The sequence below is a fragment of the Acinetobacter sp. MD2 genome (assembly GCF_035615575.1).
GTDB lineage: Bacteria > Pseudomonadota > Gammaproteobacteria > Pseudomonadales > Moraxellaceae > Acinetobacter.
The window spans coordinates 230,687-288,357 of the sequence record NZ_VTDK01000002.1; the positions used below are offsets into that span (position 1 = coordinate 230,687).

Annotated in this window: 46 protein-coding genes and 1 tRNA gene (1 of these 47 cut by a window edge); 25 read left to right on the forward strand and 22 right to left on the reverse strand. The window is 40.6% G+C overall.

Going from position 1 to position 57,671, the window contains the following annotated elements:
• Nucleotides 1–116 precede the first annotated feature (116 nt).
• The 3 genes from FXN70_RS04345 (at nucleotide 117) to FXN70_RS04355 (ending at nucleotide 2,371) form a co-directional block, all read left to right on the forward strand.
• Entirely contained in the window at nucleotides 117–440 is a 324-nt protein-coding gene (locus FXN70_RS04345) for a pyrimidine/purine nucleoside phosphorylase (RefSeq protein WP_324646258.1), read from the forward strand.
• Nucleotides 441–548: 108 nt separating this feature from the next.
• Nucleotides 549–1,298, forward strand: a complete 750-nt coding sequence (gene rlmB / locus FXN70_RS04350) for a 23S rRNA (guanosine(2251)-2'-O)-methyltransferase RlmB (protein WP_324646259.1) — start codon at nucleotides 549–551, stop codon at nucleotides 1,296–1,298.
• Nucleotides 1,299–1,450: 152 nt separating this feature from the next.
• Entirely contained in the window at nucleotides 1,451–2,371 is a 921-nt protein-coding gene (locus FXN70_RS04355; protein ID WP_324646260.1) for a DMT family transporter, read from the forward strand.
• 4 nt (nucleotides 2,372–2,375) lie between these two features.
• Here the strand turns inward: FXN70_RS04355 and coaE are convergent, their stop codons facing one another.
• The 4 genes from coaE to pilB form a co-directional block, all read right to left on the reverse strand.
• Complete coding sequence (coaE, locus tag FXN70_RS04360; RefSeq protein ID WP_324646261.1) at nucleotides 2,376–2,981, reverse strand: dephospho-CoA kinase; 606 nt, start codon at nucleotides 2,979–2,981, stop codon at nucleotides 2,376–2,378.
• 20 nt (nucleotides 2,982–3,001) lie between these two features.
• A complete protein-coding gene (locus FXN70_RS04365; protein WP_324646262.1) occupies nucleotides 3,002–3,862 on the reverse strand; it encodes an A24 family peptidase in 861 nt (286 codons plus the stop codon).
• A complete protein-coding gene (locus tag FXN70_RS04370) occupies nucleotides 3,862–5,088 on the reverse strand; it encodes a type II secretion system F family protein (RefSeq protein ID WP_324646263.1) in 1,227 nt (408 codons plus the stop codon). Before FXN70_RS04370 ends, FXN70_RS04365 begins: the two co-directional genes overlap by 1 nt.
• 95 nt (nucleotides 5,089–5,183) lie before the next feature.
• Nucleotides 5,184–6,887, reverse strand: a complete 1,704-nt coding sequence (pilB, locus tag FXN70_RS04375; RefSeq protein WP_324646264.1) for a type IV-A pilus assembly ATPase PilB — start codon at nucleotides 6,885–6,887, stop codon at nucleotides 5,184–5,186.
• A 251-nt stretch (nucleotides 6,888–7,138) separates the two neighbouring features.
• Here pilB and tpiA point away from each other — a divergent pair, with 251 nt between their 5' ends.
• The 3 genes from tpiA (at nucleotide 7,139) to FXN70_RS04390 (ending at nucleotide 8,441) form a co-directional block, all read left to right on the forward strand.
• A complete protein-coding gene (gene tpiA / locus FXN70_RS04380) occupies nucleotides 7,139–7,927 on the forward strand; it encodes a triose-phosphate isomerase (RefSeq protein ID WP_324646265.1) in 789 nt (262 codons plus the stop codon).
• Between the two features lie 20 nt (nucleotides 7,928–7,947).
• Nucleotides 7,948–8,304, forward strand: a complete 357-nt coding sequence (secG, locus tag FXN70_RS04385; protein WP_324646266.1) for a preprotein translocase subunit SecG — start codon at nucleotides 7,948–7,950, stop codon at nucleotides 8,302–8,304.
• Nucleotides 8,305–8,356: 52 nt separating this feature from the next.
• A tRNA-Leu gene (locus FXN70_RS04390) sits at nucleotides 8,357–8,441 on the forward strand.
• 360 nt (nucleotides 8,442–8,801) lie between these two features.
• On the opposite strand, the gene FXN70_RS04395 is transcribed toward FXN70_RS04390, so the two are convergent.
• Complete coding sequence (locus FXN70_RS04395) at nucleotides 8,802–10,169, reverse strand: nucleobase:cation symporter-2 family protein (protein ID WP_324646267.1); 1,368 nt, start codon at nucleotides 10,167–10,169, stop codon at nucleotides 8,802–8,804.
• Nucleotides 10,170–10,422: 253 nt separating this feature from the next.
• Between FXN70_RS04395 and FXN70_RS04400 the strand changes: the two genes are divergently transcribed.
• From FXN70_RS04400 to FXN70_RS04420, 5 genes are all read left to right on the forward strand, one after another.
• Entirely contained in the window at nucleotides 10,423–11,523 is a 1,101-nt protein-coding gene (locus FXN70_RS04400; protein WP_420714362.1) for a BMP family ABC transporter substrate-binding protein, read from the forward strand.
• A 147-nt stretch (nucleotides 11,524–11,670) separates the two neighbouring features.
• Complete coding sequence (locus tag FXN70_RS04405; RefSeq protein WP_324646268.1) at nucleotides 11,671–13,212, forward strand: ABC transporter ATP-binding protein; 1,542 nt, start codon at nucleotides 11,671–11,673, stop codon at nucleotides 13,210–13,212.
• A 10-nt stretch (nucleotides 13,213–13,222) separates the two neighbouring features.
• The gene (locus tag FXN70_RS04410; protein ID WP_324646269.1) at nucleotides 13,223–14,308 is read left to right on the forward strand and encodes an ABC transporter permease; all 1,086 of its coding nucleotides are present in this window, start codon (nucleotides 13,223–13,225) and stop codon (nucleotides 14,306–14,308) included.
• 7 nt (nucleotides 14,309–14,315) lie between these two features.
• Entirely contained in the window at nucleotides 14,316–15,236 is a 921-nt protein-coding gene (locus FXN70_RS04415; protein WP_324646270.1) for an ABC transporter permease, read from the forward strand.
• 53 nt (nucleotides 15,237–15,289) lie between these two features.
• Complete coding sequence (locus FXN70_RS04420; protein ID WP_324646271.1) at nucleotides 15,290–15,763, forward strand: nucleoside deaminase; 474 nt, start codon at nucleotides 15,290–15,292, stop codon at nucleotides 15,761–15,763.
• A 76-nt stretch (nucleotides 15,764–15,839) separates the two neighbouring features.
• Here the strand turns inward: FXN70_RS04420 and FXN70_RS04425 are convergent, their stop codons facing one another.
• The 3 genes from FXN70_RS04425 to FXN70_RS04435 form a co-directional block, all read right to left on the reverse strand.
• The gene (locus tag FXN70_RS04425) at nucleotides 15,840–16,340 is read right to left on the reverse strand and encodes a flavin reductase (RefSeq protein WP_324646272.1); all 501 of its coding nucleotides are present in this window, start codon (nucleotides 16,338–16,340) and stop codon (nucleotides 15,840–15,842) included.
• A gap of 168 nt (nucleotides 16,341–16,508) precedes the next feature.
• Nucleotides 16,509–17,540 (reverse strand): methionine synthase, encoded by a 1,032-nt coding sequence (locus FXN70_RS04430; RefSeq protein WP_324646273.1) that lies wholly within the window; start codon nucleotides 17,538–17,540, stop codon nucleotides 16,509–16,511.
• A gap of 30 nt (nucleotides 17,541–17,570) precedes the next feature.
• Entirely contained in the window at nucleotides 17,571–18,554 is a 984-nt protein-coding gene (locus FXN70_RS04435) for a DUF1852 domain-containing protein (RefSeq protein ID WP_324646274.1), read from the reverse strand.
• A 462-nt stretch (nucleotides 18,555–19,016) separates the two neighbouring features.
• Between FXN70_RS04435 and ssuD the strand changes: the two genes are divergently transcribed.
• The 3 genes from ssuD to FXN70_RS04450 are packed head-to-tail and all read left to right on the forward strand — an operon-like array spanning nucleotide 19,017 to nucleotide 21,814.
• The gene (gene ssuD, locus FXN70_RS04440; RefSeq protein ID WP_324646275.1) at nucleotides 19,017–20,189 is read left to right on the forward strand and encodes an FMNH2-dependent alkanesulfonate monooxygenase; all 1,173 of its coding nucleotides are present in this window, start codon (nucleotides 19,017–19,019) and stop codon (nucleotides 20,187–20,189) included.
• Entirely contained in the window at nucleotides 20,186–20,995 is an 810-nt protein-coding gene (ssuC, locus tag FXN70_RS04445; protein WP_324646276.1) for an aliphatic sulfonate ABC transporter permease SsuC, read from the forward strand. The genes ssuD and ssuC overlap by 4 nt, the downstream gene beginning before the upstream one ends.
• Nucleotides 20,996–21,013: 18 nt before the next feature.
• A complete protein-coding gene (locus FXN70_RS04450; protein WP_324646277.1) occupies nucleotides 21,014–21,814 on the forward strand; it encodes an ATP-binding cassette domain-containing protein in 801 nt (266 codons plus the stop codon).
• A 240-nt stretch (nucleotides 21,815–22,054) separates the two neighbouring features.
• Here FXN70_RS04450 and FXN70_RS04455 read toward each other — a convergent pair whose 3' ends face one another.
• Entirely contained in the window at nucleotides 22,055–24,163 is a 2,109-nt protein-coding gene (locus FXN70_RS04455; RefSeq protein WP_420714370.1) for a TonB-dependent siderophore receptor, read from the reverse strand.
• 437 nt (nucleotides 24,164–24,600) lie between these two features.
• Between FXN70_RS04455 and FXN70_RS04460 the strand changes: the two genes are divergently transcribed.
• Nucleotides 24,601–26,025 (forward strand): phosphate--AMP phosphotransferase, encoded by a 1,425-nt coding sequence (locus FXN70_RS04460; protein WP_324646279.1) that lies wholly within the window; start codon nucleotides 24,601–24,603, stop codon nucleotides 26,023–26,025.
• Between the two features lie 66 nt (nucleotides 26,026–26,091).
• Here the strand turns inward: FXN70_RS04460 and FXN70_RS04465 are convergent, their stop codons facing one another.
• Nucleotides 26,092–26,610: a hypothetical protein gene (locus tag FXN70_RS04465; protein WP_324646280.1), complete on the reverse strand. Its 519-nt coding sequence runs from the start codon at nucleotides 26,608–26,610 to the stop codon at nucleotides 26,092–26,094.
• Between the two features lie 130 nt (nucleotides 26,611–26,740).
• Between FXN70_RS04465 and FXN70_RS04470 the strand changes: the two genes are divergently transcribed.
• The 7 genes from FXN70_RS04470 to FXN70_RS04500 all read left to right on the forward strand — a co-directional run bounded on the left by FXN70_RS04470 (nucleotide 26,741) and on the right by FXN70_RS04500 (nucleotide 41,586).
• Nucleotides 26,741–30,406, forward strand: coding sequence for an exodeoxyribonuclease V subunit gamma (locus FXN70_RS04470; RefSeq protein ID WP_324646281.1), 3,666 nt, complete (start codon nucleotides 26,741–26,743; stop codon nucleotides 30,404–30,406).
• Nucleotides 30,403–34,110 (forward strand): UvrD-helicase domain-containing protein, encoded by a 3,708-nt coding sequence (locus FXN70_RS04475; protein WP_324646282.1) that lies wholly within the window; start codon nucleotides 30,403–30,405, stop codon nucleotides 34,108–34,110. Before FXN70_RS04470 ends, FXN70_RS04475 begins: the two co-directional genes overlap by 4 nt.
• A 176-nt stretch (nucleotides 34,111–34,286) precedes the next feature.
• Nucleotides 34,287–35,963 carry an exodeoxyribonuclease V subunit alpha gene (gene recD, locus FXN70_RS04480; protein WP_420714371.1) on the forward strand — a complete coding sequence of 559 codons (1,677 nt, stop codon included), beginning with the start codon at nucleotides 34,287–34,289 and terminating at the stop codon, nucleotides 35,961–35,963.
• Nucleotides 35,964–36,661: 698 nt separating this feature from the next.
• Nucleotides 36,662–36,931 (forward strand): 30S ribosomal protein S15, encoded by a 270-nt coding sequence (rpsO, locus tag FXN70_RS04485; RefSeq protein WP_004749819.1) that lies wholly within the window; start codon nucleotides 36,662–36,664, stop codon nucleotides 36,929–36,931.
• 244 nt (nucleotides 36,932–37,175) lie between these two features.
• Nucleotides 37,176–39,263 carry a polyribonucleotide nucleotidyltransferase gene (pnp, locus tag FXN70_RS04490; protein ID WP_324646376.1) on the forward strand — a complete coding sequence of 696 codons (2,088 nt, stop codon included), beginning with the start codon at nucleotides 37,176–37,178 and terminating at the stop codon, nucleotides 39,261–39,263.
• An 83-nt stretch (nucleotides 39,264–39,346) separates the two neighbouring features.
• Nucleotides 39,347–40,561 carry a magnesium transporter CorA family protein gene (locus tag FXN70_RS04495; protein ID WP_324646284.1) on the forward strand — a complete coding sequence of 405 codons (1,215 nt, stop codon included), beginning with the start codon at nucleotides 39,347–39,349 and terminating at the stop codon, nucleotides 40,559–40,561.
• A gap of 179 nt (nucleotides 40,562–40,740) precedes the next feature.
• On the forward strand, nucleotides 40,741–41,586 hold the full coding sequence (locus tag FXN70_RS04500) for a Cof-type HAD-IIB family hydrolase (RefSeq protein WP_324646285.1): 846 nt from the start codon (nucleotides 40,741–40,743) through the stop codon (nucleotides 41,584–41,586).
• 42 nt (nucleotides 41,587–41,628) lie between these two features.
• Here FXN70_RS04500 and FXN70_RS04505 read toward each other — a convergent pair whose 3' ends face one another.
• The 6 genes from FXN70_RS04505 to FXN70_RS04530 form a co-directional block, all read right to left on the reverse strand.
• Complete coding sequence (locus tag FXN70_RS04505; RefSeq protein WP_324646286.1) at nucleotides 41,629–41,946, reverse strand: chaperone modulator CbpM; 318 nt, start codon at nucleotides 41,944–41,946, stop codon at nucleotides 41,629–41,631.
• A gap of 2 nt (nucleotides 41,947–41,948) precedes the next feature.
• On the reverse strand, nucleotides 41,949–42,890 hold the full coding sequence (locus FXN70_RS04510; RefSeq protein WP_324646287.1) for a DnaJ C-terminal domain-containing protein: 942 nt from the start codon (nucleotides 42,888–42,890) through the stop codon (nucleotides 41,949–41,951).
• 129 nt (nucleotides 42,891–43,019) lie between these two features.
• On the reverse strand, nucleotides 43,020–43,631 hold the full coding sequence (locus FXN70_RS04515) for a LysE family translocator (RefSeq protein ID WP_324646288.1): 612 nt from the start codon (nucleotides 43,629–43,631) through the stop codon (nucleotides 43,020–43,022).
• Nucleotides 43,632–43,760: 129 nt separating this feature from the next.
• On the reverse strand, nucleotides 43,761–44,636 hold the full coding sequence (locus FXN70_RS04520; RefSeq protein ID WP_324646289.1) for an Hsp33 family molecular chaperone HslO: 876 nt from the start codon (nucleotides 44,634–44,636) through the stop codon (nucleotides 43,761–43,763).
• Nucleotides 44,637–44,686: 50 nt separating this feature from the next.
• Nucleotides 44,687–46,546, reverse strand: a complete 1,860-nt coding sequence (locus tag FXN70_RS04525; protein WP_324646290.1) for a monovalent cation:proton antiporter-2 (CPA2) family protein — start codon at nucleotides 46,544–46,546, stop codon at nucleotides 44,687–44,689.
• 140 nt (nucleotides 46,547–46,686) lie between these two features.
• Nucleotides 46,687–48,906, reverse strand: a complete 2,220-nt coding sequence (locus tag FXN70_RS04530; RefSeq protein WP_324646291.1) for a primosomal protein N' — start codon at nucleotides 48,904–48,906, stop codon at nucleotides 46,687–46,689.
• Nucleotides 48,907–49,046: 140 nt separating this feature from the next.
• On the opposite strand from FXN70_RS04530, the gene FXN70_RS04535 reads away from it, so the two are divergent.
• Nucleotides 49,047–51,239 (forward strand): TonB-dependent receptor, encoded by a 2,193-nt coding sequence (locus FXN70_RS04535; protein WP_324646292.1) that lies wholly within the window; start codon nucleotides 49,047–49,049, stop codon nucleotides 51,237–51,239.
• Nucleotides 51,240–51,500: 261 nt separating this feature from the next.
• Nucleotides 51,501–51,851, forward strand: a complete 351-nt coding sequence (locus FXN70_RS04540; RefSeq protein WP_324646293.1) for a hypothetical protein — start codon at nucleotides 51,501–51,503, stop codon at nucleotides 51,849–51,851.
• 40 nt (nucleotides 51,852–51,891) lie between these two features.
• Here FXN70_RS04540 and lnt read toward each other — a convergent pair whose 3' ends face one another.
• Nucleotides 51,892–53,433: an apolipoprotein N-acyltransferase gene (gene lnt / locus FXN70_RS04545; protein ID WP_420714363.1), complete on the reverse strand. Its 1,542-nt coding sequence runs from the start codon at nucleotides 53,431–53,433 to the stop codon at nucleotides 51,892–51,894.
• A 5-nt stretch (nucleotides 53,434–53,438) separates the two neighbouring features.
• Nucleotides 53,439–54,275: a CBS domain-containing protein gene (locus FXN70_RS04550; RefSeq protein ID WP_324646294.1), complete on the reverse strand. Its 837-nt coding sequence runs from the start codon at nucleotides 54,273–54,275 to the stop codon at nucleotides 53,439–53,441.
• A 171-nt stretch (nucleotides 54,276–54,446) separates the two neighbouring features.
• Between FXN70_RS04550 and tusA the strand changes: the two genes are divergently transcribed.
• Nucleotides 54,447–54,701, forward strand: a complete 255-nt coding sequence (gene tusA, locus FXN70_RS04555; RefSeq protein WP_324646295.1) for a sulfurtransferase TusA — start codon at nucleotides 54,447–54,449, stop codon at nucleotides 54,699–54,701.
• 44 nt (nucleotides 54,702–54,745) lie between these two features.
• Here tusA and FXN70_RS04560 read toward each other — a convergent pair whose 3' ends face one another.
• The 4 genes from FXN70_RS04560 to FXN70_RS04575 all read right to left on the reverse strand — a co-directional run.
• Nucleotides 54,746–55,711 carry a CsgG/HfaB family protein gene (locus FXN70_RS04560; protein WP_324646296.1) on the reverse strand — a complete coding sequence of 322 codons (966 nt, stop codon included), beginning with the start codon at nucleotides 55,709–55,711 and terminating at the stop codon, nucleotides 54,746–54,748.
• Between the two features lie 65 nt (nucleotides 55,712–55,776).
• Complete coding sequence (lpoB, locus tag FXN70_RS04565; protein ID WP_324646297.1) at nucleotides 55,777–56,373, reverse strand: penicillin-binding protein activator LpoB; 597 nt, start codon at nucleotides 56,371–56,373, stop codon at nucleotides 55,777–55,779.
• 13 nt (nucleotides 56,374–56,386) lie between these two features.
• A complete protein-coding gene (locus FXN70_RS04570; protein WP_324646298.1) occupies nucleotides 56,387–56,785 on the reverse strand; it encodes a YcfL family protein in 399 nt (132 codons plus the stop codon).
• A gap of 16 nt (nucleotides 56,786–56,801) precedes the next feature.
• Nucleotides 56,802–57,671, reverse strand: partial view of a hypothetical protein gene (locus FXN70_RS04575; RefSeq protein WP_324646299.1) — the 3' portion only. 504 nt of this gene lie beyond the right edge of the window; the window shows 870 of its 1,374 coding nt (coding positions 505–1,374); the start codon falls outside the window, past its right edge; its stop codon occupies nucleotides 56,802–56,804.

Below are 57,671 nucleotides of genomic sequence, written 5' to 3' on the forward strand. Positions count from 1 at the left end.
TTTTTCGGTATAAAAATTGCTGGTAATTTAGATTCAATCTGGTGATTGATTCCTTTGAAAAGCCTGATTACACTACGTTGATTATTTCTATAAATGCGCATGATTTGGAGATCCGCATGTCAGTTCAATTTGATCATGTTTCAGTACTTAAAAAATCGAATGTTTACTTTGGTGGCGCATGTATTAGCCATACTGTACAGTTCGAAGATGGCACAAAAAAAACTTTAGGGGTAATTCTTCCAACAGCAGAAGCATTAACATTTGAAACGCATGTGCCTGAACGTATGGAGATTATTTCGGGTGAATGTCGCGTTAAAATTGCCGATAGCGAAGAAAGTGAATTGTTCCGTGCAGGTCAATCGTTCTTTGTACCAGGCAATAGCCGTTTTAAAATTGAAACCGACGATGTACTCGATTACGTTTGTCATTTAGAAGGTTAAGCAAAGCCTGTAAAAATCCGTTAAACTAAGCTGCTATTCAATCCTGTAAAGTTGACTTTGCAGGATTTTTCTTTTTGTTGATGATGTAACATTTGAGGTGAATTGTTCATGGCAAAACCAGAATATTATTATGGTGTACATTCTGTAGAATCTCTATTAGAGCTCGAGCCAGAACGAGTTTTGACTTTATTCACCTTAAAAGGGCGTGACGATCAACGTTTACAGCGCATTTTAGCATTGGCGGAACCCTTTGGAATTAGCGTGCAACAAGCCAGTCGTGACAGCTTAGAAAAGCTTGCAGGCTTGCCGTATCATCAAGGTGTGGTAGCAGCAGTTCGTCCACACCCCGTATTAAACGAAAAAGATTTAGATCAATTATTACAGAAAAATCCAAATAGCTTATTGTTGGCTTTAGACCAAGTTACTGATCCACATAACTTAGGTGCATGTATTCGTACAGCTGCAGCTATGGGCGTAGAAGCCGTGATTGTACCGCGTGATCGTTCGGCAAGTTTGACCCCAACTGCGCGTAAAGTTGCAGCAGGTGGTGCAGAAAAAGTAGCATTTATTCAAGTCACCAATTTAGCTCGGACTTTGGCACATATTAAAGAAGAGCATTTTTGCCGTGTGATTGGTACCATGCTAGATGAAAAAGCCTTACCGATTCAAAAGTGTGATTTTAGCGGCGCAGTGGTTATCGTGATGGGTGCTGAAGATACGGGCTTACGTCCAATCACGCAAAGCCAATGTGATCAAACGGTTTATATTCCAATGTCAGGCGATTTACAAAGTTTGAATGTAAGTGTGGCAACAGGTATGGCATTGTATGAAGCATGCCGTCAGCGTTTGGTCGATTAATTATTTTTGTGATTTGATTTAGCGCAAAATGGGCTGTTTGGATCATCTGAGTTTAAAAAGCGTGATCAAGTCCATTAAAATCAAAAATGCTGTGGAGATTGCCGCAGCATTTTTTATGGTTGCAATAAATCAATTAGAGGACGTAGTGCAAGATGACTCCACGTACGCAAGGCTATGTATTTGTGCTAATCACCATGTGTATTTGGGGTAGCTTTACTATTTTGTCACGTTTAAATGCAGCATGGCATATTAGCGCATGGGATATTGCAGCACTGCGTTTTACCATTGCATTTTTAATTCTGATGCCTATTTTACTAGTGCGCCGTGAAACACACTTTTTATGGAAAAAAGAGCCTGTTATTTTGGCATTAATTGGCGGAGTCGCGTACTGTTTAACTGTATATTCAGCCTTTTATTATGTACCTGCTGCGCATGCTGCAATTTTCTTGAATGGCTGTATCCCACTGTGTACCGCAGTTGCAGGCTTTATTTTATTTAAACAACCCTTCGATAAGCATATTTGGATGAGTTTAGTCATTATGCTACTTGCTCTGATCGGTATGAGTGTATTGATGTATGAACAAACCCATGTTGCGTTTGGATTAGGCGATGCTTTATTTTTCCTTGCCGCAATTTGGTGGGGAACGTTTACTGTTTTATTGAAGCAGTGGAAGCTTTCGGCATGGCATGCCATGAGTGGCGTTGCAATTTGGTCAAGTATTATTTATTTGCCTATTTATCTGTTGTTTTTACCTAAGCATTTACATGACGCAACATTTACGCATTTGGCTATTCAAGGTATTTTTCATGGCGTATTCGTGGTGATTATTGCGACCTTAAGTTACATTGCTGCAATTGAGCGTTTGGGTGCCTTTAAAGCGGGCAGTATTGTTACCCTTGCACCATTTATTGCCGCAGTGGTTGCAGTTCCTTTACTTAATGAACCTTTAAGTGGCGCTGTGGTGATGGGATTGTTAGGCATGGCAGTTGGTGCATTGCAACCGTGGCGTTGGTTGCAGCATCAAGATGCACTGAGTACGCAACTTGAGCAACAAAAGCAGCAGCGTAACTGATTGTCTAATTAGTCTCTGCTAGGGCTAAGTATTGCAAGTGTAAGCTTTGTAATTGTGCATAAAGGTGGGTTAAATCACCATCATTGAGTACAATGTCATCTGCCAATTCTTGTTTTTGTTGACGTGGCATTTGTGCTTGAATGATATTTTGAATATGTTGTATGGCATGTTGATCGCGTTGACTCGCACGTTGTAATTGCAGCTCTTCTGGCGTATCAATCAGTAAATTACGTTGGGTCAGTTCAGTTTGCTTGGTTTCAAATAATAAGGGTGAAACCAGTAGGACGTAAGGGCTTGTTGCAGCTGCTAATTGTTGTTCTATCTCATTGCGAATAAGTGGGTGCGTAATCGCCTCAAGTTGCTGCTTGGCTTCAGGATGAGAAAAAATATATTCACGTAGGGCGCGGCGATTCAGCTCGCCATTGCTGAGTAAAACCCAATCACCGAATGTTTCACTAATCATTGTTAGAGCAGGTTGCCCCGCTTTAACAACCTTTCGTGCTACAAGATCAGCATCGACCACATCAATATTTTGCGCTTCAAACCATTGGCTTGCCATGGTTTTACCACTGCCGATTCCGCCTGTTAAGCCAACAATATAGGGTTGCATTTGCTGATCCTGTATGTATTTTAATTGCCTAAATAAACTTTCATGATTGCATCGCCACATAGAAATGCAATCCAACCTGCAATCGCTAAGTAAGGCCCAAAAGCAAAAGCCTGATTCTCTTTACGTACTTTCAGTAAAATAATGCCCACAATTGCACCGACTAAAGAGGAAAGTAGGATAATCAGCGGTAATAGCATAGGGCCAAGCCAAGCACCTAAGGCTGCCAATAGCTTAAAATCGCCATAGCCCATGCCTTCTTTACCTGTAATCAGTTTAAAAATGATATACACCACCCACAAGCATAGAAATCCAATCAGGCTGCCCCAAATGGCAAGTGTCGGTGTGGTAAATAGATAAAAGCTATTGACTGCAAGCCCAATACCTAGCAGGGTAAAGGTAAACCGATCCGGTAAAAGTTGAGTATCAAAATCGATAAAGGTAAGCGTGATTAGAATCCAGCTAAACACCAGTCCTGCCAACATTTGCCATGTAGCCCCAAATTTATACACCATTAAAATTGAACACAGACAGGTTAACAGTTCAATTAATGGATAGCGGATGCTAATCGGATTTTTACAGTGTGCACATTTACCTGTAAGCAATAACCAACTGATTACAGGAATGTTTTGATACCATCGAATCGAGTTTTTGCATTTTGGGCAAGCCGAAGCGGGCTGACTTAAACTTAATTTTTGATGGTCGATGAAGGGCTGTTCAGGATGCAATAATAATTGGCATTCTTGTTGCCAATCTTGTTGCATCATTTTTGGTGTGCGATAAATCACGACATTCAGAAAGCTACCAACACACAGACCCAAAAGCCCAATCACTATATACAGTGCAATTGGGGTTGTGGTTAAAAATAAAATTAAGTCAGACATTAAACAACCGAACCCATTTGGAAAATTGGGAGATACATCGCAATCACCAAACCACCGACCAAGACCCCAAGTATGGCCATAATCAGTGGTTCCATCATTGCAGTTAAACCATCTACGGCATTGTCCACTTCACTTTCATAATACGTGGCGACTTTATCGAGCATGGTGTCGAGCGCACCAGATTCTTCACCAATCGCAACCATTTGAATTGCCATTGCTGGAAAACGTTCTGTTGCACGCATGGCAAATTGTAGTTGTTGTCCTGTAGAAACATCATCTCTTACTTTCATTACTGCACGTTCAAAGACGATATTATTGGTTGCACCTGCGGTAGATTCAAGGGCATCGATAAGTGGAACACCTGCGGCAAAGGTTGTTGCAAGTGTGCGGCTATAACGTGCAATAATTGATTTGTAGACGAGGTCACCAAAAATAGGAAGCTTAAGTGCGAGCTTATCTAAGAAATCGCGAAATTTAGGACTGCGTTTTTTAGTTTCAAGAAGTGCAACAATGGTGAATACAATCCCAATAATCAGCATGTACCAATATTTTTGCATCCAGTTGGACATATTGACGACCATTTGGGTAAACGCGGGTAACTGTGCACCAAAAGAACTAAACAGGTCTTGGAATACAGGAACAACTTTCACCATCAAAATAATCGTCACAACGATTGCAACCACAACAACCGTAATTGGATATTTCATCGCTTTTTTAATTTTTTGCTTTAAAATCTCGCTCTTTTCTTTATAAATAGCGACACGATCAAGCATGGTTTCTAATGAACCCGATTGTTCGCCAGATTCAACCAATGAACAAAAAAGTCGATCAAAATATTGTGGATATTTACGTAGTGCTCCTGTGAAGGTATTACCGCCTTCAACTTCAGCTTTAATGCCCAGTACCACATCACGCATGGCAGGGTTGTCTAAGCCTTCTGCGACAATTTCAAAGCTTTGCACTAAAGGGACACCTGCCTTCATCATCGTGGCAAGTTGTCGGGTGAAAATGGTAATATCTTGTGTGCCGACTTTTTTCTTAAGTAGACCATCAAGAATATTCTTACGTTTTTCACGCATTGTTTTAACGGTAATGCCTTGTTTACGTAGGGTGACTTTCGCCAAAGCCATATTGCGTGCAGGTAATTCCCCTTTTACCTTTAAGCCTTTACGGTCTACCCCAGAGTAAGCAAATGTCGGCATGCTCTGTGCTTTCTTCACTGCCATCATGCTATCCTTTTTATATTTGCGCTTTTACGGATATGTATAAAAAGCATACTACATCAGTTGATGTAAAAATATGCTTACCCCAATTAACTCATTTAATCACTGGTTACGCGATTAATTTCTTGCAAAGAAGTAAGTCCTTGCATCACTTTATTTAGCCCCGATCGACGTAAATTTGCAAAACCCAGTGCCGCGGAAGTCTCTGCAATTTGTAGTGCATTACCATCGTCCATAATCAGTTTAGAGATTTCGGGCGTAATTTTCATGACTTCATACACACCGACACGTCCTTTATAACCTTCACGACATTCTGAGCAGCCCACTGGTTGATAAACCTTAAAGTCAGGATGCGTCAGATCTTGTTCGGTAAAGCCCATCTCTAAAAGACTTGATTTTGGAATGTCTGCGGGTGTTTTACAGTGTGGGCATAAGCGACGCGCTAAACGTTGTGCAATGACCAAATTGACTGAGGTTGCAATATTAAATGAGGGTACGCCCATATTGCGTAAACGAGTTAAGGTCTCTGGGGCACTATTGGTGTGGAGGGTCGAAAGGACCATGTGTCCCGTTTGCGCGGCTTTAATCGCAATCTCTGCGGTTTCTAAGTCTCGAATCTCCCCGACCATAATAATGTCAGGGTCTTGACGCAAGAAAGAGCGTAAGGCTGTGGCAAAGCTGAGTCCGACTTTTGGATTGACGTTGACCTGATTAATCCCTTCAAGGTTAATTTCGACTGGGTCTTCGGCAGTTGAAATATTTGAATCTTCCGTATTTAAAATATTTAAGCCAGTATAAAGAGAAACCGTTTTACCTGAACCTGTTGGCCCTGTAATTAAAACCATGCCTTGTGGACGATGTAAAGCTTCAAGAAATAAAGCTTTTTGTTTTTCTTCATAACCTAAAGCATCGATTCCAAGCATTGCACTAGATGGATCTAGAATACGCAGTACAATTTTTTCACCAAATAAAGTTGGAAGTGAGTTAACACGAAAATCAATTGCTTTTGTTTTTGAAATTTTAAGCTTGATTCGACCATCTTGTGGCAGACGTTTTTCTGAAATGTCCATTTGTGACATAACTTTAATACGTGCAGTTAAACGATTGGCCAATTGCAAGGGTGGTGTGGCGATTTGTCGAAGGACACCATCAACCCGATAGCGAACGCGATAGGTCTTTTCATACGGCTCAAAATGTAAGTCGGAAGCTCCCATGCGAATGGCATCAATGAGTAATTTATTGACATATTTAACAATTGGGGCTTCATCTTCTTTGACATCTTCTTCAGGTGTTTCATCTGAAGGGGCAGTTTCGACATCAATATCGAGGTCTTCATCGCCAAAGTTAAACTGTTCTTCCCTGCTAAAGTGATCTGCAATGAATTTTTCAAGTTTAGGATATTCAACAATCACCATTTCCGGATTAAGCTGACTATTGAAACGAATGGCATCAATGGCTTCTAAATTGGTTGGATTGCTGGTGGCGATATAAAGCGTTTGTCCACGTTGAAAGATAGGGACAACGCGATGTTTTAGAATATGTTTTTCATTCACAATTTCTTGTGGTAACAGATCTTTGTTATAAACTGATAAATCAAATAATGGATAACCAAATTCATTGGCAATTGTTTCGGCAATTACCAATGGAGAAAGATTTAAGTGTTCAACAAGATAAGCAACAATATCTTGTTTACTTTTTTCTGCTGCTTCCAAAGCCTGTCGCATCGACTCTTCGGAAATTTGCCCCTGATCGACTAAGCGTCGAGTAAAGCCTGTTAGGCGTGTTATAGAGAGATTAGCCATAAAATAATTTTCGCTTGATTTAGCCGTATCATCTATTTGATATAGATTGAATTATACGTTTGTATGTAGAAAAAACATCAATAAAAGTCATGTTTTTTTACTTTAGCATAATGTTTCGATGAAAAAATCCAGCTGTCGATGAAAACTCGTATCGATCAGCCACATCATGGATTTGTATAAAAAAGCAAAAAAAAGCTCAAAATGAAAAAAACTGTGTAAAATAACCCCATTTAAATAAAGGGGTTTATTGTATGTCGGGTTCAACAATTGTGCCTTGGGTGATTGGTAATTGGAAAATGAACCCAACACGGGCAACGTCCCAGCAATGGACGACAGAATTTAAACAACTTTTACAACAGCTGCCAATTCATCAAACGCAATGCCGTTTGGCGATTGCACCTATTGCTATAGGCTTGTCTGAAATACAATATACCTTACAAGACAGTACCTCACCTATTGAGATTGTTGCACAAGATGTCTCGCGTTTTGCTGCAACAGGCGCTTATACAGGTGAAATCAGTGCCGATTTATTGGCAGATTATGGCATTCAATATGTTTTGATTGGTCATTCAGAGCGTCGTGAACTTTTAGGCGATCATGCTCAAATTTTAAAAGACAAACTTAAACTTGCTTTAAAAGCAGGCTTAACTGTGATTTACTGCGTGGGCGAAAGCTTGGAGCAACGCGAGCAGGGCATGGCAGAAGCTGTGGTCTTGCAACAAATTTGTGATATTGCTGCGGCGGTTGAAGCCAAGCAATGGGAAACACAGATCATTATTGCATATGAGCCAATTTGGGCGATTGGAACTGGTAAAACAGCTTCGGCTCAAGATGCGCAATCTATGCATGAAAAAATTCGTGCAGGCTTATTACAATTAACCCCATGTGGCGCCAAAATTGCGATTTTATATGGTGGCAGTGTTAAGCCTGAAAATGCGACAGCATTTGCTGCTTGTGCCGATATTAATGGTGCTTTGGTTGGTGGTGCATCATTAAACGCACAATCGTTTTATCAAATTGCAGCTGCTTTTGCACAATAAAGTTTTAAGGAGTTTTCAGCATGCATAATTTTGTGCTGGTTGTTCATATTATTCTTGCCGTATTGATGATTTTATTAATTTTGGTACAGCAAGGCAAAGGCGCTGAAGCGGGTGCATCTTTCGGTGGCGGTGGTGCTGCAACGGTATTTGGTGCATCGGGTTCAGCGAACTTTCTGACTCGTATGACAGCGATTTTAACGGCATTATTTTTCGTAACCAGTATGACGCTTGCTATTTTTGCAAAAAAACAAACTGCGGATGCGTATAGTTTAGGTGCAGTAGCGCCTGCAACAACGCAAGTGCAAAGCAAAACCGCAACTTCTGCACCTATAAATTCGACTGAAACTTCACCAACCACGCCAAAAAGCGCAAATTAATTTGCTTTAATGCTTTTCTTTTTAGTGTGAAGCGCATAAAATGCGTGCAAATGCGGTGGTGGTGGAATTGGTAGACACGCTACCTTGAGGTGGTAGTGCTTTCGGGCGTGGGGGTTCAAGTCCCCCCTTCCGCACCAACTATGCAAAAACATGCACAGTTGGATACTACATAAAGGCTTAATTCTAAAGGGATTGAGCCTTTTTTGTTGCTTATAATAAGCTTCAATCTAAAAAATTGTGGTGAGATGATTCATCTCATCATAATGTTAAAAATGAGCCAAAAATATAAACATTAGCTCCAAAATAATGATGCGTTAGCAGCATATTAAAAACCGAAAGTGACTTTGATGATCTAGGTTGGCTGCACGCGTTTATACAAAAATATAATCTGTTAAACGATGGGCGATACGGTTAAATATAAATTGTAATCTCAGCTTCGCATTGAAGAGTTAAACATAGAGACCATAGCATCTCTATGCTGAACTGTAGACGTCTATTTAATGAAGCGGTTTCTTGATCACATTTTTGGTAAGTTGGTGATGGTCGATCATGGTTCTTTTCACCCGAACATGATTAAACATGATATTTAGGCATATTGCCATAATACACGTTGCACTAATGCCTGAATGAAAAAGCGTTTGAAACCATCTTGGAAAATGCGCGTAAAATGCATTATTTGCTAAAGGAATCATGCCGACAGCTAAAGATGTTGCCACAATAATCATGTTTTTTTGTTGGCTATAGTCAATTTTTCCTAAACTACGAATACCACTTGCTGCAACTGAACCAAATAGAACTAACCCTGCACCACCTAAAACAGGCATTGGTACAGCAGAAACGAGACGTCCCATCACAGGAAGTAGTCCAAGAACAACTAAAATAACACCGCCCGCTGCCACAACAAAACGGCTTTTGACCCCAGTCATCGCAACTAAACCGACATTTTGGGCAAATGCACTTTGCATAAATGTACCAAATAAGGGTGCAACAGCACTCGATAACATGTCGGCACGTAAACCATCAGCAATACGTTTATCATCAACCGTTGTATCTACAATTTCACTGACGGCAATAATATCTGCTGTGGTTTCAGTTAAAATGACCACTGTTGCAATCAACATGGCCAAAATAGCAGGGGCATGAAATACGGGTGCGCCAAAGCCTAAAAACTGAGGTAATGCAAACCATGCACCATCGGTAATGTTAGAGAAATGACCAAATCCCATTAAGGCGGCTAATAATGTACCAATAATAATTGATGCGAGAATAGAGAGTCGGCGGATGGTTTCATTGCCAATTTTACTAAGAACCAAAAGAATAATTAAGGTCATGGCTGCAAGCCCGATATTTTCAACTGAACCAAAATCAGCAGCTTTGCTATTACCACCCATCATCCAACGGACGGCCACAGGCATCAGTGAAATTCCAATAATGGTAATCACACAGCCTGTGACAATTGGAGGAAAAAATCGAATAATCTTGGCAAAAAAAGGTGCAATGATGAGACCAAGTAGGGCAGCGCCCATGACAGCACCAAGAACGACGTTAAAGCCACCTCCTGTTGTGGCAATTCCAACCATGGTTCCAACACTGGCAAATGAAACACCTTGTACTAAAGGTAAGCGTGCACCAAAATATTTAATTCCAAGGGTTTGTAGAATTGTGGCAAGCCCACCAATAAATAGTGATGCAGTAATCAATTGTGCAATTTGCATGCTGCTAAATCCTGATGCCGCACCAATAATTAAAGGTGGTGCAATAATTCCACCATACATTGTGAGTACATGTTGCAAGCCATAGGCAAAGCTTTTCCCAATTCCTAAAAATTCATGTTCAGGTGTGAGACTCTTTTTTTTGTTAGACATTTTACTTTTTCCTTAAGTCCTGATTTTATTGTTATTTATAAAAATGCATGAAATATGCCAAGAAAAAATTATGATAATGAGATCAATATGTTGTTTCTAACTTCCAAAATGAATCCGATCTTTTAAGGTGGAAGTATTAATAAGATACTGATGTTATTTTTATGCGGGTTAAATTTTGTGTTGGAATGCTTTTTGCTTTTTTGAATGCAGACATCTTTACATGATGCTTGAATCCATCCTAAGGGAGAGAAAAATGCAAAATTGGCGACATACCTCGAATAAAATGAAAAACCTTGTCAAAGCATGTTTAGCCGTTGGCACACTGTGTTTTGGTGCAACACAAGTCACCCTTGCAGCCGAAAAAGCTGCTTTTGTTTATATTGGCCCAACGGGCGATCATGGTTGGACTTATTCTCATGACCAAGGTCGATTAAAAGCAGAACAAGCTTTGGCGGGGAAATTTACTACTTCACATATTGAAAATGTACCTGAGACAGCCGATGCCGAACGTGTGTTTCGTAATTTAGCGCAGCAAGGCAATAAAGTCGTATTTGGTACGTCATTTGGTTATATGAACCAAATGGAGAAAGTTTCACGTCAATTCCCAAATACCATTTTTATGCATGCAACGGGTTATAAAAAGGGTAAAAATTTAGGTACTTACGACGTAAGAACCTATGAAGGCGCGTATTTGCTTGGGGTGGTTGCAGGTGGTAAAACCACTAAAAACACTTTGGGCGTGGTGGGTTCTTTTCCGATTCCAGAAGTGGTACGTAACATTAATGCCTTTACTTTGGGTGCACAAAGTGTAAATCCAAGAATTAAAACCAAAGTAATTTGGGTGAATTCTTGGTTTAACCCTGGTAAGGAACGCGATGCAGCTTTAGCCTTAATTTCTCAGGGGGCTGATGTATTGATGCAAAATACCGACTCACCTGCGGTGGTGCAAGCAGCTGCACAAAAAGGAGTTTATGCCTTCGGTTGGGATTCTGATATGAGTAAATTTGGTGCAAATGCGCAACTGGCTGCATCGGTGATTCATTGGGAGAAAATTTACGTTCCACTCTTAAATCAAGTGGCCAGTAAAACATGGAAACCAACCAGTATTTGGTGGGGGGTGCCACAAGGTGCTATTAATATTGAGAACTTTGGACCAGCCGTGCCAGCACCTTTAAAAACCAAAGCTTTGGCAGTGCGCGATGCAATTCAAAAAGGTCAGAAGCATCCGTTTGATGGACCAATTTACAATCAAGCGGGGAGCGTTGTAATTCCACAAGGCAAACGCTTAAGCGATGATGTTTTAAGTAAAATGAATTTTTATGTGAAAGGCGTTGAAGGGGCATTACCCAAATAAGGTATAAGTTCCGTTTTTTGAATGCACTAAAAGAGAAGCTTTTAGTGCATTTTTTATGCTTATTGTTTGATGCAAGATGGCACAGAGCTTGCAATAACAACTTAAAGAAGAACTCAATTTAACCCGATTCAGTTGAGGAGTGACGGTATGATGCCTGAGGTTCCACGTCTTGCATTAGTTGGCGTGAGTAAAAGCTATAACGCGTTAAAAGCCAACGATCAAATTAGTTTAACCGTATTGCCTGGGCAAATTCATGCCATTTTGGGTGAAAATGGTGCAGGTAAAAGCACCTTAATGAAGATCATTTATGGTGCGGTAAAAGCTGACCAAGGTTCTGTAATTTGGAATGGCAAAGAAGTACAGATTGATCGTCCCGCATCGGCACGAAAATTGGGCATTGGCATGGTTTATCAGCATTTTTCTTTGTTTGAAACTTTAACCGTGACTGAAAATATTGCTTTAGGTTTAGATGAGTCGGTTGAACTAAAGCAGCTGAGTGAAAAAATAAAAACTGTTTCTGAACAATATGGTTTACCCATAGACCCTCGCCGTGAAGTACATAGCTTGTCTGTAGGCGAACGGCAGCGGGTCGAAATCATTCGCTGCTTATTACAAAATCCATCCTTATTAATTTTAGATGAACCCACTTCGGTTTTAACTCCTCAAGCGGTGCAGCAATTGTTTAAAACGTTAAAACAATTGGCAAGTCAGGGAGTTTCGATTTTATACATTAGTCATAAATTACATGAAATTAAAGCGCTGTGTGATGAAGCAACGATTATTCGTGCGGGCCGTGTGACAGGTACGGTAAACCCAAAACAAAAAACCACCAATGAATTGGCAAGTTTAATGATTGGTCGGGAATTACCAACCTATAGCCGTGCAGCATTTATGGGCGATGATGCCTGTATATTTGGTGTTGAAGGCATAAATTTTCGCTCGGATGATCCTTTTTCAATGCCATTAAATGATATTCACCTTGAACTCAAACAAGGCGAAATTTTGGGTGTGGCAGGAATTTCCGGCAATGGTCAGGCAGAGTTACTCAGTTTACTTTCGGGTGAAACCACAACCCAACAAGATAAAATTCGGTTTAAAGGGCAAAAAATTGGGCATTTGAATGCAGGGCAGCGCCGAGATTTAGGCTTAGGGTTTGTGCCTGAAGAACGATTAGGGCGTGGTGCTGTACCGAACATGACGCTCAACCAAAACACTTTATTAACGGCTTATCGGCAGGATTTAACTCATTTTAAACTGATTAATTTTGCCAAAGTAAAGCAGTTTACCGAGCAATGTATCCAGCGTTTTGGTGTTAAGGCCAGTGGTGTTGAAGCGGAAGCACGTTCTCTTTCGGGTGGCAACTTACAAAAATTTATTGTTGGACGGGAAATTTTGCAACAGCCCGAAGTATTGATCATCTCACAGCCGACGTGGGGGGTTGATATTGGTGCAGCGATGTTTATTCGGCAAACATTAATTGATTTGTCGCGGCAAGGAGTGGCAATTTTAGTGGTATCGGAAGAATTAGAAGAATTATTTGAAATTAGTGACCGAATTGCAGTGCTTGCAGAAGGACGGTTGTCTAAACCAATGTTAACCCAAAGTACCAATGCCGAAAAAATTGGATTGTTGATGTCGGGTTTGGGTCAATCAACACCAAATGCTGCCAGTACAGATGTAGTGGGCTAAGGAGTTTCACATGCATTTATTACAACCAAGAGAACATCCTTCTCAACTGATGAAATGGCTGTCGCCTGTTCTCGCCATTGGCTTGACTTTAATTGTGGGAATTATTTTATTTCGCTGTTTAGGATACGATCCACTTAAAACCTTATATATTTTTTTCATTTCGCCACTTACAACATGGTATGGATGGAGTGAGTTGGTGGTTAAAGCCAGTCCTCTCATTTTAATTGCACTTGGCTTATCCATTGGCTTTAGAGCCAAATTATTTAATATTGGTGCCGAAGGGCAGTTTACTATGGGGGCAGTTTTTGGTGGTGGTGTGGCAATTTTATGCTACGGCCATGAAGGTATGTGGACGTTGCCTTTAATGCTTTTGATGGGAGCGTTGGGCGGTGCAATTTGGGGCGCAATTCCAGCCTTACTCAAAACAGTATTTAATGCTGAGGAAACCTTAACCACGTTAATGCTCAATTATGTTGCAAGTTTTGTGTTGCTCTACCTTATTAATGGACCTTGGCGCGACCCAAATGGTATGAATTTCCCGCAATCGGTGATGTTTAGCGACCACAGCTTATTGCCACTTTTAAATGACACGACGCGAATTAATGTATCTGTTTTTATCACCTTAATTTTAGTGGTGCTATTTTGGTTTTTTGTGCAAAAGAGTATGCAGGCCTTTAAATTGGCTGTGAGTGGTCAAGCCCCTGCGGCAGCAAAATATGCCGGTTTTTCTGCCACTAAAACGGTATGGTTTAGCCTAATTATTTCGGGGATGATGGCAGGTTTAGCAGGCATTTGTGAAGTTGCAGGGCCAATTGGGCAACTGAATCCAAATCTATCTCCTGGTTATGGCTATGCCGCGATTATTGTAGCGTATTTGGGACGTTTAAACCCGATAGGAATTGTTTTATCGGCCTTTTTAATGGCACTGATTTATTTGGGCGGCGAAATGGCGCAAATGCAATTACAACTGCCTGTGGCAATTGCAGGAGTTTTTCAGGGCTTATTGCTGATGTTTCTATTGGCAGCAGATGCTTTTATTGAAAATAAATATCGTTTTAGCAAAGCCAAAGTATCTGCATTATCGGCACAAGGTTAAGGGGAAGATGATGATTGAAATAACCGCAATTTTAGCCACTACAGTTGCCGCTGCGACCCCACTTGTTTTTGCAGGATTAGGTGAGTTGGTTACCGAGCGCACAGGTGTCATTAACCTTGGGGTTGAAGGCATGATGTTGGTTGGTGCGATTGCCGGCTTTGCTTTTTCGGCACAATTCGATTTAAGCGTATTTAGTGCATTAGGTGTTGGCGCGGTAGCAGGAATGCTCATGGCGCTGATTTTTGCCTTTTTTAGTTTGTCTTTAAGCACCAATCAATCTGCTTGTGGTTTAGCCCTCACGATTTTTGGCATGGGGTTGTCTTCTTTTATTGGTCAAAATTATGTCAGTCAAGGTTTGCCTGGTTTAAACCCCATTAATATTCCTGTGCTGTCACAAATTCCATTTATAGGCCCCATTTTGTTTCAACAGAATTATGTGGTGTATTTATCGTTTATTGCTTTTGTATTGGTGTGGTGGGTTTTGGCAAAAACGCGTTTAGGTTTATTGCTCAAAGCCGTGGGGGAGTCACCTGAAAGTGCCCATGCAATGGGCTATAACGTACTGGGAATTCGCTATGCTGCGGTACTATTTGGCGGTGCGATGGCAGGAATTGCAGGGGCATTTTTGTCAACGGTGTATACCCCAATGTGGATTGAGAATATGGTGGCAGGGCGTGGTTGGATTGCAATTGCGCTTGTGGTGTTTGCCACATGGAAGTCTGCCCGTTTAATGCTCGGTGCATATTTATTTGGTGGCGTGACAATCTTACAACTGCATGCTCAGGCATTGGGTTGGAATGTGCCAACTGAGTTTTTGGCTGCATTACCGTATTTGGCAACCATTGTGGTATTGGTGGTGATTTCCCGCGATAAAAAAGTATTAAAAATGAATTTACCCGCGTCTTTAGGAAAAACGTTTTTGCCTTAAATTTAAGCTAAAAACCATCTACTTAAGATGGTTTTTCTTTTTGTGAGATCGCTATGACACAACCCAATTTAGATCAGCTTCAATATTTTTTAGCTCAAGCCAATCAGATTGCACAGCAAACCATGCAAGCGGGGCATCATCCTTTTGCGGCAATTTTGGTTGCGCCAGACCATCAAACAGTTCTGTTAACGCAGGGAAATATTGACACGGTTAATCATGCAGAGTCGACTTTAGCACGTTCTGCGGCAAGTCAATATTCGCCTGAATATTTGTGGGAATGTACTTTATATACAACCGTTGAACCCTGTTGTATGTGTGCAGGCACGATTTATTGGGCGAACATTGGACGAGTGGTCTACGGCATGAGCGAAGCGAAATTACTGGCATGCACAGGCAATCATGCAGAAAACCCGACTATGAATTTACCCGTAGCTGATGTATTTGCCCGTGGTCAAAAATCCATTGATTTAATTGGCCCGATCTTACAAGCTGAAGATGAAATTTTGCAGGTACATCAAGCATTTTGATCAGCATGATGAGTGTACTGAACCAAGTGCTGAAATTCAATTTTGTGGACTGTAGATGTGGTATTGAGGTTTAGAATTAAACCCCTTCGGCTTGTTTTTGTCCAACGTGATGATAGGCGCGATTAAAATAAACCAAGCCTTGATCATTTTGATCATTTTGTTGAATCGCAACGACACGGCACATAAAAATAGAATGCGTACCAATTTCTTGAATTTGTTCAATTTGACAATCAAAACTTGCCAATGCATCGTTTAATACTGGTGCGCCTGTACTTAGTGTTGACCATGTGCCATGGCTAAAGCGTTCTTCAGTGCTAAGCTGAGAAGCAAAAGCACTTGAAATGGCTTGTTGCTGTGCACCCAATACATTCACCGTTAAAATCTTATTTTCAACAAAATGAACATGTGAACGTGATGAGGTATTCATGCAAACCAGTAGCGTTGGTGGGGTATCGGTCACACTACATACAGCCGACGCGGTAAAGCCATAACGACCCGTAGCCCCTGCCGTGGTAATCACATTGACTGCCCCTGTTAACAAAGACATTGCATTTTTAAAGTCTGTTGCCTCAACCATCACTGTGTTCCTAAACCGACGCATTTATCTTGATTCATCGTAGTTTAAATATAATACGATGTGGAAAATGAAGTACACCATTGGATGTACTTCATTTTAAAAATGTTTGCTTATCAACTCAGACGAATATACAGCCCAAGCCGATTGCTTAAGTGTAAAGCTTGTGACTTATTTATTCAAAAGTTCATTTCGAACAATTGCTGCACCTGCACTTAAAGCATTCAGTTTACCGCGTGCAACATCACGAGAAAGTGGTGCCATACCGCAGTTGGTTGAAGGATATAGTTTATCTGCATCGACAAATTGAAGTGCTTTACGTAACGTGTCCGCTACTTCTTCTGCTGTTTCAATGCTGTTGGTTGCCACATCAATTGCACCAACCATTACCTTTTTGCCACGAATCAGCTCAATTAAATCCATGGGTACGCGTGAGTTTTGGCATTCAAGTGACACAATATCAATGCTAGATTGTTGTAACTTTGGAAAGGCTTCTTCGTATTGACGCCATTCTGAACCTAAGGTCTTTTTCCAGTCGGTATTGGCTTGAATGCCATAGCCATAGCAAATGTGCACCGCAGTTTCACATTTTAAACCTTCAATGGCCCGCTCTAGAGTTGCAACGCCCCAATCATTCACTTCATCAAAGAACACATTAAATGCAGGCTCATCAAACTGAATGATGTCTACGCCCGCCGCTTCAAGCTCTTTGGCTTCTTGGTTTAAAATTTTGGCAAATTCCCATGCCAATTTTTCACGGCTTTTGTAATGCGCATCGTACAGGGTGTCGATCATGGTCATTGGGCCAGGTAATGCCCATTTAATGGGTTGATCGGTCAGTGAACGTAAAAATTTTGCATCTTCAACAAATACAGGTTTTTGACGAGAAACAGCACCGACAACCGTTGGCACGCTTGCATCGTAACGGTCGCGGATACGCACAGTTTCGCGCTGTGCAAAGTCGACACCATGTAAGTGCTCAATAAAGGTGGTCACAAAGTGCTGACGGGTTTGTTCACCATCACTTACAATATCAATGCCTGCAAGTTGTTGTTCATGCAATGACAAGCGTAGCGCATCTTTTTTACCATCAATCAGTTCTTGATCTTGTAATTTCCATGGCGACCATAATTTTTCAGGTTCTGCTAACCAAGATGGTTTTGGTAAGCTGCCAGCAGTAGAGGTCGGTAATAAAATTTTCATAATTGTTTATCTCATTTTAAATCGGGTCAATTAAAGTGCGAAATTCGCCGCCCATTGTTCAAGAATATGTTGATAAGGTTTAATAAATTGTTCTTCAACAAATTTTCCTTGCTCAGTCGCTAAACGGCTACGCTCTTCACGATCGTACACAATCCGTGTTAATGAATAATCTTGATGCTTCAAGCTTGGTTGATAAAATTGTCCCGCCGTTGAATTTGCATTGTAAATTTCAGGGCGATAAATTTTTTGGAATGAATCCATGGTACTGATCGTACTGATCAACTCAAGGCTTGTATAGTCATTGAGTAAATCGCCAGAGAAATAAAATGCCAAAGGCGCAACGCTATGTGCAGGTTTAAAATAGCGTACTTTTAAGCCCATTTTGGCAAAATACTCATCAGTGAGCGAATATTCATCTTGCTTGTATTCAACCCCAAGTACAGGATGTACATTGGCTGTTTTTTCATAAGTTTTGGTGCTTGAAACACTTAAACAAATCACAGGTTGTTTGTTAAAGTTTTGGGTAAAGGCTTCAGAAGCTAAAAAGCTTTTAAACAATTTGCCATGTAAATCACCATAGTTGTCGGGTGTGCTAAATTGAGTTTTATTTTTATTATGCTCAACCAATACCACGCTAAAGTCATAATCACGCACATAAGATGAGAAGTTATTGCCCACAATGCCGGCAATACGTTGATTGGTTTTTTTATCCACAATAGTGGTTTTTAAAATTTCAATTAAAGGCAGACCATTGATGTTACCTGCAACACCTAAATTTAACTCGACAGAAATAATATCGAGTTCAAGCGCATAACGATCGCCTTCAGGATTGTCCCAATTTGCAAGTGTGTTAAAACGGTTATCAATCATCTTTAGGGTATTACGCAAGTTTTCTTGACGACTTTCGCCACGTGCTAAGTTGGCAAAGTTGGTGGTAATACGGGTGTTTTCCGCAGGACGATAGTTTTCATCGAAACGGATGCTTTTCGTCGAAAATGTAAATGCGTTGCTCATGATGATCTGCCCTAAAGTTTATGTTGTTATTTATACCCGAACTACAACATGAATAAAAATGATTTAATTTCACAAGAAAGTGAGTGAAATTCACTTCTATCTAAAAGTTGTATGTTCTAAAGCAGGTTTGTGATTTATTTTCAAATATTTTTACGCTTCTATTTTCTATAATTATTTGTTTTTATTCTTCTATTTAAAAAATTGATGTTTTAAGGGACAGAAAATCACTCGCTAAAAAAATCCTATATTTGATTGAATAAAGTACGACATTGCTAAAATTAAATGATTTTCGCATCCATATCTGAAAATCAGCTAAGAAATTCGATAAAAATTTTATCTTTAAAATGAATAACCATCCCATATTTTCTTGGTTTGGATTCTGCGCGTTGCTGTCTATTGTATATCCATCACGTGTTAAGCCTTGTGCTTTACAACATCATTGCAGATTACAGGTAGCGCAACATGAAAATTTTTTGGTTCATTCCCACCCATGGCGACAGTCGTTATTTAGGCACCACCAAAGGTGCACGTCAGGTTGATCATGCTTATATGAAGCAGATTGCTGTTGCTGCCGATAACTTGGGCTATGAAGGGGTATTGATTCCAACAGGACGTTCATGTGAAGACCCGTGGATTGTAGCGGCAAGCCTAATTGATGCCACCCAAAATTTAAAATTCTTAGTGGCACTGCGCCCAGGGGTGACCACACCTGCATTAACCGCACGTATGGCAGCAACCTTTGATCGGCTCTCGAATGGACGGGTGTTACTCAATTTGGTGACAGGGGGAGATGAAGAAGAATTACGTGGTGATGGGGTGTACGAAGACCATAGTACCCGTTACGAAACTGCCAGTGAATATGTACAGATATGGCGAGAAATTTTAACTCATTCACATACGGGTGAATCATTTAGTTTTAAAGGCAAACGCTTACAGGTAGATAATGCCAAATTGCTTTATCCGCCTGTGCAAGCTCCCTATCCGCCGTTATGGTTTGGTGGCTCTTCAGATGTTGCAACCGATTTAGCCGCAGCCCAAGTCGATACGTACTTAACATGGGGGGAGCCGCCTGAGGCTGTAGCAGAAAAAATTGCAGTTGTTCGGGAAAAAGCTGCGCAAAAAGGGCGGCAACTTAATTATGGTATTCGTTTGCATGTAATTGTACGTGAAACCAATGACGAAGCATGGGCGGCAGCCAATGCCTTAATTCAGCATTTAGATGATGCCACCATTGCCGCTGCACAGCAAAAATTTGCCCAAATGGATTCGATTGGGCAGCAGCGTATGGCTGCTTTGCATGGTGGTAAGCGTGACCAATTAGAGGTCTCTCCTAATTTATGGGCAGGAATAGGTTTGGTACGCGGCGGCGCAGGCACAGCCTTGGTGGGCGACCCAGAAACGGTTGCGGCACGAATTCAAGCATACGCAGACTTAGGTATTGAAACTTTTATTTTTTCAGGCTATCCACACTTAGAAGAATCCATTCGCTTTGCTGAATTGGTCTTTCCACTTTTACCACTAGAAACCCAGAAAAAATTGGCGCAGCCAAATTTAACAGGCCCATTTGGCGAGATTATTGCCAATAACTATGTACCTACTGCGGCAACAAGCACTCAGCTTGAGGAGGCGGTATGAATCAAGCAGTGGTGAATCGAACACAGCAGCAGAAGTCTGTGGTTGGTGCAATCGTTAAGCGATTATTGCCGTGGGTTGTACCCATTGGCTTACTTGTACTTTGGCAAATTTCTGCAAATATGGGGTGGTTAGCAAGCCGAATTTTGCCTGCCCCTAGCGCAGTTTTAATCGCTTTTTGGCATTTACTTGAAACAGGCGAACTTTGGCATCATGTGAAGGTCAGTGCAGGGCGGGCATTACTGGGTTTATTGGTGGGTGGTGGTTTGGGCTTGTTGTTGGGATTGCTTAATGGTTCTTCTAAAATTGCCTCGACCCTGCTCGACACCACGTTACAAATGATTCGGAATATTCCTGCTTTGGCACTTATTCCATTGGTTATTTTGTGGTTTGGGATTGATGAGTCGGCTAAATTGTTTTTGGTGGCAATAGGGGTGTTTTTCCCTATGTATATCAATACCTATCATGGCATTCGTTCGGTTGACCCACAACTCATTGAAATGGGTAAAAGTTATGGTTTAAGCCGTTGGGGATTATATAAAAATATTATTTTACCTGGGGCAATGCCGTCTATTTTAGTGGGGCTTCGTTTCTCTTTAGGCTTGGTTTGGGTGTTGTTAATTGTGGCGGAAACTATTTCAGCCCAAGCAGGCATTGGCTATATGACCATGAATGCTCGCGAATTTTTGCAAACCGATGTGGTATTGGTGGGCATTTTACTTTATGCCTTACTTGGAAAATTAGCTGACGCACTGGCACAAAGCTTAGAGCGTTATTTGCTGCGCTGGCACGCAGGCTACCAACAATAACAATGGAGAGATAAAACCATGACCAATTTAAATATTGCGAACTTAGATGTAGCAGATTCATCGGTTCAGCATTATGCACCTACGCAGGATGCGATTACACCTAACCAAGGTTCAGACATTTTAATTCAACAATTACACAAATATTATGGCAATGTTAGTGTTTTAGAAGGCTTAAATTTAAAAATTGCGGCGGGCGAGTTTGTGGCAATTGTGGGGCGTAGTGGCTGTGGTAAAAGTACTTTATTGCGTTTAATTGCAGGTTTAGAAAGCTCAACTGAAGGTCAAATTCAGTTTCAGGTGAACAATACAACACCGATTCAAACCTCAGATATTCGGGTGATGTTTCAAGACCCTCGTTTATTGCCATGGAAAAATATTTTAGCCAATGTGCAATTGGGCTTAGCGCCGCAGCAATATCTTCACGCGAGCCAACTGCTTGAAAAAGTGGGTTTAAAACAAAAGGCAGCATTATGGCCAAGTCAACTTTCGGGTGGGCAGCGCCAACGAACTGCGTTGGCTCGTGCGTTGTCGCATCAACCCCGCATTTTATTGCTAGATGAACCATTGGGTGCATTAGATGCGCTAACCCGTTTAGAGATGCAAAACTTAATTGAGCAATTATGGCAAGAGCAAGGATTTACCGCACTATTGGTGACGCATGATGTGAGCGAAGCTGTACAATTGGCAGATCGTATTATTCTGTTAGATCAAGGACATATTGCAGCGCAGTTCCACGTGAATCTACCTCGGCCACGTCAAAAAGGGAATGATTTTGCCGTGCTGGAACAACAGGTTCTAGCCGCCGTTTTAGCGACTTAAATCGATGCAAAAGCTGAATGTCAGCCAAAGCGTACAACAGATAACGAAAATAGCGACTATGCGAATATTTTATAGGGTTCTATTCTAACTTTATCAGGAACAGGAAGTTCCAGAACAGCAAACAACAATAATATGTTCTTGCATCAGGAATGTGAGGTACGACAGGAGTCCGACCTAGTTAACCAAATCTAAATCAGCCCGACAGGATGTCGGGCTGATTTTTATGGTAAGCGTGATCAATTAGAAACGATAATTCATCCCCAATTGTAAAGTGCGCGGTTCACCTGGATATGAAAATAGCATGTAGCTGCTTTCGTCATAGCGCTTATTAAATACATTTTTTAAGTCGACATTAAAACGCAGCTGTTCATTGACTTTATAGCTTGCTAACAAGTCAGTCACGCTATAGCTCTTCATTTTAAAGCTGTAGTCGCCGTTACGACCAACACGTTCACCAATATATTTTTGATTGATTCCAAGTGCTAAACCATCAAGTGAACCACCTTGGAACGCATACATATTTAACAAGCTAAAGCTGTTTTTCGGGATGTTGTCTAAAGCCGAACCGACGTTACTTGCTGTGCCATCTTTGGTGATTTTGGCATCGGTATAGGCATAGCCCCCAATGATTTTCCATGCAGGGCTGATTTGACCTGCGACATTCAGTTCAAAGCCCTTACTGGTTGCCTCACCAATGGTTTGATATGAATAACCTTGATTACTACTGTCTGCGACTTGTGACAGTACATTTTTCTTTTTGGTGTAATAAACGGCACTTTGTAACGACAATTGATTGTCTAATAATTGCCATTTTGAACCGAGTTCATAAACTAAACCTTTTTCAGGATTATTGGCTTGTCCGTTACTATTTTCACCATGAATTGGATAAAAAGAGGTGCTGATATTGCCATAGACTGACCATTCAGGCGAAAGGGCATAGCTCAGACCTGCACGAGGTAGTACCGCTTGGCTGGTTTTTTTCCATGCCGTTGGTTCATCTGTTGTGTCATCTTGTTGATAACGCTCAAAACGTAAACTCATTAAGGCTTTGAGTTTAGTGGTTAAGTCAATTTGATCTTGAATAAACGCTGCATAACTGGTTAAGTTTTCGCGTTCATTATAGAACGGATGAACCAATGCTGGCAGTGTGGTGTAATTTGGATTCAATGGATTGATCGATAGATTAGTATTTTTATAATTGCGGTCAATCACGGCCGTATAGTTATAATCTTCATATTCCACACCCATGAGTAAGGTATGGTTTAAGCCCCAAAGGTTTAAATGACCTGTGATATTGGCTTGGACATTGGTGTCATTCCAAGATAACTTGCGCCAACTATATCCAACAGGAATATTACCGAAGCTATCTACATCGGTATTGCGTGGTTCTAAAGCAAAACCATGAATATCACCATTGATGTATTGAACCCCTGCATTGAGTGTCCAAATATCATTGAGTTGTTGTTCAATTCGAAGTTGATATAAGTCATTGGCACTATACAAACGGTTTACATCTTTACCCGTGCCCCACAAATAAGTTTTGGCAGAAAATTGTGGATAGTTTTGACTTGGGTAATTCGTAAAACCTTTGTCGTAAGGTTGTTGATTGCGTAAAAAGTCTGCTTCAAAAGTAATTTTCGTTTGATCGTTTGGTTGCCATTGCAACACAGGTGCGATGTCATAGCGTTTGACATGGACGTCATCACGGAAAGTTGTGCCACCTTCACCCGCTAAATTCAGACGATAGGTTAGGGTTTTTTCTTGGTCAATCGCACCTGTTGTGTCTAGTGTTCCTCGATACGTTCCATATTGATTGCCTTGTAAACCAATGCTGGTTTCACGTTCTTTTTTCGGTTGTTTACTCACAATATTAAACGTACCACTTGGGTCACTACGGCCATACATAGCAGAAGATGGGCCACGAATTACATCAACACGTTCAATACTATTGCTGTCTGGGGCAGCAGGGTAGCCGCGGTTAATTGGGAAGCCATTACGAAAAAACTCACCACTTGAAAAACCACGAGACGTGTATTTTGTTAAGCCTTGTGCACCAAAGTTATTGGAGCGTCCAACTCCCCCTGCAACATCTAATGCCTCAATTAAACGCGACGCGCCTAAATCCTCAAGTACACCTTGGCTTACCACAGAAACCGATTGTGGCGTTTCTTGTAACGAGGTTTTGGTTTTGGTCGCGGAACTTGAGCTGCTTTGAAAATAAGCAGTATTGTCATTTTTTTCAGCGGTAACTTGGATGTTTGGCAGCGTGTGTATGTCTTCTGCTGCTGCGTATTGTGCGAGAAGGATCGTACACATACTAAGGGTGAGTCGATTGAGCGTTAACACAATAGTCCTTTATAGAATGAGAGCAATTATCATTTTTATTATATTTTTGTTATTGCTGAATGGAAATGGGGGAAATAATAAAATATCAATTTTATTAATATGTTTTTTATATAAGTGATTGGTCTGATGTTGATGTTAGCTAAAATTTAAAACGGATAACGCTGCATGCACTGACCATTTGTTTATGGTTCGCTGTTATGACACTCAGCATTCAGTTGTTTATTAAAAAGCAACAGAATCTAAAATTAAAACGTATCGTTTCTTTAATGTCAGGTTTTTGTTTAATGTATTTTTCAGTCTTACTGTTATGCCAAACGAATATGTAAGTTGATGGTTTAATCATATGCGAGGGTTAGTTTTAAGCTTATCGATTGGCAGACCCATTTGATTGTTCTATAGTTTCAAGACGAGATAAAAATTTGACCAAAATATGGTGTGGTATGTGCAAAGAAAAAACCAAACAGAAAATAAAAAGCCAAGAAGATCAACTCTCACTCGAGCTTATCGAAGCGCAGTACGACTTAAAAGATAGTCGTGGTACAGATCGTGCTAAAAGTGTCTTAATTATTGTGAGTGGGATTGAGCTTGCAGGTAAAGGCGAGGCGGTGAAGCAATTACGTGAATGGGTCGATCCACGGCATTTACATGTCAAAGCGACCACGGCTGAATTGCTCAGCACCCAACAAACCTTTTGGGAAACCTATGCCAATTCCATTCCAAGTGAAGGTGAGTTAATTATTTTATTTGGTAATTGGTATAACGATTTACTTAAAACGGCGATGCATGTCTCTAAGCCCTTAGATGAGACTTTATTCGATGCTTATATTCAGCAGATGCGTCAATTTGAACAGGATTTAAAACAAAATAATGTCGATGTCGTTAAAATTTGGTTTGATTTGTCGTGGAAATCATTGCAGAAACGCCTAGACAATATGAATGCGTCGGAACAGCAATGGCATAAATTACATGGTTTAGATTGGCGTAACAAAAAAGAATACGACACCATTCAAAAATTACGCCAACGCTTTAGTGAGGATTGGATTTATATTGATGGTGAAGATCCTATTGCACGGAATCAGCAATTTGCTGCACATGTTTTATCGGCAATGAAAGACCTACCTCAGCATAACGGTTTGGTTGAACACCAATGGCAACAAAGCCCGATTCCTGAGCAACTGACCCAAATTGAAAATCAACCGCTAGATAAAGCTGAATATAAGCAACAACTGAAGAAACTCTCGCTAAAAGTTGCTCGTGCTATGTTACAGCATCAACGTCGTGTGATTATTGTGTTTGAAGGCATGGATGCCGCTGGTAAAGGCGGCGCAATTAAACGCATTGTTAAACGGCTTGACCCACGTGAATATGAAATTACTAGCATTGCAGCACCTGAACCATTTGAGCTGCGTCATCCTTATTTATGGCGTTTCTGGCGTAAACTTGAAGAAAATAATAGTCTGATTCATATTTTTGACCGTTCATGGTATGGACGTATTTTAGTTGAGCGGGTAGAGGGTTTTGCCAAGCCCTTTGAATGGCAACGCGCTTATGATGAGATCAATCGTTTTGAAAAAGATTTGGTTGACACACAAACGGTAGTGGTAAAAATTTGGCTTGCGATTAGTAAAGATGAGCAAGAAAAACGCTTTAAAGCCCGTGAAGAAACGCCACGTAAGCAATATAAAATTACCGATGAAGACTGGCGTAATCGTGCCAAATGGGACGATTACTTAAATGCAGCTGCTGATATGTTTGAACGAAGCATTACACCTTACGCACCATGGCATATTATTGCAACTGACAATAAGCGTCAGGCACGTTTAGATATTTTTCAGGCAATTTTAAAACAACTCAAGGCAGATTAACTGCCTTGAGTTGTGATATCGGGTATAAAATCATGCAAAAAGGTTTAATCGGTTATTTTAAGTTGATTAAACGCTAGCGACATCCAGCACTTGGGCTTTTTGTTTGAGTTGAATGCTTTTGGCTAATTGATAGCAATCATCAATATGTGCGGCTGCAATCTTTTTAAATACAATGTAGCCCAAGCTTGCGGCAATGAGTTGTCCACCAAGTGGAATAAATTTGGTCACTTGTTTGGTGAGCATTTTACTGATAAAACCATTAATCGATTTTTTTACCCCTGTACGTGCAACCATTAAGCCTGAAAATTGAACGCCACGTTTGCGTAATTCTTGCCAATGAATTTGTTTGGTTTGTGGGTCAAATACGCTGACATGGGCTTGATCTAGGCCAAAGTGGTCATTAATTTCAGGAATAAGGCGCGTTAAAAGACCGACATCAAACATTACATCAAAAAAAGGGATGGGTATAATGGCAGCGCCCGCAGAAAAATAAGCTCTTTTTTGGATTAATGCGAGACAGTCACGACGCGCTTGTTCTATATTTAAGTTTGGGTCAATTGAATCAGGTACTTGCTCTATTTTCATTTATTTACACCTAGGTCTCAATGATTTGTATTTAAACCTAAAATTGGCTTACTGTGTAGTATTTCATGTGTAAAAATGTCAGTGCAGTAGTCGATGAGTTGCTGTAACCAAAACACAATAAAGGAAGTTTATGGGAATCCATATTTGTCAGAGTCAGCAACTCGAAGTTTTGGCACAGGCATTATTACAACAAAGTAAAGCGCATTTAGATGCACCATTTCAAGTTTTAGCGCCGCAGCATTTCATTGTGCCCAGTGCGGCGGTAGCACAGTGGTTGCAGCAATATATTGCCAAAGTGCAAGGGATTAGTGCGAATGCAGAATTTCATCCGCGCATTCAAAGTTTTCAGTGGTTTGCGTATCAGCAAGTTTTGCCCAATAAAGACCGCGTTCGCCAAGCCAATATTCCACGGTTGGTGATGAAATGGCGAATCTATGCCGCACTTGCGCCGTATATTCAACCTGCGCAAAATGAGCTTGCTTCGGAACATCCTTTATTTGCAATTGTGCAGCGAATTTATGCCAGTGCTGAAACTGTAGCATTGGCAGATCGTGTGCAAAAAAAACAAAGCATGTTGTATTGGATCGCCGAACAAGTTTCGCGTTTGTTTAGCCAATATATGTTGTACCGCGGGCATTGTGGGCATCCTTTGGCTGAGCCGTGTAGTTGTTCACATAATTGGTTAAAACAATGGGGCAAACAACAGCCGCTTGATATTGAACAGCTAGTCCCTATACATGGTAGCCCTGTTTCAGAAGAAAAATTATTGCAGTTGCAACAGCTTGAGGCTTGGCAGCGTTGGTTGTGGTTAGAGGTTTTTAATACCGATTTTATTGAAATGCAGCAGGTGGATCAGGATTTTTGGGAAATTTTAGATGACCCGATGCAACGTGAAGCTGCGTTGGCGCAGTTGCCGCAACAAATTTCAATTTTTACCATTTTAGAACTTGCACCAAGTCAGCTTTATTTTTTACGCCGTTTGGCCCAGTATTTAGATATTTACGTATTTCACTTTAATCCATCGCAAGAATATTGGGCGGACAGTGTCGACCCTAACTGGAAAAAACAATACGATGTAAAAGTGAAACAGCGTTTTATCGACAGTCAAAAACGATTTGGTAAGACCGTAACCGATGCCGAAATTGCACATTTTTTTACCCAGTTTAATTTAAATTTTAATGCCGAATCGCGTGAATCACGCCATCCTATTCTGACTCGTTTTGGCAAGCAAGCGCGTGACCACTTTTCGTTGTTGGCCAATTTATCTTCGGGTGAAGAAGGTGAATGGTTTGACTTATTTGATGAACATTATCCCGATACGTTGCTTGGGAAATTACAGTCGGATATTTTGTATTTGATGGAGCCTGAGCTGCATCACTATCCACTTCATACTGATGATGACTCAATCTGTATTCATGTTTGCCACTCTGCGCTGCGTCAGCTTGAAGTACTCAAAGAACAATTGCTGCATTGGCTAGCGCAAGGCACCCCTGAACAGCCACGCCGTTTAGATGATATTTTAATTCTTACACCGAACTTAAAAGCACTCGAGCCACATATACGTACGGTTTTTGCGCCGCCGCCTAAAGTTGCCAATCAACAACAAGTGTATTTGCCAATTAAAATTGGCGGTGTGCCACAGCTGGATATTTTGCAAGCATGGCAAGCCTTACTTGGGCGAATTTCATTGGCACAAGGCCGTTTTAGTTTTGAAGATTTTGCTGACTGGCTCAGTTTGTCTGCGACTCAAACACGTTATGGTTTAGATATTGATGCGATTGAGCGAATGCTCACTTTGTTGGCTGCAGCAGGATTTAAGCGTGGTTTAGATGCCGAACATTTAGCAAAAAGTTTAAGCGCCGATGACCAAGATTATCGGTTTAGTTTTAAGTTTGCGCTTGACCGCTTGGCTTTAGGGATTGCTATTCCTGAGCATACATTATGTGAGCAAATTTTAAGTTTTGCCGACGTATTCCCTGAAGACTTCAGTTTGATTGGCTGCTTAATTCAAATTTATCAAGATATTCAGCAGCGTAGTACGTGGTTATTGGTAACTGAAGCCCAAAAAAGTATTGAAAAATGGCTAATTGTGCTACAGCAAGAAGTGGCTGAGTTTCAGCAAGCAGGCGTTGTTGCGCTTGATGTTGTTGCAGAGCTATTGCAAAAATATATTCGTATGCTGACCTTGGCTGTATTTGGTCAACGTCAACAAGACAGCCATTCCGCTTTGGCACAGTTGCAACTACCATTGGCTTATGTATTACAAGAAATTCAGCAACAGCTTGAAAACACCTTGGATCAAGCCGAGCCAAGCGGGCAAATTACCTTTAGCCAAATTGGGCAGATTCGCCCAATTCCGTATCAGTTGGTGGTGATGCTCAACCTAGACAGTGGTGCATTTCCAAGCCGACAAAACCAAACGGCGTTTGATTTAATTTCGCAACTGCGTCCACAATTGGGCGACCGCTCGCGTTTAGAGGACGACCAAGGTGCATTTTTAGATGCACTGTTGTTGGCAAAACAAAGTTTATGGTTGTTTTATAATGGTTTTGATATCAATGATGGCATGCCGCGACAACCTTCAAGTGTATTACAAGAGTTAATTGATCATTTGGCTTTTATTGTTACATCCGAACAACCCGACCAAGTGCTGTCAGAACTGATTGAGGTGGATGGGGTAGAGTTACCGAAACAACTTCAGCATTTATTTGCAGTTCATCCCTTACAACCCTTTGACCCCAAAGGGTTTCAGCAACCCCATATTGCACGGTTTCACGACCAGTGGTTTACGGTGGCAGAACGCATTCAGCATGTGAATGGACAGCGTCAGGGTTGGTGCCAAGCACAACTTGAATTTGATACAACCGAAGTCATCCAACTGAACAGTCGGCAGTGGATCAATCAAATGGTTTTTCCTGCGCAGCTCTATTTAAAAACCTTGGGCGCAGAGAATTTGCAACCGAATGCCGAGAACATCGACAATGAACCTTTGGTGGCAGATGGTTTAGGTCGTTATGCAATTCGAGAATTTTTACAAAAACAACCACAGCATCCACCTGAAACGGCATTGTTGGCAGATCGACTACCTGTGGGAAAAGTTAGCCATGCGGTGTGGCAGGTCAGTTTGAATGAACATCAATTATTGCTTAATCAATTACACCGTTATGCGACTGAACCAACACCAACCACGCAGCAAGTAGTGTCATTGAGTCCTCATTTAAGCATGCGAATAGATGTGCCTGAGCAGCAAGAGACAAATGATTGGGTCAGTTTAAATCCTTCTAGTGCACGGGCAGAACGCCGTGCCAAAGTATGGTTAGAATATTTATTGTGGTTGGCCTATTTGAATGTAGCTGCGACTGAAAATCATCGCCATATTGTAGTATTTAGCGATTGCACAATTATTTATTCGGGTGTCAATTCGGCACAAGCCTTGGAATATTTACAAGCATGGTTGCAAGCATGGCAAGCAGGTAAACAAGCACCGTTAATTTTACCTGCTGCATTGCTGTTAAAGCCGTTAGAAGATGGCAAAGCGCTCATTTGGACGCACGATGAATTCGGGCAAGTACGGCTCGACAATACCGATTTATTGTTGAAACAATGGCAAGGCGAAAATAATTTTAACCGCAGTTTTTCGGTGCAACAAGACCGTTCAACCAAGCAACATCCCGATTGGAAATTTTTGTTGCAAGAACAGAATGCCACGCAAGCTTTACGCCAAAGCTGTGAACAATTTGCTTATGCACTGTATGCGCCGATTTATCAATATCAGCAGATGGAAAAAAACCTATGAATCTCGCGGCACTGTCGTATCAGCCCATCGAAGATATTTATTTTTCAGGCTTACATTGGATCGAAGCATCGGCAGGTTCAGGTAAAACCTATACGCTTTCAAGTTTAATGGTGCGAATTTTATTAGAAAAATACTTGCCAAGACAGGTGGTTGCAACCACCTTTACCCGTGCTGCCGCAGCAGAATTAAAAGCACGAATTCGGCAGCGCTTACTTCAAACCTATCGTTTTTTTGATGCGAGGCGTGAAGGGACCCAAGTACAAAATGAACAATTGGCTGTGCAATTAAAAAATCAAGACCCGCTCCACGCCATTTTATTAACCAAATTTGCAGGGCAGGTCGATTATGCTTGTGCGCGGTTAAAATTGGTGATTGATCAGCTTGATGAATTGTTTGTGGGCACGCTTGACAGTTTTAGTCAGAAGTTGCTGCGTGAATTTGCCTTTGAAAGCGGACGTATTGAACGTAGCGATATGACCGATAATGCAAAGCAATACACCCAACAATTGATTCACGATATTTTACGCGAATGGATTCAAGCGCAGCCGCAAAGCACCATTGATTGGTTATATGCCAGTGGCGACTTAAAACCTGCCGATGCGTATTTGGATGTGGTGGAATCGAGTCTAAATTTTTCCAGTGCGCAACTGCAAACGACAGCTGTGCAAGCCATCGACTTCACCGAATTTTCTAAGCAGCGATTGTGCTTAAAAGATTTAGATTTTCGTCATTTGGAAGCCTTCTATTTAAGTGAAGGTGAATATTTTGCAGGCGTAAGTGGCACGTATTTTAAAAAAGATGCTTTTAGCACTTTATTTGCTGAGGTAATTCCTGCCGCGATTCAATTGATTCAAATGGGTGATGGGCAGGCATTTTTTCAGGCAAACTTTGCCGAACAGCGTAAACGGATCTTTAAATTTTTAGAATTATTTCAAACTGAAAAAATCTTTTCCAAAAAATGCTCTGCTGATGCAGCTGCCCAGTTTTATCAAGATACAGCGCTGCAAACCTTATGTTCGGTGTTAGAAATACTACTGAATGTGCAACAAAATTTAGAGGATACCGCGACTTCCCTTAAATTGTATTTGTGTCAGCAAGTAAAATTACGCTTACCTGAAAAATTGCAGCACGCAGGCGAAACGACGTTTTCACAGCAAATTCGTACCCTAAGCGAAGCTTTACGCGGCTCACATGGGCAGTTATTTTCGGCGGCGGTGCATCAGGCTTATCCATTAATTTTAGTGGATGAATTCCAAGACACCAACCAAGACCAAGACAATATGCTTGCCAGTATTTGGCGGCATCCACAGCGTTATGCCCGTGGTTGTATGATTATGGTGGGTGACCGTAAACAAGCCATTTACGGTTTTCGTGGTGGTGATATGCTCACTTTTGTGCAGGCTCATCAGGACGTTATACAAAAATCAGGTCGTTTCTATCAATTACAATATAATCATCGTTCGGTTGCGCCATTGGTTGAAGTGGTGGATGCACTGTTTCAACAGCAGCCCGACTTTGGCGAGCAAGTGATTTATCACCCTGTATTTGCAGGTCAGCGTCCGCATCCTGCTTTGGTTGATCATGGACAAAAAAATCCGTTGCCGCTACGTTGGTTATTGCTTGAAGATAAAGCCGAGCACCCTAAGCAAGTGGTATGGCAAATTACCAATTTGCTCAATCAAGCACGTGAAAATCAGTTGTATTTTGATGCGGACTCGCCACAACCATTAGGTGAGGATGACATTGCCGTGTTGTCTAAAAATCATGATGGTTTAGACAAAGTGCAGTTTGCTTTAGAAAAAATGGCAATACGGGTCAATCGACCTGCAAAACGTAGTGTCTTTGACCACAGCATTGCCAAAGATGTGGGTGCAGTGTTAACCGCAATTTTACATCCTTATGATGAAAATAAATTACGCCGCGCTTTACTCAGTCGTTTATTTAATTTTACTTTAAGTGAACTATTGGCTGTGCAGGCTGAAGCACAGGGTTTTGCTGATTATATTGACGCTTTTAATCATATTCGTGAATTATGGTTTGAACAGCAGTTTTTAACGGCGTGGCAATATTGCTTACAGCGTTTCGATATTTGGCAGCGCATGGTGGCGATTCCAAGCCCAGACAATGAACGGGTGGTGGTGAACTTACGTCATTTAACCGAATTGCTGAGTGAACATAGCCGTCATCACTCGGGGCCGCAGCATTTATATCAATGGTATTTAAAACAATTGGGTGCACCCAAAGAGCGAGAATGGGAGCTTGAACGACCACTTTCGAATGCTGAAGGGGTCAAACTGATGACCATTCATCAGTCTAAAGGGCTTGAGTTTAAAGTGGTTTTTTTGCTTAATGCCGATGGTACGTTTAAAGACCAAAATGATTTAAATTTTTCGACCATTGAGCAACTCAATCCAATCACATCACAGCTAGAACAGCGCCGTGTGATTACTATTCCCGATGCACATTTATCGGCAGATGCCAAGCAACAACATAGCAGCCGTGCCGAAGCCGAACAACATCGGTTATGGTATGTGGCTTTAACCCGTGCCAGTCATCGGGTGTATGCACTGCTTTCAGACCCCAAGGCCAAATCAAAGACAGGCTTAGGTTTTTGGAAAAATCATGCTGCTTTTAGCCATGAAAATAGTGGTGATGCTATGCTGATGTTTGATGCACCTCATTTAATTCAAGCCACGACACTGCTACAACAAGCACAATCTTTAGATGCGAATGCATTGCCAATGCAGCGTTTTTACCCTGCTACACGCACCAGTTTTACGGCATTGGCACAGCATTTAAGTCGCGCGCAAATACAAGACCGTCTTGCCGCTGCACCTGAGCTAAATTTGGCCGCCGCAGATGAAACTCAAGTGGCAGCACCAATAACAGCATCCCTCCAAGGGCAAAAATTGGCATGGATTCGTCAAAATTTTGTGCAAGGCACACAAGCAGGCACATTTTTACATACCATTTTTGAACATTTAGACTTTCAAGACCATTCACTTTGGACGCAAAGCCTAGAACGCCGCTTTAAAAATACCGACCAAGCCTTATGGCAGCAATTACAGCAACGCTATGCCCAAGCACATCAATTGCCCGAAAATTTAACTGCTGAGGATAAAGCTGAACTATTAGCATTAATTCAACAATGGTTGCTTGAGATTATTCAAACCCCAATGCATGGCGATTTTTGCTTAGCACATTTAGAAACGAAAGCTTCATTGGCTGAATTTCCATTTTATATGGCATTGTCGGATAGGGTGTTTGCCACCCAACGTATTCAGGCACTTTTTACCGAATATGGCTATGATATGCCAAATTTAAACCCTGCTGAATCGGCACGATTTTTAAAAGGCGAGATCGATTTGGTTTATCAGCATCAGCAAAAATTTTATATTGCCGACTATAAAAGTAATTACTTGGGAGCAAACCTTGAGGATTATTCTGTGGCTGCCATTCAGCAGAATATGTCGATGAGTAGCTATTGGTTGCAAGCGGCGATTTATTTGGTGGCTTTGCATCGTTACTTAAAAGTGCGTTTAAACCATTATGTGATGGAGCAGCATTTAGGTGGCGCAAGTTACTTATATTTAAGAGGGATGCAAGCCGATACGGCAGCGGGTGTGTTGTATTGGCAGCCTGATTTTGAATTGATTTTACGTTTAGATGCAATTTTAGGATATTCACCCCAAACAAGAGTGTGAAATTGTTCATAAAATACTAAATTGTATATTTTTCAATCGCTTGGTTTGTGGGTAAGTTTGAGTATAACTTTGTTGATAACTGTGTGAATAACTATGGGGATAACGCTGTGGGTAAGCCTGAAAATCAGCTATTAAATGAACAACCTCTTTGGGTTGATGCGTGGATTAATCACTTGATGCAGATGATTCCTTTTGAAAATCAACAACAAATACAAATTCGCCACTTGATTGAACGACTGTTTTTAGCACAATCACAAGGTAACAGTTGTATTGTAGCCTCATCTGAAGAGGTCGAGATTCTAGATAAGTTATTTACAGATGTACAGCAAAATTTAGTAAAGCCCTTTGTGTATGATGGAAAATTGCTCTATTTGTACCGTTATTTTCAATTAGAGCAACGCCTTGTTGCACAAATTGAGCGTTTACAACAATTACCACCTGAACTTACAGATACAGCAGCATATCAACATTTATTGGCAGATCCTTATCAGCGTCAGGCATTAATTAATGTATCGCAGTATGCTTTGAATATGATTACAGGTGGGCCGGGCACAGGTAAAACCTATACGTTGGCTCGAATTGTTGCGGTGTTAAAAAAATTATGTCCAAAGCTGCGAATTGCAATGGCAGCACCAACAGGCAAGGCTGCACAGCGTATGCAAGAGGCTTTGCAGGCATCCTTTAAAGATCCAAACTTAGCCGCAGAAAATGTATTACATGATGATTTATTTGCTTTACAACCTGTGACATTACATCGCTTGCTTGGTATTGGGCGATATGGAAAGCCGCAGCATTATCTACAGCAGCCGCTACCGTATGATTTAATTGTGGTTGATGAAGCGTCAATGTTGGACTTAAATTTAGCAACGCAATTGCTTGAAGCTATTCCGAGCCATGCACGTTTAATTTTATTGGGCGATCCACAGCAATTGGCTTCGGTTGATGTCGGTTCTGTGTTGGCCGATTTACAGCAAGTGCCAAGTTTACAGCCTAATCGTAGCCATTTAGTCAATAGTCGCCGTTTTAACGACCAAGCTTATATTGGAAGAATGGCGGCTTTTATTCAAAGTGTGACTAAAAATGATTGGACAGCCAAGCAGGTTTTACAGGCATTTGAGCAGCAAGTCGTACCCGCGGGACAGCTGCAAGCAATTGACTTAGCCCAAATAGAAATTGACCATGTGCAATTACAATATCTTGATCCTGATGCTACCGAGCAACAGTCGAATACAGCGCTGCATTTACTTTGGCAAGGCTTTAAAGCCTATGCTGATGCACTGTTAATTTATGCTAAAACGCAAGATCAGGCTTTAATTCCTTATATTATTTCGACCTTTGACGATTATCGAATTTTAACTGCCATTCATTATGGTGCACTGGGTTTAACGCGGTTAAATCAATTTATGCAGCAACAGTTATTACAACATTTAGCGACGATAACGGTGCAGCAGGGCAATTGGTATGTTGGGCGTCCGGTGATGATGACAGAAAATGATTATCAACTGGGGCTATCGAATGGTGATATTGGAATTTGTTTTTATCACCGTGAAAATTCACAGTTATTTGAAGTGTATTTTCCAAGTTTAAACAAATGGGTTGTGGCAACCCGTTTGCCACAACAGATTCAAACAGCATTTGCTTTAACCATTCATAAATCACAAGGTTCAGAATTTTCACATGTTGCCGTCGTGCTTGATCAACATGCGACTAAACTATTAAGCCAAGAGCTTATTTACACTGCAATTACACGTGCGAAAAAGGTTGTTTCTTTATTGGTTGATCAAAATGCCCTGCAACAAGCATTGATTACACGGACTTCAAGGCAAAGTGGTCTGCAACATAAATTAAAATAATTGAGTAAAAACAAATGCAATTATCTATGCTTTGGTAAAATGTAAGCAAAAGCTTACACGAAATCGAGACATTGTCGGGTGGTGTAAGTGCGAGCCTTCTGCCACAATGGCTTCGTTACAAAAAACATGGTTAGGATAACCAAGTGATAATCGAACGATAACAAAAATAGTCGTTAAGACACGAACCTACACTGGATGTAGGAAACAAGAGGATGTTTACAGCCGCTAAACCTTGTAGTTTTGGGAGAGACTACAAGGTTTTTTTATTTATATCACTTTGATTTGACTGTTATTTGTGGGTAATGACTGACATTTAATGTAGAAAAATGATGCTGTGAAATGCATATTGTTATGACAAGATTAATCATGTATAAAGTACAAAAAACACACAGAGAAATAAAAATAAGAAGTGGTTATAGCCACTCATAAGAAGTAAAAATAAGAAACTACAGCAACAAAAGCTCAGCCCTAAAAAGCTGAGCTTTTGTTATCCAACCTTATTTAGACAAATCTGCATAATTTTCTTTTAAATGCCTTAGATTCAAAATTATTCAGTCAAATTTCCACAGTTTTTTTGCAATCAAATACAAATTCACTTAAAATAGCTGCTGCTGTAGTGATGCACGGCAGTCAACAATTCTGTAAAGCATTGTTGGTCTCATATCAAATTTTAACTTTAAGCATCTCGGAGAAATCGAATGGCTTTAACTAACCAAGACCGCGCTGAAATCGTTGCTAAATTTGCTCGCGCAGAAAACGACACTGGTTCACCAGAAGTACAAGTTGCTTTATTGACTGCTCAAATCAATGATTTGCAAGGTCACTTTAAAGAACACAAACACGACCACCATAGCCGTCGCGGTTTAATCCGTATGGTTAACCAACGTCGTAAATTACTTGACTACTTAAATGGTAAAGACCACGGTCGTTACACAGCGTTAATCGGTGCTTTAGGTTTACGTCGTTAATTCGATTGAAGCTTTCTTTTTCGGTTTATCGAATGTTTTTAACTTTCGTTGCTGAAAATAAAGCAATGCTTAGTGCCAACTAAGCAAATGGGAAGGGGCGAATATTCGCTCCTTCTTTGTGTCTAATCTCTAGTGAGGTCGGCTTCTAAGCTTTGTCATTTATAAAGCGATATGCGCTTTGAATGTCAAACCTTAGGGGTCTCCACTAGTAGAATAAAATCTTAGGAATATAAACACTATGTCAATGTTTAATGTTGTTCGTAAAGAATTTCAATATGGTCAATACCAAGTTGTTTTAGAAACAGGCCGTGTTGCGCGTCAAGCAAATTCTGTATTGGTGACTATGGGTGGCGTAACTGTATTGGTTGCAGTGGTTGCTCAACCAACAGCCAAAGCGGGTCAAGACTTTTTCCCATTAACGGTTAATTATCAAGAAAAACAATATGCAGGCGGTCGTATCCCTGGTGGTTATGGCAAACGTGAAGGTCGTGCGTCTGAAGCTGAAACTTTAGTTTCTCGCCTAATTGACCGTCCAATTCGTCCGTTATTCCCTGAAGGTTACTACAACGAAATTCAAGTGACAGCAACCGTTGTGTCTTCTGACAAAACCATGGATGCTGATATTGCAGCCATGATTGGTACATCAGCTGCGCTTTCAATTGCTGGTACACCATTCCGTGGCCCAATTGGTGGTGCGCGCGTTGGTTTAATCAACGGCGAATATATCTTAAACCCGAACCATGAACAATTGGCACAGTCAGATCTTGACCTTGTGGTTGCAGGTACTGAATCTGCGGTACTTATGGTTGAATCTGAAGCGAAAGAACTTTCAGAAGACCAAATGTTAGGCGCAGTCTTGTTCGGTCATGACGAACAACAAATTGCCATTCAAGCGATTAAAGAATTTGCAGCAGCAGTTGGCGCGAAAGAGTCAACATGGACTGCACCTGCACATAACGAAGAATTACGTGCTAACTTAAAAGCAGCATTTGAAGCAAAAATTTCAGAAGCGTATACCATTGCGGTAAAACAAGATCGTTATGCAGCTTTAGACGCATTGTATGCAGAAGCAAAAGCACAGTTTGTTCCTGCTGAAGATGTAGATGGTATTGCAGACGAAGTTGACTACTTATTTGAAGATTTAAAATACCGCACTGTACGTGACAACATTTTATCTGGTAAACCACGTATTGATGGTCGTGACACCAAAACTGTTCGTGGCCTAGATGTGCAAGTAGGTGTACTTGAGCGTACTCACGGTTCTGCATTGTTTACCCGTGGTGAAACGCAAGCACTTGTGACCACAACTTTGGGTAACACCCGTGATGCGTTGATGGTCGATACCCTTGCTGGTACTAAAACTGACAACTTCATGTTGCACTACAACTTCCCTGCGTATTCTGTCGGTGAAACTGGTCGTGAATCTGGTCCAAAACGTCGTGAAATTGGTCATGGTCGTTTGGCACGTCGTGGTGTACAAGCCGTTCTTCCTGCGGCAGATCGCTTCCCGTACGTGATTCGTATTGTATCTGACATTACCGAATCAAACGGTTCATCTTCAATGGCGTCTGTATGTGGTGCTTCACTTTCACTTATGGATGCAGGCGTACCATTAAAAGCACCAGTTGCAGGTATTGCAATGGGCTTGGTGAAAGAAGACGAACGCTTTGCAGTATTGTCTGACATTTTAGGTGATGAAGATCACTTAGGTGATATGGACTTTAAAGTAGCGGGTTCTGCCAACGGTATTACTGCACTTCAAATGGACATCAAAATTGAAGGTATCACCGAAGAAATTATGGAAGTTGCATTGAATCAAGCGTATACAGGTCGTATGCACATCTTGAATGAAATGAACAAAGTGATTTCTCGTGCACGTCCTGAAATCAACATGTTCGCGCCAACATTCCAAGTGATTAACATCAACCCAGACAAAATCCGTGATGTCATTGGTAAAGGTGGTGCGACCATCCGTTCAATTACTGAAGAAACTGGTGCTGCAATTGATATTGAAGACAACGGTACAGTGCGCGTATTTGGTGAATCTAAAGCGTCTGCAAGTGCTGCGGTTGCAAAAATCCAAGCCTTAACTGCTGAAATTGAACCAGGTACAATTTACGCAGGTAAAGTCATTCGTATCGTTGAATTCGGTGCGTTTGTAAACATTATGCCGGGCACAGATGGTTTACTTCACATCTCACAAATTTCAAACGAACGCATTGCGAACGTGACTGACGTATTAACCGAAGGTCAAGAAATTAAAGTACAAGTTGCCGACGTCGACAACCGTGGTCGTATTAAATTGAGCATGAAAGATGTTGAACAAGCATAAGTTTTAAAACTTACGAAAAGTCCGCTTTATGCGGACTTTTTTTATGGCATCATCAAAGAGTATTGTTAAATGTTGATGGATGTATGCAAGTTTATTATTTTTATCGCCATCCCGATGAAGATTATACCTTTATTCGTAAAGCACCCGCTGAACATTATATTCTAGATTATATTTGGGTGGATTGTTTACGCCAAGATGTGGTTGGACAAGAACAGCAATGGCAAGAGCAGATTCAAGAACTAACGCATTTACACTTTAATGAATTTCATCTGCAAGACATTTTAAATTTGGATCATCCTTGTGGTTTTGACACCATGGATGATTACGATTTTCTGATTTTTCGAAAACTGATCACGCCTGACGATCATGTCGCAGTCGGTACAGAAACCCATCATAGTGAATTTGGTTTACTCACTACACCTGTGAATTTTATTTTGTCACCACGTGCAATTGTGACTGTACGCGAACAGGGGAATCAGGCGATTGAAAATTATATCGAACGATTACATGGCTTTATGCAGCGCCCTGAACCTGAGCAAAATAAAACCAGAAAGTTACCAGCAACACCGCTGAATTTAGCCATGCGTTTGTTAAATAGTATGATTGATGATTATTTGCAATTACGTGCGCCATTAACCCGCCGAGTTGAATATTGGCAGCAAGAATTATTGCAGGGTCATCGTTATTTCCGCCAATGGCGGCAGTTATTACAAGAAAATATGGCATTTCAGCAGGTGGAAAACTTATGTGAAGAGCAGATTGAAACCTTGCAAGAATTACGCGATGAAATTGTGGAAAATTATCATCATTTGGTGGGGAATCAACCCACAGAAAGTCTCGATTTAATGCTAGTACGTTTAAATGATTTGGTCAGTCATATTGAACGGATTCAAAAACATACCGCACGCCTACGCAGTTCAATTCAAGCGGCAATCGATTTACATTTTTCAGCAATTTCCAATCAAACCAATGAAAATATGCGAATTTTAGCCATTATTACCGCCGTATTTGCGCCATTAACACTACTGACGGGAATTTATGGTATGAACTTCGAGTTTATTCCGGGGCTAAAATCGCCACAGGGTTTTTGGTTGATGTTGGTGGTGATGCTATTCAGTACGGCACTGTTAATTTTCTATTTTTATCGTCGGCATATGGTGGGGCGCGGCGAAAATAGTGTGATAGATATGTTGGCGCAGCAGCATCATCAAAAAGGGGTAAATTTATTTTGGTTTTTAGATATTGAACCGATTAAACAAACGCTGAAACAAGTTGAAAAGATGACAAAATTAAAATAATCTGAAAAGGAAGGGTAAAATTGAGCAGAATGAATCATCAGCGATTTTTTATCTTTCCTTTGCTTTTACGGATCGATGAAATAAAGCAGATGTAAGCCAAGACTTAAGATGTTTGTTCATCAAAATGTCACTTTGAATCGATAAAATACAACAAACAGAAGCGAAAATGAGAGGTGTGAATGACTGTAAAAATTATTGCGGTAGATATGGATGGTACTTTTTTAAATAACGATAAAAAATATAATAAGACTCGCTTTTTACAACAGTATCAGCAACTCAAACAACGTGGTATTCACTTTGTAGTCGCAAGTGGTAATCAGCGTGCAACTTTACAACATTATTTCCCCGAAATTAAAGATGACATTGCATTTATTGCTGAAAATGGTGCTTATGTCGTTGATGCTAATCAAGAAGTGGCATTTGCACATTTTACGCTGCCTCTGGTACAGCAAATGCAAAAAACATTATCTGAGATGTATGCTGGTGCTGTCATTTTATGTGGTAAGAAAGGTGCGTATATTGATGCAAGTGTGCTAGATAAAAACTTAGAAAAATTAAATAAATATTTTAAACAACTTCAGCAAGTGAATGACTTCACTTGTGTGGATGATCAAATTTGTAAAATTACCTTAGATGCTCGTGATTATCCATTTGAGCAGATGTATCAATCTTTAACGGAATTGTCTTTTATAGCCAACGGTGCTGTGAAAATGGTGTCGAGCGGATTTGGGTTTATTGATTTAATCGTGCCAAATCAACATAAAGCCAATGGTTTAAAGCAATTACAACAGCGTTGGAATGTTCCAACAGCACAAATTCTAGCAATTGGTGATAATTTTAATGACCTTGAAATGGTACAATACGCAGGTTTTGGTTTTGCAATTGCCAATGCAGTGGATGAATTAAAACAAGTGGCTAATTTTGTCACGGTTAAAACCAATGAAGAAGAAGCCGTATTGGATGTGATTGACCAAGTGCTACAAGCAGAATTTCCCTTTGATGCAGCACATCAAAAAAGTGCCTAAAGACACCTAAAAGTTGGTCTTTTGGGTGTCATTCAAAGGATATTATGTGCGGATTTGACGGCGTAAATTTTGAACCTCATCAATTAAATCCAGCATCATCGCAACTGCCGAAAATGAGGCATCAAAGTCGCGTTGCAAGCGATAGGCACGGCGTGCACGAAGTAAATCTTCCGCTAAAAAGAAGTGTGTTTCAGACGACCTCATCGGCAAGATATCAAATTCGAGCAATTGTAAAACCCATGTTGTGGGCTGCCCGCATGCACTGGAAAAATGCGCTAAATCAAAACTTGAATCTTCATCTAAAAGTTCAGTTTTATAATCAGCATTACAAATTACTTCACAATAATGAATTTGGGTCATGGCTAATCTCCTGCGTTTTGACGAGGATTAAAATGTGGAAATTGTTCAGAGAATTGTTGGTAGGCCTGTGTTTGTTGCTCGTTGTTGGCTGTTGGGCAGACGATATTTAAAATCAGATATAAATGTCCTGCAATTTGACTTGGAATGCCTTTATCTTTGAGGCGTAGTTGTTGGCCGTATTTGGCATTTTTAGGTAAATTGACCTGTAATTGCCCCGATGGTGTATTCACATTAATGGTTTTGCCAAGTGCAGCTTCCCAAGGACTGATGGGCGTTGTGAGATAAATGTCTGCTCCTTCAACCCGAATCTGTTCATTTTCTTGATAATGAACTTCTAGGTATAAATCACCGTTTGCACCGCCATTGACACCCAATTGCCCTTGCCCAGAAAGACGAATTTGTTGCCCTTGTTTCATGCCTTTGGGAATTTTAACTTCTAGGGTTTTACGTTGGACTTCGGGTTGTCCATAAGCATTGTAGCTTGGAATTTGTAAGGTAATTTGCTGAGTCGCACCCTGATAGGCAATCTCAACTGGAATCTCTATCTGTGCGTGTTGGTCTTCGCCTTTAAATTGCTGATGTTGCGCTTTTGCACCACCAAAACCTGTGCCAAAACGGCCAAATAAATCTTCAAAGCCATGAAATTGATTGTTTTGATGGGCATTTTGCCGATAAAACTGGTTTTCGTCAAAACCGCCCGCTTGATGATAATTATTGCCAGAAAATCCCTGCGGATGGTCGAGCATGTGGTCGTATTCTGCTTTTTTCTCTGTATGGCTTAAGGTGTCGTAGGCCACATTGATGGCTTGCATTTTCGCTTCGGCATCGCTTTCTTTACTGATGTCTGGATGATATTTTCGCGCCAGTTTACGATAGGCTTTTTTTATTTCATCTGCTGTGGCGCTACGGTTGATTCCTAATTCTTCATAATAATTTTTGCTCATGATTTAATCATCAGGTATTTTATTCACTTCATTATGAAACAAATTGATGTAAAAAACAGCAAAAACTATCTCGTTGATACCTCAATCATTAAAGTTTTCAGGATAAAACTAGAAGGTATTCTTCGGGCATTATATGAAGAGTTGTGCAATACCATAAGTTGCAATCAATAGTAATAATCCACCACAAAGCCCTAAAATTTTTGGATATAAATGACTGTTTGAGAGTTTACGGAAAAACATATACACCAACGATAAAGTCAGAAAATCAAGCACAATCCATGTAAAGGTAAGTATGCTTAAACTCATGTTAATGTTCGGGGTGATTGAAACAAATTGTGGGAAAAAAGCGGAAAAGAAAATAATGTCTTTAGGATTCGAGATTCCCACTAAAAGCCCCTTTTTAAAACCGCCATTTTGTGCAGAAAAGGTTTGAATGGCTGCTGCATTCGGAGATTGAATCACTTCTTTAACAATGCTAAAACCTAAATAGCCAATATATAGGCAACCTAAGATGCGAATAATATTCAAAAAATTTTCATTAACAGCGACGACACCTTTTAGCATTAACACCGAAATAAAAATGAGAATGAGTGAGGCGAAGTTGGTGCCAAAAATCGTTTGTAAGGCTTTTTTATAGCCACCTTGTAGTCCTGCACTTGCAACTAAAATCATAACAGGGCCAGGGGTTGCAATCATTACCACTACGCTGATAACAAATAAAAAATAGTCGAAATAGTTCATGTTTGAAGGTGTTTTTATAAGAATGAATATTTCAATATATTAACTGATTTTTTGTTGTATTTTCACCTTCCCACCATTTAGGGGGAAGGAAAAAATGATTTTAATCGAGATTAAAAGAGGGCTGTTGAATTAACTTAAATGCTTACCAAATAGTGCCAAGGCTTCCTCAGCACTAAATTGATATTGTGTGTTACAGAATTGGCAGTCCATCTGAATCGGATTTTGAAATTCAAGGGTTTCTTTGACTGCATCTACGCCAATTTGAATGAGTGCATTGGCACATTTTTCTTTAGAACAAGTACAGGCAAATTGGAGCTGTTCAATTTTAGGCAAACGGACATCTTCTTCATTATATAAACGGTAAAGAATCTCGTTGGCATCTAGATCTGTCAGTTCCTCTTTTTTCAAGGTTTCAGTGAGCAGCACTAAACGCGGCCAAATATCTTCATCGACCTGTTGTTGTTCTTCTTCACTGGTACGTGGCAACAGTTGAATGAGTAAACCACCCGCGCGTTCGGCATTGGCAGCCAAAGCAATTTGGGTTGGAATTTGCGCAGACAATGCATAATACTGCATTAAACAGCCTGCCAAAGTTGGTTTGTCTAAAGGTACAATGCCTTGATAACGCTCACCAAATTCAGGTTCGATATTAATAAATAAAACGGGCTGTACTAAGGTTGCAAGTACGGTGCTGCTATCGGTTGCAGTTAAAAAACGTGGGTCTTCTTCAAAGTCGATTAAACCACGAACTTCACCTAAATGGTTGCATTCGGCCATGCCCCATTTAAAACTGCCTTGTGCCTGAATTTGAATACTAATGCGACCTTTAATTTTTAAGGTGCTTGCCAGTAAAGCCGTTGCACTGAGCATTTCACCAAGTAAAACTTGAATGGCTTGAGGATAACTGCGCTGCGCTAAAATAGTGTGTAGCGCCTCTTCAAGATGAACAACTTCACCACGAACAGGGCAGTTTTCGATATAAAAACGTTGACGTAGATTAGACATATATTACTCCATGACCTAGCCTTAATGGTGGCAATTGGGGAAAACTCAAGTTACTCATTTGCATCGCGTGCGACATCAATACGGTTATGATCAAGCCCACGCCGTAAATTGACATCGGGTTGAATGTTGTGTTCAACCTCAGCATCGCGTTCAAACAAATGTTCCAATTCGGCTAGTGCGTTGCGATGTGCTTCAAATACTTTTTGTTCATCATTATAAATACTTTGCTGTTGGACCAATAGTTTTTCATCATAATCTCGGAACAGTTCGATATTTTGATAAGCAACGGTATCTTCCACGCCCAATTCTTTTAAGGCGCGATAGGCCATGCCAAGCGATGATAAATAGGTTTCACGCCAAATATAATGTACGCCTAAATCACGTAGTAAATGGACATGATGACGGTCACGGGCACGGACTAATAGTTTAATTTGTGGATAATTGAGGGTGATATGCCGTGCGACATTTAAAGAGTCCTCGACATCATCAATCGCCAAAACAAAAACTTTGGCATGTTCAATACCTGCGGCACGTAAAATTTCAGGATGGGTGACATCGCCATAGTAAATTTTACCGCCATAATTCCGCACGAAGTCGACTTGTTGTAAGCTCATATCAATGGCGGTGAATTTAAGATGTTGCAAGCGGCAAACACGGGCAATAATTTGCCCAACGCGTCCAAAACCTGCAATAATCATTGGGTTGTGTTCGGTATTGGGCATGTCATCGTATTGCGGTTGCTCTTGATGGCTTTTATCTAAAAGCGGCACGAGCCAACGATTGATTACTCCATATAAAAGCGGCGTGAGTACCATCGACAGGGTAACAATTAAGGTGACAGGATTCGATAACGCTTGATTTAGAATTTTTTCACTATTGGCAACGCTTAGCACGACAAAGGCAAATTCCCCGCCTTGTGCTAAACATGCACCCAGCAGCAAACTGTTTTTCCAAGTCTTTTTATAAAAAAACCGACTGATGCTGATCATGACCAGTGATTTAATCAGAAGTAATGCCACAGCACCGCCAATGATTAGCCATGGCATGTCTACAAATAGACTTAAATGCGTGGTCATTCCCACCGTCATAAAAAATAAGCCAAGCAATAAACCTTTAAATGGCGCAATACTGGCTTCAAGTTCGTGGCGGAATTCGGAATCAGCTAAAAGAACACCTGTTAAAAATGCACCAAGTGTGGTGCTAATACCAAGTGTTTGCATGAGCAGCACCACCGCCAAGACAATAAAGAGTGCAACTGCGGTAATCAGTTCACTTGCGCCACTGGTGGCCACAAAGCGGAAAAATGGACGCATGACAAAACGGCTAAATAAGAATAAGCCGCTAAAGGTGGCAATAATCGCTGCAAAATAGGCAATACCATGATGGCTATTGCCATTTGAACCCGACAAAATTGGAATGACTGCAAGTAAAGGAATCGCTGCCATATCTTGAAAGAGCAAGACTGAAAAGGCTTGTTGGCCATAACTGGTATTAAGCTGTTGTTTTTCTCCAAGCAATTGCAGCACAAAGGCGGTTGATGATAAGGCCAAGGCAAAACCAATGACAAAACTTGCCGCAAGCGAGAGTTGAAAACTGAAATATAAAATCGGCATCAGCACAAGCCCTGTGACACCGACTTGTAAACTGCCCATGCCAAAAATTGCTTGGCGCATTTGCCATAACCGTTGCGGGCGTAGCTCAAGTCCAATTAAAAACATCAGCAAAATGACACCAAATTCCGCCATTTCCATAATTGACTCGGCATCGGTCGCAATATTGAGTACGCTTGGGCCAAGCACAATGCCTGTAAATAAGTAACCCAAAACTGTGGCAATACCAAAGCGTTTGCCGAATGGTACCAATAACAAGGCAGCGCCTAAAAAAATTGTGGCTTGTAAAAGTAATGACATTTAGTCACCTTCAATGAGATTTAGTGTCATGGGGCAGCACAGCGTAAGCAATGCTTAGACTCGTCTATTATAGCTATGCAAAATGACAAATTTTCGTATCATTTTTTGTTCAAATTTTGCAAACTGGGTTGATATATCACTTAATTGAGCTCTTGCGGGTCAATGTCAATGGACAATTTCATTCCTGACGGCAGTGTTTTTATGGCATCACACCACCATGAGCGTAAGTAATAATGTAGCCGTGCGCGGTTATGCGCAAGTAATAACACATGGGCATGATGCCGATTAGCCTTACGCTCCATCGGGGCAGGAATTGGTCCCCAAATATCAATTTCGTTATTGGAAATGGTTTTGAGTTGTTGTACAAGCTGCTGCAAATAATCTTGATTTTGTTCGCTTGAACGGGCTTGGCTACGCACGAGTGCTGCATAACGAAACGGTGGCATTTGTGCCAATTGACGTTCTTTCAGCGTTTGCATTGCAAAGCTGCGATAATCTTTATTGATTAAAGTCGTGAACAGTGGATGATCGGGGCGTAAGCTTTGTAAATAAACTTCACCTTTGTGTTCGCCGCGTCCTGCTCGCCCCGAAACTTGTACGATAAGCTGTGCCGTACGTTCAGTTGCCCGAAAATCAACACTGAGTAGGCCTGAGTCTATATCTAAAATAGCGACTAACGTGACGTAAGGGAAATGGTGCCCTTTAGCGAGCATTTGTGTACCAAGTAAAATTAGTGGCTGACTTTGATGGATTTGATCGTTAATTTTTTGCCAACTGCCGACTTTACTGGTGCTATCACGATCGACCCGCAGCACGGGAAAATCAGGAAACAGTGCTTGTAAGCTTTCTTCAATTTTAGCAGTGCCCATACCTAAAGGTTTAAGCTGGGTGTGATTGCACTGTGGGCAGGCATCTGGAATTCGCTGAATTAAACCACAATGATGACAATGCAAATGCTGATACGGTTTTAAGTGTAAGGTGAAACGTGCATCGCAATGAGGGCAGTTGGCTTGCCATGCACATTGTTCACAAATGAGAACAGGTGCATATCCTCGCCGATTCAAAAAAATGAGCACTTGTTCTTTGCGTTGCAAGCGTTTTTCAATTTGCTCAATTAAAATTTGACTGATGCCCTGTTGTTTACGGGCAGTTTTTAAATCAAGTAAATGGACTTTGGGCAAATGTGCATTGCCTGCACGTTGATTCAGTTCTAAATGGGTCAATTTACCTTGCTCAACCAAGGCGTAACTGTCAATACTGGGTGTGGCAGAGCCTAAAATAATTGGGCATTGATGTAGGTATGCACGATACAGCGCCACATCACGTGCGTGGTAGCGAAAGCTATCTTGTTGCTTAAATGACAAGTCATGTTCTTCATCTAAAATAATCAGCCCTAAATGAAGCAGCGGTGTATAAATGGCAGAGCGTGTACCCAAAATAATTGAAGCTTTACCTGTTTGAGCATGTTGCCATGCTTGCAAGCGCTTCGCATCGTTTAAACCCGAATGTAGTAGGGCAATATGCACATGAAAACGCGATTGAAAACGGGCAATGGTTTGTGGAGTTAAGCCAATTTCAGGCACTAAAACCAAGACTTGTTTGCCTTGTTTTAGAACTTCGTGCATAACTTGCAAATACACTTCGGTTTTGCCACTCCCTGTTACGCCGTCTAATAAAAAGCCTTTAAACTGATGCTGTGCCTTTAAAATTTTGTGAATGGCGCTTTGCTGATCTTCATTGGCTTTAAGTGGCATTTGTGAGAGCTGCAAAGGCTCAGGGCTAAAATTTTGATTGGCAAGTTCATATTTTACGATTCCTTTTTTTTCTAAAGTTCTTAGTGTTTTGGTTTGAATACCGCTTAAGTTTAGAATGCTTTCTAATGTTCCTTGCGGTTGTAATTTTAATATTTTATAGGCTTCTTGCTGCGGGATTGAGGATTTGAGTTTAGCTTCGGCATCAAAGTCAATTAAATGCCATGTATGTGCCAATAAGTCATAAGGTTTGCCTTGGCGCAATAAAGTAGGGAAGGCGCTATGCAACACCTCTCCAATTGGAAATAAATAATACTGCGCCGACCAAATCAGCAGTTTTAGCATTTGGGTATCTAATAAAGATGTTTCATCTAACAATGCTTGAATCGGTTTGAGTTGAAAACGCGGATCAATCGGTGCATCAGGCGCTAACTTTTCGGTAATAATGCCCACCAAATTTTGCCGCCCAAATGAAACAGCAACACGCGCACCAACGGATGCCTGTTGGTATTGTGCCTCAGTCACCACATAGTCAAAACAGTCGTATAGGTGCACAGGTACGGCAACACGAATACGAAAAGGCAATGAGTGCGATGAGGTGATTGGCATAAAAATGATAAGGTAGAAAGAATAGTGTGAATATGAAGGATAACGAGAGGAAAAGGCAAGTGTTGTATTCGTAATGGTTGATTTATGCTAATGATGGTGATAATTATTATCATTTAATTTAAGCCATTCATGAGCATTGTATGCGTTTATCCTATCTTCATATTTGTGTTTTCGTTGCACTTTCTACTCACACTTTCGCAGATGAAAATATTCCGACATTGAGTAAAAATTTAGAAAACTCAGCAGAATTAGCTAAAATAGTGGTGACTGCAACACGTACGCCAAAAAGCATTGCAGAAATTGCAGGAACAGTGCAAACCATTAGTCGTGAAGACATTGAACAACAGTCAGGTGCAGGGCGTCGCGTTGCCGATATTTTGGCACAGTTGGTTCCTTCACTTGCTCCAAGCAGTGGTACAACCAGTAACTATGGTCAAACCATGCGTGGGCGCAATGTTTTAGTCATGATTGATGGAGTTTCGCAAACAGGTTCACGCGATGTTTCTCGTCAGCTCAACAGCATTAGCCCCGATATGATTGATCATATAGAAGTGGTTTCTGGTGCAACCAGTATTTATGGTTCAGGTGCTTCAGGCGGTATTATTAATATTATTACCAAACGTGCAGACCCTTCACAGCCTGTGAGTTTTTCAACCAAAGTTGGATTAACATCGGCAAATAATTTCCGTGGCGATGCTCTTGCCTATGAAGTTGGTCAAACGGCTGCATTTAATACAGATAAAGTAAATGGCTTTTTGGGAGCGAACTTTAAAAGTTCAGGCGCTCAGTTTGATGGCAATGGAAATCGGATTGCCAATAGCCCTTGGCAAGTCAGCACTATGGATACAGACACTATTGATGTGAATGGTCGCTTGGGTTTTAAACTCACCGATAGCAAAAGCCTAAGTGTTGGCGCACAATATTATAAAGATAAGCAAGATTCAGAATACGGTGTGGACTATAACAATACCGCAGCAGGGTATTATCAACCCATCAAAGGTTTGTCTTTACCGACTCAACCTTTTACAGAGCGCTATGCAGTAAATGCGCAGTACCAAGATGCAAACTTTTTTGGTCAGTCTTTGAATGTTGAAGCGTATTATCGTAATGAAAAATCGCGTTTTTATCCTGCACGTAAAAAATCGACAAATAACTTCTTTCAGTCGCAGTCAAATATTGATTATGCAGGTATTCGCTCAACAGTTGAATCGAAATTTAAATTGCTTGATCGTGATTTAAAACTCAGCTATGGCTTAGATTATGACAGAGAACAAGACCATCAATATGTCGATTGGTTAGTCGCTGATAATCAATTATTAAAATTTACTGTAGCAAATCCAAATAACTATACTTCTGATTATGGCCCAGATGCAACCATTCAAAATATCGGTGCATTTTTGCAAGGTGATTATGCTTTAACTGACCGTTTAAGTGTTCAGTCAGGTGTACGTTACCAATATATTCAGGCGAAAAATGACAGTTATTATCGTGCAGGGGAAGTTGAAAGTAGTAGCAGTACTCGACCATCTGGTTCAACGAATAGTGATAAATTCTTATTTAACTTAGGTACAGTGTATAAGTTAACCGATGCGCAGCAAATCTATGCTAATTTCTCGCAAGGATTTAGTTATCCAGATGTACAGCGAATTTTACGCGGCAATAGCGCCTCGGCAAATCTTGATACTTCAGGCGTTTCCCCAATTTCAGTGAATAGCTATGAGCTAGGTTGGCGGTTAAATGCAGAAGGTGGTTTAAGTGCAAACTTAACTGGTTTTTATAATACCTCTGATAAATTTGTGAGTTTTGCCAACAGTGATGTACGAGTTGTAAATACCGATCAGCGTATTTATGGCTTAGAAGCAGCGTTAAGTTATCCATTTATGCAACATTATAAAGTGGGTGGTACTTTAGGTTATACCCGTGGGCAATATAAAGATGCAGCCAATGAATGGCATGAAATGAATGCCTTTGCTGTATCACCAATGAAGGGAACGGTGTTTGCCGAATGGAGTCAGGATGATTATGGTGTTCGTGTACAAGCCCAAGCCATTAAAGGTACAAATAAGGCCAATAAAGACGATATAGCATTAAAAGCAAAAGGCTATGCCGAAGATTACAATTCCGCTGCTGCCATTTCAGGTTATACCACTATGGATGTTTTGGCGCATTTCCCAGCATTTAAAGGCCGTGTTGATTTTGGGGTGTATAATATGTGGAATCGTCAATATAAAACGGTATTTGCACAGCAAGCCGCAGCAACAAATGGCAATGCTTTGCTGGCAATTCCTGCACAAGGACGTACCTTTGCTTTAAGTTATACCATTCATTATTAAGCTGCGATTGGTGATTTAAAATTTAGATCAATCATCTAAAAGAGGGTTGATCTAATTAAAAATTGAAGCTGGCTATAGATTTTATAACTTGAGTTTAAAAACAATAAAAAATCTCATTTCAAAGATAAACTTATAGTGACAATGATTCTCAAAGGCTATAGTTACATTAAAAGTAAAATATGAAGAAAGATAGAACAATAAAGTGGCTTGAAACAGCGCATAATGCTTAAACAGTTGTATTTTTTGTCGGAGATGACACATATGAAGACTAAAATTCTAAGTATTCCAGTTCATCAATTACATCGCAAAGTGCTTAAAACTGTGCTGATCATTCTTGCCATTTTACCTATAGCACAAGTCTACGTACACTTGTGGCATATCAGCCATGCTTCAAGCCAAATTGTATTGGGTTTTTTTGCAGTGAGTTTATTGTGTTCATCGTTCATGGTGGGTTTTATTTGTGCATTGCAAGTGTTACATCTACCTTTATTGGCAGAGTTAACAGCGCTTGAACAACGAATAGTGACTTATTATCAACGTGTTCCAATGCTTTTTTTTGTGATTTTAGTTGCATATATCAGTTCAGATGCGGCTGCAATGATCGTGTATTAAAATGGTTCTCGCCCATCAATATGAGCGAGAATGAAGATAATTAACGTCGAGATTTAAAAGAAACATTCATTTGACGTGGGCGATAACGTAAGCCTAATAAGAGTAGTAATCCACTCAAAATCAAGATTGGCCAATCACCTAAACGATTATATAAAGTTTGCCCTGTATATGCAGGTAAGTTGCCACGCAAGACATATTCATGGTCGAGTGGTGCTTGTTCTACAATGTGTCCTTGCGCATTAATAAACGCCGTCACGCCCGTATTCGTCGCACGAATAAACCAACGTCCATTTTCTTTGGCACGCATTTGTACCATTTGCAAATGTTGCCAAGGGCCTGCGGTGCCAGTGAACCAAGCATCATTGGATACCGTGATCATAAAATCACTTTTTTGTGCATTATGGCGGGTTAAATTTGGATAGGCGACTTCATAACAAATCGCAGCACCTAGATTATGTCCCTTTACTTGTAATGGTGGTTGATTTGGTGCACCTGCACTAAAGCCACCAGCAGTGGCATCATTTTGTAATGCAGGTAAGACCCATTTTAATAGCCCTGCTAAGGGAATGTATTCACCAAATGGAACGAGGCGTTGTTTTTGATACAAGCCTGATGTTTGTGTGCCAGATGCCATTAAACTATTATAAAATATTGCCTTTTGTGTCTTAATTGAACCTTGCTCGTCATAGTAGGGGATACCTGTAACCCATGCTGACCCATGCGAGCTGGCGCTATTTTCAATTTCATTTAAAAATGGTTCAATTGCAGTTTGTGCCATTGGAATAGAAGATTCAGGCCAAACAATTAAATCACGTCCCCATTCCGAAGCACTTAAATTCTTATAAATTTCTAAAGTACGATCTTGATAACTGGTGAGCCATTTTAAATCTTGTGGAATATTGCCTTGTATTAATGAAACTGAGAGTGGACGTTCCGATTTTGGCTGCACAAATATGAAATTAGATACCGCCCAAGCTCCGAATATTACAACAGCAATTGGTACTGCCCAAAACAAACGTTTTTTCAAAATCTCGACCATTGCCGTGGCGATGAGTACAGCAATAAAGGAAACACCAAATACACCAAATAAAGGTGCGTAATGATCTAAAAAGCGCTCGGTAAAGGCATAACCGACAAATAACCATGGAAAGCCTGTAAACACCCATGTTTTTGCCCATTCAAATAAAATCCATAAAGGGGCAAAGGTTAAGGGTGTTTCGGGAAAAAACCGTCGATAAGTCCATGCTTGTAGCGCACTAAATAAGCCCATGATGATTGCCATTAAAGCAATCAGCAACACACTGACAAATGAACTGGTATCGCCATAAACATGAATGGAGGTATAGAGCCAGAATGCTCCAACAAACCAAAGTCCAAAGCCATAGCTCCAGCCAATCAAAAATGCCTGTGGCGCTTTACGCTGTTGCAAACAGGTATATAGTAAGGCAGGGCTGACTAAGGCTAAAATCCAATAATCATAAGGTGCGAGTGCGAAACTAAATAGACCACCTGCCATGAGTGCAATAACACTCATGAGCCAAGTTGGAAGTTTTGAAGAAGATAACGTTATTTTTTTTGGCATAAAAATTATTTACGTACTGCACGAATTAAATGAATGCTACGGGCATCTGCTTGTAAAATGGTAAATGTCCAGTCGTTAAGTTCAACGCTTTGACCTTCGAGGTCATTTACCAATCCAATTTCTTGCAATAACAAGCCACCTACGGTTTCAACTTCATCATCAGAAAATGCTGCGTCAAGTGTATCGTTAAAATGTTCAATTGGAGTGAGTGCTTGGACGAGCCATGCATTGGCAGTGTCGTGTTTTGGATCTGGGATGATGAGTGGTGCTTCTTCTTCAATATCATGCTCATCTTCAATTTCACCGACAATTTCTTCTAAAATGTCTTCCAAAGTGACTAAGCCTGAAGTAGCACCATGCTCATCAATTACAATTGCAATATGAGTTTGAGTGTTTTTGAGCATGCGTAGTACTTGGTCAGAGCGGGCGCTTTCAGGTACAAAAACAGGTTGGCGCATTAAGGCACGTAAATCGACTTTGGTCGACGGCTCTGTTAAATAAGGTAATAAATCTTTTGCCAATAAAATACCTACAACATTTTCAGGTTGGTCTGCTGAAAAAATGGGGAAGCGTGAATGTGCAGATTCAATTAAAACATGCAAAATATCAAGTAGCTCATCATCTTCTTGTAAGCTAATCATGGCAGTGCGGGGGGTCATCACTTCACGAATTTTAGTAGCGTGTAAGTCAAGTACGCCTTCTAACATGGTGATGGTATCGGGTTCTAAAAAGCGGCGTGAATCTTGGACTAATTTTAATAATTCATCGCGTGTTTCAGGTGCAGCACCTAACCACTTTCGTAAGCCCAGCATACCCCACGATGGGCTTGATTCCTCTTGCATGATTTTTCCTGAATCAGTATTTCAATGGTGTGTGAATTTTTATCATACCGAAGAAAAAAGCCTTGTGCATCTAGTAAACCGTATCAAAATCATTAAGCACAAAAATAAAGCCACCTAAGAGCAAAAAGAGTTTGTGTTAAAATGGACGATCTTTGTTTATTTGAGCCTTTCATGTCAGCACCTATTTTACCTGCAACACAACTGAATACGCGTGGTTTGTATTGTCCCGATCCGATTATGATGTTGCGTCAAGCGCTGCGTAAGGTGCAAACGGGTGATGTGGTTGAGGTTTTTGCAACCGATATTTCAACGTCGTGGGATATTCCACGTTTTTGTGTACATATGGGGCATGAATTGTTGTTACAAGAAGAAGTTTTAGATGAAAAAAATCAGAAGGAATATCATTACTTGGTGAAAAAAGGCTAAAGATAAAATAATGAGATACGATGATATACATCGTATCTCAAAAGTTACCATTGAATTGGTTTGTCGCTAGAGCCTGGTGTCATTGCATAACCTGGTGAGCTGTCAGTAGCAGATTGAGTCGTATTGCTTCGACTTTTTAGCTTTAAGCCCGCCATAATCTCTTGATAGACACCTTGTGCCAAAACATCTGTTGCATTATTCGAAGCACCTGTGAGGAGGTTTTGCCCTGAAAATGCAGAGATTGTTCTGTTTAATGTTCCTGCTGCAACAACTTTACTAGTATTTGCTTCAATCACACGCCAAGTTAGGCGCACTTGCGTAGCATCTTTGTTTAAACCATACATAGATGAACGAGAAGCAGCAGTGAGTTGCGTAATTTTACCAACAACTAAATAATCTACCCCAACTTTTTGACCAATACGTGCCAGTTCTTGAGGTGCACCATCCCAGTTTAAAACGTCATTTTCATATTGCATTTCAGCTAGATATTGGCGATCGAGTACACTCAGTTGTCCCGATTGGGTCATGTATGTTCCGACTAAATCGGCTAACTCTTCACTGACATTTTCAGCATTTTCCGTACGACTGGTTAGGCGAAATGGCAAAATAGCAATACGTTTTAAATGCTGATCATTCACTGACGATTCAAATTTATTCACATAAGCGCGGACATGCGCACGATAGTGATCTTTAGATCCTGTTAAGCTTAAAACCTGAAAACGGCTGACGGAACCAGAACCAGAAGTATCAACACTAAAAACTGGCGAGGTTTTGCTACTGTAATTCCATTGATTACGACTAACAGACATTGAAACGGTTTCTTCGTAATTTACTTGTGAAGAAACGCCAGTACCATTCACCGACTGTACGGCAATTAACAGTGCTTCAGCAACAGCTTGTTGTTGTGTCGGGCCACTGCCTGTTGCGTCCTTAACGACTTCTTTAACGCCTGCAATGGCATGGGTGACTGACCCTAATAGCAGTGCAAGCGTAAATATCATTTTTTTCATTATGTTCTACTTAGAAGATGGCTCATCACATCACTGCTGTGATATGTGATGAGCACATAGATAAATTATAGACCGAAGGTTGAGCGCTTACCTGATTTACGGATTTCTTTTTCGCCTGTCCACTCAACAATACCGGTTTGAAGATTTTGTAATTTTAGCGTGAATTTATAGTAGACATCACTTTTGCCGCCTGCATTTTTTACAATGCTAGACAAGTTACCATTTAACATATACTCAGCACCAATATGACCACCTGTGCGTACAGCAGTCGATTGATTGACCATACCACTTTGTTTTTGATAGGCAATTTGATCTGCCATTGCACTTGCTGAGGTCATATCAACAAAACGAAATTTACCTGAATTAATTAATTTATTTTGGATCGTATCGGTAATAGATTCAGTGTCGATATGTTCTTGTGTTTTGTTTTTAATGCGTTCAACAAACATCACTGGACGACGAGACTGAGTCATTTGGATGACAGGTGGGAAGCTGAGCATGTCATCTACCATTTTATTGGCAATCATCTGTAAGTCAGTTGAGCCAAAATCGGTCGTCAAGGTTTCAACAGATTGTGCATCACCATAGCTCACATTTGTAGTGGCACAACCGCTTAGAAGTGCTGTACCTGCAAAAACTACTGCTGCTAATTTTAATTTCATGACTTCAACTCTCTCATTTCTTTAAGTAAACAACAACATCAACTGCTGATGGATTGGGTGCAAGGGACTGTACGCTTTTTATTTCACGACCTGTTAAATCGATTGGTTTCCAAATTGATCCCTCTGGATTAACTTCGACACCATTGGCATCGACCCAAACAATTTTGTAAGTGAAATGTTTATTATTAAAACGCTGATTTTTAATGCTTAAGGCAACTTTTTTTAAATCGCCAACTTGCTGCATGTTGACGCGATCAATTCCAATTTCTGTGAGCAATACAGCATTATTAGTGAGCTTTTTGACCGTCATCGTCCCATCGTTTTGTGTTTGGGTATTGAGTGAGTTGGGTGCAGTACATGCAGTTAAGGTAAGACCTAAGCTGCATACAAGGCCGAATGTAAATTGCTTCATGAGCGTATCCAAGAAGTTAAGGTTTAGAAAATGCACTACTGCTTACCGAAATTTTGTTATTAATATCGTAGGCATATACAAAAATAGTTTGATTGGTCGTGGTGTCAATACTAACAGGCGTACTGTAAGTACCTGCATTGGCCAATTGGAGTTGATATTTTCCTGGGGCTAAATTGAGCCGTGCAATTTGAGTGTTACTTGGAAGCGTTGACCAAGAACGTAAATCTGCATGATCGGTTGCTGTGTTCATTAGCATACCCGCCAATTGCCCAACAGCACCTAATTGTTTGCCTAACTGCTCTTGTGCAACATACTTGGCTGTGGTGCGTATAATTTGTCTACTCACGGTTGCGGTAGTGTGTTCTTTAAGGTTTTTAACAGCCAATGCACCAATATCATTAAGGACATAACTATTCTGAATTTTCTTATTATTAATAAGCACTTGGGTGGCTTGAGGCGTTTGATACGTTTTAGGTTCGTAACTTGCAAAGGCAATATTTAGTAATCCGTTTGGCCCCGGAAAAACCAGTTTATGTTCAACTTTTTGTGGTACAAGTCCTTGCTCAATAAAAATAATGACAGGTACATTTTTATCTTTTTGTTTAATCGCTTTATCTACACGTTGAATATCGGTGGCAATCTGTTGATCTGGTTGCAACTCGTAAGCTTTTTTATAATCAACCAGCGCATCATTATATTCACCTAAAACTTCCCATAAGCTAGCTGCCATATAAAAAGAATAGCTATTTTGATAGGTATTCTTAATTTTTCCTGCGATAGGATCTAGCCCAACCAAAGCTTCATCAATTTTTGAGGTTTCTGGCTCAGGTTCGGAATTATTCTTTTTGGTTTTTTCAACTTTTTTGGCAAGCTCTTGTTCATGTGC

What these genes read in the sequence shown, in the direction of transcription:
- FXN70_RS04370 (WP_324646263.1), bottom strand. Translation starts at nt 5,088, where the DNA reads ATGGCAGTGAAGAAAGCACAGAGCATGCCGACATTTGCTTACTCTGGG.
- FXN70_RS04560 (WP_324646296.1), bottom strand. Translation starts at nt 55,711, where the DNA reads ATGAAAAAAATGATATTTACGCTTGCACTGCTATTAGGGTCAGTCACC.
- FXN70_RS04365 (WP_324646262.1), bottom strand. Translation starts at nt 3,862, where the DNA reads ATGTCTGACTTAATTTTATTTTTAACCACAACCCCAATTGCACTGTAT.
- FXN70_RS04495 (WP_324646284.1), top strand. Translation starts at nt 39,347, where the DNA reads ATGCAAGTTTATTATTTTTATCGCCATCCCGATGAAGATTATACCTTT.
- FXN70_RS04450 (WP_324646277.1), top strand. Translation starts at nt 21,014, where the DNA reads ATGACCAATTTAAATATTGCGAACTTAGATGTAGCAGATTCATCGGTT.
- FXN70_RS04400 (WP_420714362.1), top strand. Translation starts at nt 10,423, where the DNA reads ATGCAAAATTGGCGACATACCTCGAATAAAATGAAAAACCTTGTCAAA.
- pilB (WP_324646264.1), bottom strand. Translation starts at nt 6,887, where the DNA reads ATGGCTAATCTCTCTATAACACGCCTAACAGGCTTTACTCGACGCTTA.
- FXN70_RS04470 (WP_324646281.1), top strand. Translation starts at nt 26,741, where the DNA reads ATGGGAATCCATATTTGTCAGAGTCAGCAACTCGAAGTTTTGGCACAG.
- FXN70_RS04425 (WP_324646272.1), bottom strand. Translation starts at nt 16,340, where the DNA reads ATGGTTGAGGCAACAGACTTTAAAAATGCAATGTCTTTGTTAACAGGG.
- FXN70_RS04520 (WP_324646289.1), bottom strand. Translation starts at nt 44,636, where the DNA reads ATGTCTAATCTACGTCAACGTTTTTATATCGAAAACTGCCCTGTTCGT.
- FXN70_RS04355 (WP_324646260.1), top strand. Translation starts at nt 1,451, where the DNA reads ATGACTCCACGTACGCAAGGCTATGTATTTGTGCTAATCACCATGTGT.
- FXN70_RS04510 (WP_324646287.1), bottom strand. Translation starts at nt 42,890, where the DNA reads ATGAGCAAAAATTATTATGAAGAATTAGGAATCAACCGTAGCGCCACA.
- lnt (WP_420714363.1), bottom strand. Translation starts at nt 53,433, where the DNA reads ATGCCAAAAAAAATAACGTTATCTTCTTCAAAACTTCCAACTTGGCTC.
- FXN70_RS04395 (WP_324646267.1), bottom strand. Translation starts at nt 10,169, where the DNA reads ATGTCTAACAAAAAAAAGAGTCTCACACCTGAACATGAATTTTTAGGA.
- lpoB (WP_324646297.1), bottom strand. Translation starts at nt 56,373, where the DNA reads ATGAAATTAAAATTAGCAGCAGTAGTTTTTGCAGGTACAGCACTTCTA.
- FXN70_RS04410 (WP_324646269.1), top strand. Translation starts at nt 13,223, where the DNA reads ATGCATTTATTACAACCAAGAGAACATCCTTCTCAACTGATGAAATGG.
- secG (WP_324646266.1), top strand. Translation starts at nt 7,948, where the DNA reads ATGCATAATTTTGTGCTGGTTGTTCATATTATTCTTGCCGTATTGATG.
- FXN70_RS04435 (WP_324646274.1), bottom strand. Translation starts at nt 18,554, where the DNA reads ATGAGCAACGCATTTACATTTTCGACGAAAAGCATCCGTTTCGATGAA.
- FXN70_RS04475 (WP_324646282.1), top strand. Translation starts at nt 30,403, where the DNA reads ATGAATCTCGCGGCACTGTCGTATCAGCCCATCGAAGATATTTATTTT.
- recD (WP_420714371.1), top strand. Translation starts at nt 34,287, where the DNA reads ATGCAGATGATTCCTTTTGAAAATCAACAACAAATACAAATTCGCCAC.
- FXN70_RS04530 (WP_324646291.1), bottom strand. Translation starts at nt 48,906, where the DNA reads ATGCCAATCACCTCATCGCACTCATTGCCTTTTCGTATTCGTGTTGCC.
- FXN70_RS04415 (WP_324646270.1), top strand. Translation starts at nt 14,316, where the DNA reads ATGATGATTGAAATAACCGCAATTTTAGCCACTACAGTTGCCGCTGCG.
- FXN70_RS04500 (WP_324646285.1), top strand. Translation starts at nt 40,741, where the DNA reads ATGACTGTAAAAATTATTGCGGTAGATATGGATGGTACTTTTTTAAAT.
- FXN70_RS04525 (WP_324646290.1), bottom strand. Translation starts at nt 46,546, where the DNA reads ATGTCATTACTTTTACAAGCCACAATTTTTTTAGGCGCTGCCTTGTTA.
- FXN70_RS04345 (WP_324646258.1), top strand. Translation starts at nt 117, where the DNA reads ATGTCAGTTCAATTTGATCATGTTTCAGTACTTAAAAAATCGAATGTT.
- FXN70_RS04460 (WP_324646279.1), top strand. Translation starts at nt 24,601, where the DNA reads ATGTGCAAAGAAAAAACCAAACAGAAAATAAAAAGCCAAGAAGATCAA.
- FXN70_RS04465 (WP_324646280.1), bottom strand. Translation starts at nt 26,610, where the DNA reads ATGAAAATAGAGCAAGTACCTGATTCAATTGACCCAAACTTAAATATA.
- FXN70_RS04420 (WP_324646271.1), top strand. Translation starts at nt 15,290, where the DNA reads ATGACACAACCCAATTTAGATCAGCTTCAATATTTTTTAGCTCAAGCC.
- FXN70_RS04535 (WP_324646292.1), top strand. Translation starts at nt 49,047, where the DNA reads ATGCGTTTATCCTATCTTCATATTTGTGTTTTCGTTGCACTTTCTACT.
- FXN70_RS04505 (WP_324646286.1), bottom strand. Translation starts at nt 41,946, where the DNA reads ATGACCCAAATTCATTATTGTGAAGTAATTTGTAATGCTGATTATAAA.
- FXN70_RS04405 (WP_324646268.1), top strand. Translation starts at nt 11,671, where the DNA reads ATGATGCCTGAGGTTCCACGTCTTGCATTAGTTGGCGTGAGTAAAAGC.
- FXN70_RS04515 (WP_324646288.1), bottom strand. Translation starts at nt 43,631, where the DNA reads ATGAACTATTTCGACTATTTTTTATTTGTTATCAGCGTAGTGGTAATG.
- rlmB (WP_324646259.1), top strand. Translation starts at nt 549, where the DNA reads ATGGCAAAACCAGAATATTATTATGGTGTACATTCTGTAGAATCTCTA.
- FXN70_RS04550 (WP_324646294.1), bottom strand. Translation starts at nt 54,275, where the DNA reads ATGCAAGAGGAATCAAGCCCATCGTGGGGTATGCTGGGCTTACGAAAG.
- pnp (WP_324646376.1), top strand. Translation starts at nt 37,176, where the DNA reads ATGTTTAATGTTGTTCGTAAAGAATTTCAATATGGTCAATACCAAGTT.
- FXN70_RS04570 (WP_324646298.1), bottom strand. Translation starts at nt 56,785, where the DNA reads ATGAAGCAATTTACATTCGGCCTTGTATGCAGCTTAGGTCTTACCTTA.
- FXN70_RS04430 (WP_324646273.1), bottom strand. Translation starts at nt 17,540, where the DNA reads ATGAAAATTTTATTACCGACCTCTACTGCTGGCAGCTTACCAAAACCA.
- coaE (WP_324646261.1), bottom strand. Translation starts at nt 2,981, where the DNA reads ATGCAACCCTATATTGTTGGCTTAACAGGCGGAATCGGCAGTGGTAAA.
- tusA (WP_324646295.1), top strand. Translation starts at nt 54,447, where the DNA reads ATGTCAGCACCTATTTTACCTGCAACACAACTGAATACGCGTGGTTTG.
- rpsO (WP_004749819.1), top strand. Translation starts at nt 36,662, where the DNA reads ATGGCTTTAACTAACCAAGACCGCGCTGAAATCGTTGCTAAATTTGCT.
- FXN70_RS04540 (WP_324646293.1), top strand. Translation starts at nt 51,501, where the DNA reads ATGAAGACTAAAATTCTAAGTATTCCAGTTCATCAATTACATCGCAAA.
- ssuD (WP_324646275.1), top strand. Translation starts at nt 19,017, where the DNA reads ATGAAAATTTTTTGGTTCATTCCCACCCATGGCGACAGTCGTTATTTA.
- tpiA (WP_324646265.1), top strand. Translation starts at nt 7,139, where the DNA reads ATGTCGGGTTCAACAATTGTGCCTTGGGTGATTGGTAATTGGAAAATG.
- ssuC (WP_324646276.1), top strand. Translation starts at nt 20,186, where the DNA reads ATGAATCAAGCAGTGGTGAATCGAACACAGCAGCAGAAGTCTGTGGTT.